Source organism: Streptomyces sp. NPDC051913, from assembly GCF_044593635.1.
GTDB lineage: Bacteria > Actinomycetota > Actinomycetes > Streptomycetales > Streptomycetaceae > Streptomyces.
Genome location: NZ_JBIUCI010000003.1, coordinates 1 through 56680 on the forward strand (window position 1 = coordinate 1; position 56680 = coordinate 56680).

At 71.1% G+C, this 56680-nt stretch carries 50 protein-coding genes (1 of these 50 cut by a window edge); 20 read left to right on the top strand and 30 right to left on the bottom strand.

Annotation, left to right across the window (positions count from 1 at the left end):
- Nucleotides 1-699 precede the first annotated feature (699 nt).
- Nucleotides 700-1719, top strand: coding sequence for a tryptophan--tRNA ligase (gene trpS / locus ACIHIX_RS08940; protein WP_399951989.1), 1020 nt, complete (start codon nt 700-702; stop codon nt 1717-1719).
- Between the two features lie 46 nt (nt 1720-1765).
- Here the strand turns inward: trpS and proC are convergent, their stop codons facing one another.
- The 3 genes from proC to ACIHIX_RS08955 all read right to left on the bottom strand — a co-directional run bounded on the left by proC (nt 1766) and on the right by ACIHIX_RS08955 (nt 4331).
- Entirely contained in the window at nt 1766-2575 is an 810-nt protein-coding gene (gene proC / locus ACIHIX_RS08945; RefSeq protein WP_399951991.1) for a pyrroline-5-carboxylate reductase, read from the bottom strand.
- Between the two features lie 131 nt (nt 2576-2706).
- The gene (locus tag ACIHIX_RS08950) at nt 2707-3498 is read right to left on the bottom strand and encodes an ABC transporter permease (protein ID WP_399951994.1); all 792 of its coding nucleotides are present in this window, start codon (nt 3496-3498) and stop codon (nt 2707-2709) included.
- Nucleotides 3495-4331 carry an ABC transporter ATP-binding protein gene (locus tag ACIHIX_RS08955; RefSeq protein ID WP_399951997.1) on the bottom strand — a complete coding sequence of 279 codons (837 nt, stop codon included), beginning with the start codon at nt 4329-4331 and terminating at the stop codon, nt 3495-3497. Before ACIHIX_RS08955 ends, ACIHIX_RS08950 begins: the two co-directional genes overlap by 4 nt.
- 253 nt (nt 4332-4584) lie before the next feature.
- On the opposite strand from ACIHIX_RS08955, the gene ACIHIX_RS08960 reads away from it, so the two are divergent.
- Nucleotides 4585-6045 carry a SulP family inorganic anion transporter gene (locus ACIHIX_RS08960; RefSeq protein WP_399952000.1) on the top strand — a complete coding sequence of 487 codons (1461 nt, stop codon included), beginning with the start codon at nt 4585-4587 and terminating at the stop codon, nt 6043-6045.
- Here the strand turns inward: ACIHIX_RS08960 and ACIHIX_RS08965 are convergent.
- The 3 genes from ACIHIX_RS08965 to ACIHIX_RS08975 all read right to left on the bottom strand — a co-directional run bounded on the left by ACIHIX_RS08965 (nt 6009) and on the right by ACIHIX_RS08975 (nt 7789).
- Nucleotides 6009-6776 (bottom strand): class I SAM-dependent methyltransferase, encoded by a 768-nt coding sequence (locus tag ACIHIX_RS08965; protein ID WP_399952001.1) that lies wholly within the window; start codon nt 6774-6776, stop codon nt 6009-6011. The two genes, ACIHIX_RS08960 and ACIHIX_RS08965, sit on opposite strands and share 37 nt — an antisense overlap.
- 74 nt (nt 6777-6850) lie before the next feature.
- The gene (locus ACIHIX_RS08970) at nt 6851-7357 is read right to left on the bottom strand and encodes an EamA/RhaT family transporter (RefSeq protein WP_399952004.1); all 507 of its coding nucleotides are present in this window, start codon (nt 7355-7357) and stop codon (nt 6851-6853) included.
- A 102-nt stretch (nt 7358-7459) separates the two neighbouring features.
- On the bottom strand, nt 7460-7789 hold the full coding sequence (locus ACIHIX_RS08975; RefSeq protein WP_399952007.1) for an SH3 domain-containing protein: 330 nt from the start codon (nt 7787-7789) through the stop codon (nt 7460-7462).
- A gap of 181 nt (nt 7790-7970) precedes the next feature.
- Between ACIHIX_RS08975 and ACIHIX_RS08980 the strand changes: the two genes are divergently transcribed.
- Nucleotides 7971-10073 (top strand): serine/threonine-protein kinase, encoded by a 2103-nt coding sequence (locus tag ACIHIX_RS08980; protein ID WP_399952010.1) that lies wholly within the window; start codon nt 7971-7973, stop codon nt 10071-10073.
- 51 nt (nt 10074-10124) lie between these two features.
- Here the strand turns inward: ACIHIX_RS08980 and ilvD are convergent, their stop codons facing one another.
- The 4 genes from ilvD to ACIHIX_RS09000 all read right to left on the bottom strand — a co-directional run bounded on the left by ilvD (nt 10125) and on the right by ACIHIX_RS09000 (nt 14589).
- Entirely contained in the window at nt 10125-11978 is a 1854-nt protein-coding gene (gene ilvD / locus ACIHIX_RS08985; RefSeq protein WP_399952013.1) for a dihydroxy-acid dehydratase, read from the bottom strand.
- A gap of 101 nt (nt 11979-12079) precedes the next feature.
- Nucleotides 12080-12688: a TetR family transcriptional regulator gene (locus ACIHIX_RS08990; protein WP_399952016.1), complete on the bottom strand. Its 609-nt coding sequence runs from the start codon at nt 12686-12688 to the stop codon at nt 12080-12082.
- Nucleotides 12685-13509: a sugar phosphate isomerase/epimerase family protein gene (locus tag ACIHIX_RS08995; RefSeq protein WP_399952018.1), complete on the bottom strand. Its 825-nt coding sequence runs from the start codon at nt 13507-13509 to the stop codon at nt 12685-12687. The genes ACIHIX_RS08990 and ACIHIX_RS08995 overlap by 4 nt, the downstream gene beginning before the upstream one ends.
- Before the next feature lie 147 nt (nt 13510-13656).
- Nucleotides 13657-14589: a Ppx/GppA family phosphatase gene (locus ACIHIX_RS09000; RefSeq protein WP_399952021.1), complete on the bottom strand. Its 933-nt coding sequence runs from the start codon at nt 14587-14589 to the stop codon at nt 13657-13659.
- A gap of 71 nt (nt 14590-14660) precedes the next feature.
- Between ACIHIX_RS09000 and ACIHIX_RS09005 the strand changes: the two genes are divergently transcribed.
- Nucleotides 14661-15602 carry a hypothetical protein gene (locus tag ACIHIX_RS09005; protein ID WP_399952024.1) on the top strand — a complete coding sequence of 314 codons (942 nt, stop codon included), beginning with the start codon at nt 14661-14663 and terminating at the stop codon, nt 15600-15602.
- 72 nt (nt 15603-15674) lie between these two features.
- Here the strand turns inward: ACIHIX_RS09005 and ACIHIX_RS09010 are convergent, their stop codons facing one another.
- Nucleotides 15675-17372, bottom strand: coding sequence for a hypothetical protein (locus tag ACIHIX_RS09010; protein WP_399952027.1), 1698 nt, complete (start codon nt 17370-17372; stop codon nt 15675-15677).
- Between the two features lie 188 nt (nt 17373-17560).
- Between ACIHIX_RS09010 and ACIHIX_RS09015 the strand changes: the two genes are divergently transcribed.
- From ACIHIX_RS09015 to disA, 3 genes are all read left to right on the top strand, one after another.
- On the top strand, nt 17561-18256 hold the full coding sequence (locus ACIHIX_RS09015; protein WP_399952030.1) for a hypothetical protein: 696 nt from the start codon (nt 17561-17563) through the stop codon (nt 18254-18256).
- 80 nt (nt 18257-18336) lie between these two features.
- Nucleotides 18337-19746, top strand: coding sequence for a DNA repair protein RadA (radA, locus tag ACIHIX_RS09020; RefSeq protein WP_399952033.1), 1410 nt, complete (start codon nt 18337-18339; stop codon nt 19744-19746).
- A gap of 82 nt (nt 19747-19828) precedes the next feature.
- Nucleotides 19829-20953, top strand: a complete 1125-nt coding sequence (gene disA, locus ACIHIX_RS09025; RefSeq protein ID WP_399952036.1) for a DNA integrity scanning diadenylate cyclase DisA — start codon at nt 19829-19831, stop codon at nt 20951-20953.
- 20 nt (nt 20954-20973) lie between these two features.
- Here disA and ACIHIX_RS09030 read toward each other — a convergent pair whose 3' ends face one another.
- Complete coding sequence (locus ACIHIX_RS09030; RefSeq protein ID WP_399952038.1) at nt 20974-21801, bottom strand: hypothetical protein; 828 nt, start codon at nt 21799-21801, stop codon at nt 20974-20976.
- A gap of 182 nt (nt 21802-21983) precedes the next feature.
- Here ACIHIX_RS09030 and ACIHIX_RS09035 point away from each other — a divergent pair, with 182 nt between their 5' ends.
- From ACIHIX_RS09035 to cseC, 5 genes are all read left to right on the top strand, one after another.
- The gene (locus ACIHIX_RS09035; RefSeq protein WP_399952041.1) at nt 21984-22970 is read left to right on the top strand and encodes an A/G-specific adenine glycosylase; all 987 of its coding nucleotides are present in this window, start codon (nt 21984-21986) and stop codon (nt 22968-22970) included.
- 236 nt (nt 22971-23206) lie between these two features.
- Nucleotides 23207-23749 carry a SigE family RNA polymerase sigma factor gene (locus tag ACIHIX_RS09040; RefSeq protein WP_399952043.1) on the top strand — a complete coding sequence of 181 codons (543 nt, stop codon included), beginning with the start codon at nt 23207-23209 and terminating at the stop codon, nt 23747-23749.
- Nucleotides 23734-24456: a hypothetical protein gene (locus ACIHIX_RS09045; protein WP_399952047.1), complete on the top strand. Its 723-nt coding sequence runs from the start codon at nt 23734-23736 to the stop codon at nt 24454-24456. Before ACIHIX_RS09040 ends, ACIHIX_RS09045 begins: the two co-directional genes overlap by 16 nt.
- A 125-nt stretch (nt 24457-24581) precedes the next feature.
- Nucleotides 24582-25286 (top strand): two-component system response regulator CseB, encoded by a 705-nt coding sequence (gene cseB, locus ACIHIX_RS09050; protein ID WP_329336337.1) that lies wholly within the window; start codon nt 24582-24584, stop codon nt 25284-25286.
- Between the two features lie 11 nt (nt 25287-25297).
- Nucleotides 25298-26644 (top strand): two-component system sensor histidine kinase CseC, encoded by a 1347-nt coding sequence (gene cseC, locus ACIHIX_RS09055; protein ID WP_399952051.1) that lies wholly within the window; start codon nt 25298-25300, stop codon nt 26642-26644.
- A gap of 217 nt (nt 26645-26861) precedes the next feature.
- Here the strand turns inward: cseC and ACIHIX_RS09060 are convergent, their stop codons facing one another.
- Complete coding sequence (locus tag ACIHIX_RS09060; protein ID WP_399952054.1) at nt 26862-28445, bottom strand: MDR family MFS transporter; 1584 nt, start codon at nt 28443-28445, stop codon at nt 26862-26864.
- 120 nt (nt 28446-28565) lie between these two features.
- On the opposite strand from ACIHIX_RS09060, the gene ACIHIX_RS09065 reads away from it, so the two are divergent.
- A complete protein-coding gene (locus ACIHIX_RS09065; protein WP_399952057.1) occupies nt 28566-29162 on the top strand; it encodes a TetR/AcrR family transcriptional regulator in 597 nt (198 codons plus the stop codon).
- 7 nt (nt 29163-29169) lie between these two features.
- On the opposite strand, the gene ACIHIX_RS09070 is transcribed toward ACIHIX_RS09065, so the two are convergent.
- Nucleotides 29170-29718 (bottom strand): M23 family metallopeptidase, encoded by a 549-nt coding sequence (locus ACIHIX_RS09070; protein ID WP_399952060.1) that lies wholly within the window; start codon nt 29716-29718, stop codon nt 29170-29172.
- 364 nt (nt 29719-30082) lie between these two features.
- Between ACIHIX_RS09070 and ACIHIX_RS09075 the strand changes: the two genes are divergently transcribed.
- The 3 genes from ACIHIX_RS09075 to ACIHIX_RS09085 all read left to right on the top strand — a co-directional run bounded on the left by ACIHIX_RS09075 (nt 30083) and on the right by ACIHIX_RS09085 (nt 37006).
- Complete coding sequence (locus tag ACIHIX_RS09075; protein WP_399952063.1) at nt 30083-33190, top strand: NACHT domain-containing protein; 3108 nt, start codon at nt 30083-30085, stop codon at nt 33188-33190.
- A 116-nt stretch (nt 33191-33306) separates the two neighbouring features.
- Nucleotides 33307-33903, top strand: a complete 597-nt coding sequence (locus ACIHIX_RS09080) for an HAD family acid phosphatase (protein WP_399952066.1) — start codon at nt 33307-33309, stop codon at nt 33901-33903.
- Nucleotides 33904-33976: 73 nt separating this feature from the next.
- Entirely contained in the window at nt 33977-37006 is a 3030-nt protein-coding gene (locus tag ACIHIX_RS09085; RefSeq protein WP_399952069.1) for an NACHT domain-containing protein, read from the top strand.
- A 69-nt stretch (nt 37007-37075) separates the two neighbouring features.
- On the opposite strand, the gene ACIHIX_RS09090 is transcribed toward ACIHIX_RS09085, so the two are convergent.
- Nucleotides 37076-39601, bottom strand: coding sequence for an ATP-dependent Clp protease ATP-binding subunit (locus tag ACIHIX_RS09090; protein WP_399952071.1), 2526 nt, complete (start codon nt 39599-39601; stop codon nt 37076-37078).
- A gap of 430 nt (nt 39602-40031) precedes the next feature.
- Between ACIHIX_RS09090 and ACIHIX_RS09095 the strand changes: the two genes are divergently transcribed.
- Nucleotides 40032-40880, top strand: coding sequence for an SCO3374 family protein (locus ACIHIX_RS09095; RefSeq protein ID WP_399952073.1), 849 nt, complete (start codon nt 40032-40034; stop codon nt 40878-40880).
- Nucleotides 40881-40889: 9 nt separating this feature from the next.
- Here the strand turns inward: ACIHIX_RS09095 and ACIHIX_RS09100 are convergent, their stop codons facing one another.
- The 10 genes from ACIHIX_RS09100 to ACIHIX_RS09145 form a co-directional block, all read right to left on the bottom strand.
- Nucleotides 40890-41225, bottom strand: coding sequence for an Lsr2 family protein (locus tag ACIHIX_RS09100; RefSeq protein ID WP_329336353.1), 336 nt, complete (start codon nt 41223-41225; stop codon nt 40890-40892).
- Between the two features lie 226 nt (nt 41226-41451).
- Complete coding sequence (locus tag ACIHIX_RS09105; RefSeq protein ID WP_399952075.1) at nt 41452-42000, bottom strand: amino-acid N-acetyltransferase; 549 nt, start codon at nt 41998-42000, stop codon at nt 41452-41454.
- A gap of 9 nt (nt 42001-42009) precedes the next feature.
- Nucleotides 42010-42444, bottom strand: coding sequence for a BlaI/MecI/CopY family transcriptional regulator (locus ACIHIX_RS09110; protein WP_399952077.1), 435 nt, complete (start codon nt 42442-42444; stop codon nt 42010-42012).
- A gap of 147 nt (nt 42445-42591) precedes the next feature.
- A complete protein-coding gene (locus tag ACIHIX_RS09115) occupies nt 42592-42786 on the bottom strand; it encodes a hypothetical protein (protein WP_399952079.1) in 195 nt (64 codons plus the stop codon).
- 164 nt (nt 42787-42950) lie between these two features.
- Nucleotides 42951-43919, bottom strand: a complete 969-nt coding sequence (locus tag ACIHIX_RS09120; protein ID WP_399952081.1) for a hypothetical protein — start codon at nt 43917-43919, stop codon at nt 42951-42953.
- A gap of 137 nt (nt 43920-44056) precedes the next feature.
- Nucleotides 44057-44854, bottom strand: a complete 798-nt coding sequence (locus ACIHIX_RS09125; RefSeq protein ID WP_126273529.1) for a type III pantothenate kinase — start codon at nt 44852-44854, stop codon at nt 44057-44059.
- 5 nt (nt 44855-44859) lie between these two features.
- Complete coding sequence (nadC, locus tag ACIHIX_RS09130; RefSeq protein WP_399952083.1) at nt 44860-45837, bottom strand: carboxylating nicotinate-nucleotide diphosphorylase; 978 nt, start codon at nt 45835-45837, stop codon at nt 44860-44862.
- A gap of 5 nt (nt 45838-45842) precedes the next feature.
- A complete protein-coding gene (locus tag ACIHIX_RS09135) occupies nt 45843-47558 on the bottom strand; it encodes an L-aspartate oxidase (RefSeq protein WP_399952085.1) in 1716 nt (571 codons plus the stop codon).
- A complete protein-coding gene (gene panC, locus ACIHIX_RS09140) occupies nt 47555-48556 on the bottom strand; it encodes a pantoate--beta-alanine ligase (protein WP_399952086.1) in 1002 nt (333 codons plus the stop codon). The genes ACIHIX_RS09135 and panC overlap by 4 nt, the downstream gene beginning before the upstream one ends.
- Entirely contained in the window at nt 48553-49527 is a 975-nt protein-coding gene (locus ACIHIX_RS09145; RefSeq protein WP_399952088.1) for a Rossmann-like and DUF2520 domain-containing protein, read from the bottom strand. The genes panC and ACIHIX_RS09145 overlap by 4 nt, the downstream gene beginning before the upstream one ends.
- Nucleotides 49528-49701: 174 nt before the next feature.
- Here ACIHIX_RS09145 and ACIHIX_RS09150 point away from each other — a divergent pair, with 174 nt between their 5' ends.
- The gene (locus tag ACIHIX_RS09150) at nt 49702-50910 is read left to right on the top strand and encodes a threonine aldolase family protein (protein ID WP_399952090.1); all 1209 of its coding nucleotides are present in this window, start codon (nt 49702-49704) and stop codon (nt 50908-50910) included.
- Here the strand turns inward: ACIHIX_RS09150 and ACIHIX_RS09155 are convergent.
- Entirely contained in the window at nt 50869-51072 is a 204-nt protein-coding gene (locus ACIHIX_RS09155; protein WP_399952092.1) for a hypothetical protein, read from the bottom strand. The two genes, ACIHIX_RS09150 and ACIHIX_RS09155, sit on opposite strands and share 42 nt — an antisense overlap.
- A 154-nt stretch (nt 51073-51226) precedes the next feature.
- Here ACIHIX_RS09155 and ACIHIX_RS09160 point away from each other — a divergent pair, with 154 nt between their 5' ends.
- Nucleotides 51227-52327, top strand: coding sequence for a DUF5937 family protein (locus ACIHIX_RS09160; protein ID WP_399952094.1), 1101 nt, complete (start codon nt 51227-51229; stop codon nt 52325-52327).
- A gap of 18 nt (nt 52328-52345) precedes the next feature.
- Here ACIHIX_RS09160 and ACIHIX_RS09165 read toward each other — a convergent pair whose 3' ends face one another.
- The 3 genes from ACIHIX_RS09165 to ACIHIX_RS09175 form a co-directional block, all read right to left on the bottom strand.
- Complete coding sequence (locus ACIHIX_RS09165; RefSeq protein ID WP_399952096.1) at nt 52346-52978, bottom strand: AAA family ATPase; 633 nt, start codon at nt 52976-52978, stop codon at nt 52346-52348.
- Between the two features lie 49 nt (nt 52979-53027).
- On the bottom strand, nt 53028-53699 hold the full coding sequence (locus tag ACIHIX_RS09170) for a response regulator (protein WP_399952098.1): 672 nt from the start codon (nt 53697-53699) through the stop codon (nt 53028-53030).
- 83 nt (nt 53700-53782) lie between these two features.
- Nucleotides 53783-54985, bottom strand: coding sequence for a sensor histidine kinase (locus tag ACIHIX_RS09175; protein WP_399952100.1), 1203 nt, complete (start codon nt 54983-54985; stop codon nt 53783-53785).
- 118 nt (nt 54986-55103) lie between these two features.
- On the opposite strand from ACIHIX_RS09175, the gene ACIHIX_RS09180 reads away from it, so the two are divergent.
- Nucleotides 55104-56132, top strand: coding sequence for an SAM-dependent methyltransferase (locus ACIHIX_RS09180; RefSeq protein WP_399952102.1), 1029 nt, complete (start codon nt 55104-55106; stop codon nt 56130-56132).
- Here the strand turns inward: ACIHIX_RS09180 and ACIHIX_RS09185 are convergent.
- Nucleotides 56097-56680, bottom strand: partial view of an NADH-quinone oxidoreductase subunit D gene (locus tag ACIHIX_RS09185; RefSeq protein WP_399952104.1) — the 3' portion only. Its footprint extends 568 nt past the window's final position; only the last 584 of its 1152 coding nucleotides appear in the window; its start codon lies off the right edge, out of view — the gene reads right to left on this strand; it ends in the stop codon at nt 56097-56099. The two genes, ACIHIX_RS09180 and ACIHIX_RS09185, sit on opposite strands and share 36 nt — an antisense overlap.

Below are 56680 nucleotides of genomic sequence, written 5' to 3' on the forward strand. Positions count from 1 at the left end.
CTGGCGTTGATTTTTGGCACGCTGTTGAGTTCTCAAGGAACGGACGCTTCCTTTGTACTCACCCGAGAGACTCTCTCAGGCTTTCCTCCGGGCTTTTCCCTTCGGTCTTGCGTTTCCGACTCTATCAGACCGTTTCTGGTTCCGATTTCCTCGGTGCTTTCCAGGTTCTCGCTTTCGCGTTTCCCTTTCCGGCGGTTCCGACTCTATCAGATCCTTTCGGGCCTGACTCCCAGTCAGCGGGGCTTGTCTTCCCGGCTGTTGGGCCGTTCCGACGAGTGAGACTTTAGCGGATTCCCGGCCCCCGAGCTAATCGGGGGTCCGCGTCCTTTCGAACGTGGATTCCTCATTTCGCGAATACGCACGACAATACGCACGACGACGGATCGTCGATTGTTTGCTGGTACCTGCGGAATGGCTGTCCGGGGACCGACCGGAGTCGGCTCTCACGTCGGACAACTCGGAGAACACTACGGACCAGGTCCGGCTGTGTCAACTCCACTCCGGAGGGGACCCTCCAGGCGTACTGTGGGGCGCATGACGACGCGTACGTACACCCAGCTGTGGTGGGCCGCCTGACGGCGGCCGGATCTACGTATGCACTCAACGGCCGCCGCTTCGGCGGCCGTTCTCGTATCTCCTCCGGAGCTCCAGGGGGACGGCCCGCGCAGGCGGCGGTCCCGACCAGGAGGTGGAGTAGAGATGACGCGGGTCTTCAGTGGGGTCAAGCCGACCGGGCATCTGACGCTGGGGAACTACCTGGGGGCCATGCAGCGGTGGGCTGCCGTGGACCAGCACCGGGCCGACGCGCTCTTCTGCGTCGTAGACCTGCACGCGCTGACCGTGGACCACGATCCGGCGCGGGTGCGGCGGCTCAGTCGGCAGGCGGCGACCCTGTTGCTAGCCACGGGGCTGGATCCGGAGCTGTGCACCGTCTTCGTACAGAGTCATGTGGACGAGCATGCGCGGCTGTCGTATGTGCTGGAGTGCGTGGCCACCGACGGTGAGATGCGGCGGATGATCCAGTACAAGGAGAAGGCCGCGCGGGAGCGGGAGCGTGGCGGAAGTGTGCGGCTGTCGTTGCTGACGTATCCCGTGCTGATGGCGGCGGACATCCTGGCGTACCGGACGGACGAGGTGCCGGTCGGGGACGACCAGACGCAGCATGTGGAGCTGGCGCGGGACATCGCGGTGCGGTTCAACCAGCGGTACGGCCATACGTTCGTGGTGCCTCGGGTCACGCGTCCCGGGGTGGCGGCTCGGGTCATGAATCTTCAGGATCCGGCGTCGAAGATGGGGAAGAGCGACGACGTCGGGCCCGGGATCGTCTATCTGCTGGACGAGCCGGACGTGGTGCGGAAGAAGGTCATGCGGGCGGTGACCGACAGTGGGGCCGAGGTCGTGTACGACCGGGAGGCTCGGCCCGGGGTGGCGAACCTGCTGGAGATCCTCGCGGCCTGCTCGGGTGGGAACCCCGAGGAACTGAGCGGTGTATATGAGTCGTACGGCGCCTTGAAGAAGGACACCGCGGACGCCGTGGTGGAGGTGCTGAGGCCCGTGCAGGAGAGGCACAAGGAGTTGTGCGCGGATCCTGGCTATGTGGAGGGGGTGCTGCGGGATGGTGCGGAGAAGGCCCGGGCGATGGCTCGGCCGACCGTGGATGCCGCGTATCGGGCGATCGGCTTGCTGCCGGCGGCTGCGGATATCGGCGTGAGCCTTTAGGGCGGGCGCGGGGCCGCCCCTCCCTGAGGTGGGGCGGCCGGTGCGGTCAGTTGTTGCCGGAGGCCAGTTCGCGGCTGCGGTCGCGGGCGGCTTCCAGGGCGGCGATGAGGGCCGCTCGTACGCCGTGGTTCTCGAGTTCACGGATGGCGTTGATCGTCGTACCCGCGGGGGACGTGACGTTCTCGCGGAGCTTGACGGGGTGTTCGCCGCTGTCGCGGAGCATCGTGGCCGCGCCGATCGCGGACTGGACGATGAGGTCGTGGGCCTTGTCGCGGGGCAGACCGAGCAGGATGCCGGCGTCCGTCATGGCTTCGACCAGGTAGAAGAAGTACGCCGGGCCGGAGCCGGAGAGGGCGGTGCAGGCGTCCTGCTGGGACTCGGGGACGCGGAGCGTCTTGCCGACGGCGCCGAAGATCTCCTCGGCGTGGGCGAGGTGGTCGGCGGTGGCGTGGCTGCCGGCGGAGATGACGGACATGGCCTCGTCGACGAGGGCGGGGGTGTTCGTCATGACGCGGACGACCGGCGTGCCCGCGGCGAGGCGCTCCTCGAAGAAGGAGGTGGGGATACCTGCCGCACCGCTGATGATCAGACGGTCGGCGGGGACGTGCGGGGCGAGTTCGTCCAGGAGGGTGCCCATGTCCTGCGGCTTGACCGTGAGGATCAGGGTGTCGGCGGTCTTGGCGGCCTCGGCGTTGGTGACCGGGGTGACTCCGTGGCGCGTGCGGAGTTCTTCGGCTCGCTCCTGTCGGCGGGCGGTGACGAGGAGGTCGGCCGGGGCCCAGCCGCCTCGGATCATTCCGCTGAGCAGGGCTTCGCCGATCTTGCCGGTGCCGAGGACTGCGACTTTCTGGGTCATGGCTGCGGGTGCCCTCCGGGGGTTGCGTCGTCCGGGGTTCATCCTCGCACCGGGCGTCGGGGTGTGGCTCGGCTGTCCGGTGGGCGGGACGTCCTGGTGGACGGCCGGGCGGGGTGTGGGCACCCGTGCGGCTACTGGGTCCTGCGCCTGAGGGTCGCGGCGCCGAGGCCCAGGACCAGCAGGGCGCAGCCGGCCACGATCAGGGCGTCGCGGACGAAGGCGGCGGTCATGTCGGTGTGCCTGAGGACCTCGTTCATGCCGTCGACGGCATAGGACATGGGGAGGACGTCGGAGATCGCCTCAAGGACCGGGTGCATGTTGTCCCGGGGCGTGAACAGGCCGCAGAGGAGGAGCTGGGGGAAGATCACGGCCGGCATGAACTGGACGGCCTGGAACTCGGAGGAGGCGAAAGCCGAGACGAAGAGGCCGAGGGCGGTGCCGAGGAGGGCGTCGAGCAGGGCGACCAGGAGGAGGAGCCAGGGGCTGCCGGTGACGTCGAGGCCGAGGCCCCAGAGGGCGAGGCCGGTGGCGAGGGCGGACTGGATGATCGCGAGGGTGCCGAAGGCGAGGGCGTAGCCGGCGATGAGGTCGCCTTTGCCGAGGGGCATGGCGAGGAGGCGTTCGAGGGTGCCGGAGGTGCGTTCGCGGAGGGTGGCGATGGAGGTGACGAGGAACATCGTGATCAGCGGGAAGATCCCGAGGAGGGAGGCGCCGATGTTGTCGAAGGTCTGCGGGCTGCCGTCGAAGACGTAGCGCAGCAGGAACAGCATCACGCAGGGCACCAGGATCATCAGCGCGATCGAGCGTGGGTCATGGCGGAGCTGGCGCAGGACGCGGGCTGCGGTGGCGAGGGTGCGGGAGGCGTTGAGGGCGCTGGTCGGGGCGGGGGTCACGGGCGTGGTGGTGGCGGTCGTGGTGCTCATCGGGTCGTCTCCTTGTCGTTCTCCTTCGTGTTCTCCCTCTTGTTCTCCGTCTTGTTCTCCTTGCGTCCGGCTGCGACCGCCTCGTCCACGAGGTGCAGGAAGGCGTCTTCGACGGTGTCGGAGCCGGTGCGGGTGCGCAGGGCGTCCGGGGTGTCGTCGGCGAGGATCTCGCCTTCGCGCATCAGGAGGAGGCGGTGGCAGCGCTCGGCCTCGTCCATGACGTGGGACGAGATGAGGAGGGTGGCGCCGCGCTGGGTGGCGATGTCGTGGAAGAGGTTCCAGAGGTCGCGGCGCAGGACGGGGTCCAGGCCGACGGTCGGTTCGTCGAGGACGAGGAGCTCGGGGGTGCCGAGGAGGGCCACGGCCAGGGAGACGCGGCTGCGTTGGCCGCCGGAGAGGTTGCCGGCGAGGGAGTCGGCGTGGCTGGTGAGGTCGACGTCGTGGATGACCCGGGTGACGTCGGTGCGGCGGCGGTCGGCGGCGGCGTGGCCGGGGGTGAGGATCGCGGCGAAGTAGTCGAGGTTCTGGCGGACGGTCAGGTCGTCGTAGACGGAGGGGGCTTGGGTGACGTAGCCGATGCGGGTGCGCAGGGTGGGGTGTCCCGCGGGGTGGCCGAGGACGTCGAGGGTGCCGGTGACCTTGGCCTGGGTGCCGACGACGGAGCGCATGAGAGTGGATTTTCCGCAGCCGGAGGGGCCGAGGAGGCCGGTGATCTGGCCGCGGGGAACGGTGAAGTCGAGGCCGCGCAGGACGGTGCGGGGGCCGCGGACGACGGTGAGGCCTTCGGCGTGGACGGCGGGGGTGTCGGGCGGACCGGACACATAATTCATCATGTGATGAATAATGCTCTCGGACCCCGAACTCGTCAAGCGGCGTGCGTGCGGCGGGCGCGGCAGCGCAGGCGCGTGCCGGCGTGATCGGAGGCAGGCGGTCCGGCCGGTGTGCCTCAAGAGCCCCCTGTGGCTCGGTGGAACGGGCTGCGCGATCAACTCCCCTTCCTGACCATGGGATTCAGTGCCGGGTACTCCCCCGACGCGGCACACCCACGCATCTCCCGATGGCTTCGCAACCGGAGGTGCTCCTGATATGCGTGTCCTGCGCGATGGTCTGTGCAAGGCCGATCTGTTCGCTTCCCTCGTCGTGTCTCTCGTGGCGCTGCCGCTGTGCGTAGGGGTCGCCATGGCATCGGGCGTGCCCGCCGAGCTGGGGCTGGTGACCGGGATCGTCGGCGGGCTGGTCGCCGGGCTGCTGCCTGGCAGCAGCCTCCGGGTGAGCGGGCCGGCGGCGGGGTTGACCGTGCTGGTGTACGAGGCCGTGCACCGGTACGGGGTCGGGGCGCTCGGCGTGCTGGTGCTCGGGGCCGGGCTGGTGCAGCTCGGGCTCGGGGTGCTGCGGCTCGGACGGTGGTTCAGGGCGGTGTCCGTGGCGGTCGTGCAGGGGATGTTCGCCGGGATCGGACTGGTCCTGGTCGCCGGTCAGGTCTATGCGCTGGGCGACGCGACCGCGCCCGGCGGCGGGCTCGCCAAGCTCTCCGGGCTGGTGTCGCTGCCTGCGCTGCTGGATCCGGTGGCGTTGTCAGTGGGGGGTGCCACAGTTGCCGTACTGCTGCTGTGGCCGCGTTGGGAGCGCGGGGCGCGTCTGGTGCCCGCGCCGCTGGTCGCGGTCGGCGTCGCGGCGGCGGTGACCGGGGTGTTCGGCCTGGACGTGCGGCGGGTCGAGGTGCGGGGGCTGCTGGCTGCCGTACGGCTCCCGGAGGCCGCGGATGTCGGCCGGCTGACGGAAGTGGGCGTGTTGGGGACGGTCGTGGCGTTCGCGCTGATCGCGTCGGCGGAGTCCCTGTTCAGCGCTGCGGCGGTGGACCGGCTGCATGACGGGCGGCGTACGGACTACGACCGTGAGCTGATCGCGCAGGGCGCGGGCAACGCGGTGTGCGGGGTGCTCGGGGCGTTGCCGATGACCGCGGTGATCGTGCGGAGCGCGACTGGGGGTGCCCCCTCCGGGGGAGTGCAGGCGGGGGCCCGGGCCAAGGCGTCGCGGGTGCTGCACGGGGTGTGGCTGCTGCTCTTCACGGTCGTCGTGCCCGGGGTGCTCGGGGTGATTCCGGTGGCGGCGCCGGCCGCGCTGCTGGTGCACGCCGGGTGCAGGCTCGTGCCGGTGCGGGAGGTGCGGGTGCTGTGGCGCGGGCATCGGGGGGAGGTGGTCGTGCTGGTGGTGACCGCGACGGCGATCGTCGTCGGCAATCTTTTCGAGGGGGTGTTGGTGGGGTTGGCGCTGGCGGTGGCGAAGATCGCGTGGGACACCAGCCACGTGCATGTGGAGACCGAGGACCGGGGCGAGGCGGGGCTGGTCGTCCGGGTGCTGGGGCATGCCACGTTCCTGCGGCTGCCGAAGCTGCTCGACGCGTTGGAGGCGTTGCCCCGCGACCGGGAGGTGCGGCTTGAGCTGGGCGGGCTGCGGCATCTGGACCACGCCTGCGCGGCGGCCCTGGAGGGATGGGCCGCCGGGCGGGGTCAGGCGTTGAGGGCGACGAACAGCTTCACGTCGTAGGTCTCCTCGACGATTCCGTCCGGGAACACCTGGAGCAGATGCCGGCGCTCCTCGGTGAGGAAGGCCGAGGTGTGTTCCTCGTCGGCGACCAGGAAGATCGAGTGGCTGCCGAGGTTGGCCAGGTGGGCGTCGACAGGGATGCGGCGGCTCCAGCGGACCGTGCGCTGGGTCAGGCCGAGGCGGCCGGTGGGGTCCACGACCCGGGCGCCGACGTTCCGCTGCTCGGCGGAGACGTCCACGGCGAAATGGCGCTGGATCCGCCGCGAGGCGTCGGCGATCCACGGCACGTCGTGGGCGTCGGTGTTCCACCACAGTGCGAGCGCGCCGCCCGGGCGCAGCACGCGGAAGGCCTCGGCGCCGGCGAGGTCCGGGTCGGTCCAGTGCCAGGCCTGGGCGTAGGTGACGAGGTCGAGGGAGGCGTCGGCCAGGGGAAGGGTGTTGCCGTTGCCGCGGACGATCGGTATGTCGGGGTGGCTGTGGCGGAACTGGGCGGCCATGCCGTCACCGGGTTCGACGGCGAGCACGTCGGCGCCACGGGCGTGCAGCAGGGCGGTGGCGATACCGGTGCCGGCGCCGATGTCCGCGACGCGGGCGCCGGTGAGGGACCGGCCCGCGAGGTCCTCCACGGCGTCGAAGAGGGCGGGCGGGTAGGAGGGGCGGTTCGCCGCGTACTGGGCTGCGGCGGCGTTGAAGGAGTGGGCACGGGCGGTGTGCGAGGAGGCCGTCGTCATACCGCCATGGTGGCGGAGGTGGGTGCGGGGTGCGGTGAGTTCTTGGTGAGAGGGGGTGCGGGGGCCGTGTGCGCTCAGGAGCGGCGGCGCTTCTTCGACGGGTTGCCGGTGCGGCGGGTGCTGCGCTTCTCGTACTGCTTGAGGGCCGTCTCGTACTCCTCGCGGTGGAGCTTCTCGCCCGGGGCCTCGGTGAGGGAGCGGAAGAAGTAGGCGAGGAGGGAGCCGACGAAGCCGATGGCCAGCAGGCCGCGCAGGGATGCCTGGCGGTCGGGGTCGGGGCGCTTGGTGAAGCCGTCCCAGGTGTGGCGGAAGGCCAGGGCGCTGCAGATCGCGAACATCACGACCATGAGGAGGGTGACGAAGCTGCCGATGTCGGCGATCGCGAGGCCCTCGTAGGCGAAGCGGAGGACGAGGCAGGAGGCGACGGCGGCGGCGAGGGATCCGATGGCGGCGCCCGTACGGCGGGCCGTGTAGCCGTGGTCATGGTCGACCCAGGTCGTGCCGAAGAACCGGATCGGCTCCGGGCGGGGACCGGGTGCGGAGCCCGCCGGGGTTTCCTGGGTGCCGTTGTCGTCGCTCACGCGTCGATTATGGCTCCGAGGCGGGCGCGGGCTCCGCGAGGGCTCAACAGCGGCCGGCCAGGTAGCCGTCACTGCCGGTCTAGTCGGTCAGTGGTGGTGGGTTCAGACCGAGCAGCGCGGACGGATGTAGCCGTCGCTGCCCGTGTTCACATAGGCGTCCGAGACGTACTTGCCGTTGGCGATGGAGTCCCAGATGTTGCTCGTACCGTACGGGCCCGTGATGGTCGTGCCGGGCGTCTGGCACAGGATCGCGACCTTCGCGCCCTCGGACAGCACGTCGACGATGGAGTAGGTGGTGCCCGGTCCACTGCGCACGTTGAGCCGCACCCCGGGCGCGACGGAGTAGTAGCGCACGGTCGTTGCCGAGGCCGTCGCCGTCACGGCGATCCCCTGCTCGGCGTCCTCGACCTCTTCGACACGGTCAACTGACATGAAAATCCTCCCCCGTGGAGCCCCACGCTTGTCGTGGGCCCCATTGATTCCCCCGCGGCGCGTCCCGAAACAGACGTGCGCGACTCGAACACAAACGCTAGCAAGCCGCCTCTGTCTCGTACGAGTCATCGACTAGGCTCCGTGCGTCGCGCACGCGGACGAACAGCACGGGGGTGGTCCCATGGCGCCACAGCAGAACACCGGAGCGGGCGCGGAAGCGGAACTTCCCGAATACGCCGGTCACTACCGCCTGGAAGCACGTCTCGGGTCCGGTGGCATGGGTGTCGTGCACCGTGCGCGCAGCGCCTCGGGGATGACGCTCGCGGTGAAGGTCGTACACGCCGAATTCGCCAGGGATCCCGAGTTCAGGGGACGTTTCCGGCAGGAGATCTCCGCGGCGCGCAGGGTCAGCGGGGCGTTCACCGCGCCCGTCGTCGACGCCGATCCGGAGGCGGAACGGCCCTGGATGGCCACCCTGTTCATCCCCGGGCCGACCCTCGCCGACGAGGTCAAGCGGAACGGCCCCATGCCCGCGGCCCAGTTGCGCCGGCTGATGGCGGGACTGGCCGAGGCGCTGCGCGACATCCACCGGGTCGGGGTCGTCCACCGGGATCTCAAGCCGAGCAACGTGCTGCTCGCCGAGGACGGGCCCAAGGTCATCGACTTCGGCATTTCTCGGCCAAAGGACAGCGAACTACGCACCGAGACGGGGAAGTTGATCGGCACCCCGCCTTTCATGGCGCCCGAGCAGTTCCGGCGACCGCGGGCCGTCGGCCCCGCCGCCGACATCTTCGCGCTGGGATCCGTGATGGTGCACGCGGCCACAGGTCGGGGGCCGTTCGACTCCGACAGCCCGTATGTCGTCGCCTACCAGGTCGTCCACGACGAGCCCGACCTGACCGACGTACCGGAGAATCTCGCGTCGCTGGTCGAGCGCTGTCTGGCCAAGGAACCCGAGGACCGGCCCACGCCCGACGAGTTGATGCGGGAGTTGCGGTCGGTCGCGGCCTCGTACGACACCCAGGTGTTCATCCCCACCCAGCGCACCGGCGAGACGCCCGGGCAGCCGGAACCGCCCCCCGTGAAGTCCAAGGAGAGACGGGGTGGCCGGCGGCCGGGCAAGCGGGCGCTGATCGGGGCCGGGGCTCTGGGCCTCGTCGCGCTGGCGGTGCTGGCCTCCGTCCAGTTCGTCGGCGACGGGGGCGCGAGTCCGCGGAGCAGCGCGGCACCGGCCACGTCCGCCGGGTTCAGCCCGTGGGCCACCCGGCCGAAAGGCGCGGAGGGCGGTCTGCCCCGGTGCTCGTACGGCGGCGGGCGGCTGCTGTGCGTGCAGAGCGGGCTGGTCACCGGTCTCGATCCGGCCGATGGCCAGGTGCTGTGGCGCCACTCGCTCGGCGACGGCGACTCCCCCAGCGAGCCGCCGGTCTTCTCCGGCGGCCTGGCGCACGTGGTGACCCACACGGGCCGACGGCTGCTCGCGCTCGATCCGGCGACGGGCACCACCCGCTGGAAGCTCGACCTGTCCACGTACCGGGGCTTCGCCTACGCCCGCGGGACGCTGCTGCTGACCGGCGCCGACGGCAGGGCCACCGGCGTCGACAGCGCGACGGGCGAGGTCAAGTGGCGCAAGCGGCTGCCCGGTTCGGCCGACGCGAGCTTCGCGCCGTTCCCGGACAGCGTCTGGGCGTACCGCACGACCAGATCCGCTGACGGAACCAGTACGCGTGTGACGCGAGTGGACCCGGCCTCGGGCGACGTCGAGCGGGACGACCGGCTGGCGGGGGCGCTGCGCCCCGTCGGCACCTCGGACGGCGGCGTCTTCTTCCTTGCCGACGGCGGCAGTTACGGCGAGACGAGCGCTGTGGTCCGTTACGACCTGGAGTCCGGGGCGGTGCGGCGCGTGTCACTGGGCGTACCCGTGGACCAGGCGCAGGCCACCGTGCGGGGCGACCGCGTCTGGCTGCTGGGCACGGGCGGCTCGCTGGTCGCCGTCGACATGAGCGCGAAGAAGCGGTTGTGGTCGCTCGAGACGGCCGTGAGCCAGGGTTCGGCACCGGTCGGCGACGGCCACCGGGTGTACGTCACCGCCCCCGACGGCCGGCTGCTCGCCGTCTCCGCCGCCGACGGCCGGCTGCTCGGGCAGACCCCGCCGCGGCTGGGCCCGCACGCGGACCGGGTGACGTCTTCACTGCCGGTACCCGTCCTCACGGACGGCCACGCCTACGCCACCGCCCCCGACGGCACCGTCTTCGCCGTAGACGCGCAGAACCCGTCGGCCTGGTAGCAGCTGAAAGGGCCGCCCCGAAAGCGGAGGCGGCCCCGTGGCTCAGAGCGTTCAGCCCAGCTTCGACACGTCCCGCACCGCGCCCTTGTCCGCGCTCGTGGCCATCGCCGCGTAGGCACGCAGCGCGGCCGAGACCTTGCGCTCACGGTTCTTGGGGACGTACGCCCCGCCCAGCGCCTGCTCGCGGCGGGCGAGCTCGGCGTCGTCGACGAGGAGGTCGATCGTGCGGTTCGGGATGTCGATGCGGATGCGGTCGCCGTCCTCGACGAGGGCGATCGTGCCGCCGGCGGCGGCCTCCGGGGACGCGTGGCCGATCGACAGGCCCGAGGTGCCGCCGGAGAAGCGGCCGTCGGTGACGAGGGCGCAGGCCTTGCCGAGGCCGCGGCCCTTCAGGTACGAGGTCGGGTAGAGCATCTCCTGCATGCCCGGTCCGCCCTTGGGGCCCTCGTAGCGGATGACCACCACGTCGCCCTCCTTGATCTCCTTCAGGAGGATCTTCTGGACGGCCTCTTCCTGCGACTCGCAGACCACCGCCGGGCCCTCGAAGGTCCAGATGGACTCGTCGACGCCGGCCGTCTTCACGACACAGCCGTCGACCGCGAGGTTGCCCTTGAGGACCGCGAGGCCGCCGTCCTTGGAGTAGGCGTGTTCGGCGGAGCGGATGCAGCCGCCCGCCGCGTCCTCGTCCAGCGTGTCCCAGCGCTCCGACTGGGAGAAGGCCTCGGCGGAGCGGACGCAGCCCGGGGCCGCGTGCCACAGTTCCACCGCATCGGCGGAAGGGGAGCCGCCGCGGACGTCCCACGTCTTCAGCCAGTCCGCCAGGGACGGGCTGTGGACCGAGTGGACGTCCTCGTTGAGGAGGCCGGCGCGGTGCAGTTCGCCGAGCAGGGCCGGGATGCCGCCCGCGCGGTGCACGTCCTCCATGTAGTACGTGCGGTTCTTCGCGACGTTCGGCGCGACCTTCGCCAGGCAGGGCACGCGGCGCGAGACCGCGTTGATCTCGTCGAGGCCGAAGGGGACCTCCGCCTCCTGGGCCGCCGCCAGCAGGTGCAGGATCGTGTTGGTCGAGCCGCCCATGGCGATGTCCAGGGCCATCGCGTTCTCGAAGGCCGCGAAGGTGGCGATCGAACGCGGCAGGACCGTCTCGTCGTCCTGCTCGTAGTAGCGCCGGGTGATGTCCATGACCGTGCGGGCCGCGTCCTCGTACAGCCGGCGGCGGGCCGTGTGCGTGGCCAGGACCGAGCCGTTGCCGGGGAGCGAGAGGCCGATGGCCTCCGTCAGACAGTTCATCGAGTTGGCGGTGAACATGCCGGAACAGGAACCGCAGGTCGGACAGGCGTTCTCCTCGATGCGGAGGATGTCCTCGTCCGAGATCTTGTCGTTCACGGCGTCGGAGATCGCGTCGACCAGGTCGAGCGTGCGGACCGTGCCGTCCACCAGGGTGGCGCGGCCGGACTCCATCGGGCCGCCGGAGACGAAGACGGTCGGGATGTTCAGGCGCAGGGCCGCGTTGAGCATGCCCGGCGTGATCTTGTCGCAGTTGGAGATGCAGATCAGGGCGTCGGCGCAGTGGGCCTCGACCATGTACTCGACCGAGTCCGCGATCAGGTCGCGGGAGGGGAGGGAGTACAGCATGCCGCCGTGCCCCATCGCGATGCCGTCGTCCACCGCGATCGTGTTGAACTCGCGCGCGATGCCGCCGGCCTCGACGATCGCCTCGGAGACGATCCGGCCGACCGGCTGTAGGTGGGTGTGGCCCGGAACGAACTCGGTGAAGGAGTTCGCGACGGCGATGATCGGCTTGCGGCCGATGTCCGCACCGGGTACACCGGAGGCGCGCATAAGGGCGCGTGCGCCCGCCATGTTGCGGCCGTGGGTGACTGTGCGGGACCTCAGCTCGGGCATCGTCGCTCGCTCCTTCAGACAGTTGTGGCTGCTATCGAGCGTACGCCCGTCATCCAGGGAGCGGGACGAGGTGTCCGGGATACGGGACGCACATCTCGTGTTCAGGGCCCCGTCAGGTGCCCCTGCACCACCGGCGCCACCCGCGCGATGATCTGCTCCGCGTCCGCCGAGGCCAGCGGCTCCACCTTGATCACGTACCGGAGCATCGCGATCCCGACCAGCTGTGCGGCCGCCAGTTCGGCGCGCAGTTCCGCGTCCGGGGCGTCGAGCTCACCGGCGATGCGGCGCAGCAGCTGCGCGGAGACGAGGCGGCGGAAGACGGTGGCGGCGGCCTCGTTGTTGACCGCCGACCGGACGATCGCGAGCAGCGGCTTACGGGTCACCGGGTTCTCCCAGAGCCCGAAGAGCAGCCGGGTCATCCGCTCACCGACGTCGTCGATCGGCCCGTCGAGCACGGTGTCCCGCACGATCAGCGCCGGCGCGAAGGCCACCTCCACGGCCGCCTCGAAGACCTGCTCCTTGGTGCCGAAGTAGTGGTGGACCAGGGCCGAGTCCACCCCGGCGGCCTTGGCGATGCCGCGCACCGACGTCTTCTCGTACCCGCGCTCGGAGAACTCCTCGCGGGCGGCGGCCAGGATGCGGTCGCGGGTCCCGGCGGATTCCGTACGAGGAGGTCGGCCCCGGCGTCGCGCGGTCGCGCCGTCGGTCACGGCCGGGGCACCTTCACGGCCGACGCCAGATGGAGCCGGGTGAACGCCAGTGCCTCCGCCAGATCGGCCTCACGTTCGGCGCTGGACATCGCGCGCCGGGTGTTGACCTCGATGACGACATGGCCGTCGAAGCCGGTCAGGGCGAGACGTTCCAGCAGCTCGGCGCAGGGCTGGGTGCCGCGCCCGGGGACGAGGTGCTCGTCCTTGGCCGAGCCGCGCCCGTCGGCGAGATGGACGTGGCCGAGGCGGTCGCCCATGCGGTCGACCATCTCCATCGCGTCGGACCGGGCCGTCGCGGAATGGCTGAGGTCGATCGTGAAGTGCCGGTAGTCCTCTTTGGTGACGTCCCAGTCGGGGGCGTACGCGAGCATCTCGCGGTCGCGGTAGCGCCAGGGGTACATGTTCTCGACGGCGAACCGTACGTCCGTCTCGTTCGCCATCCGCCAGATCCCCTCGACGAAGTCGCGGGCGTACTGGCGCTGCCAGCGGAACGGGGGGTGGACGACGACCGTGCTCGCGCCCAGCTTCTCGGCGGCGGCCTGGGCGCGCTGGAGCTTGACCCAGGGGTCGGTGGACCAGACGCGCTGGGTGATGAGCAGGCAGGGGGCGTGCACGGCGAGGATCGGGATCCGGTGGTAGTCGCTCAGTCTGCGCAGGGCTTCCATGTCCTGGCTGACGGGGTCGGTCCACACCATGACCTCTACGCCGTCGTAGCCGAGGCGTGCGGCGATCTCGAAGGCCGTCGCCGTGGACTCCGGGTAGACGGAGGCCGTGGAGAGCGCCACCTTCGCATCCGGGATCCGTACGACTGGTTCTGCCACGGGGGTCAGCCTAAAGGTTTCGGGGGGTGGGGTGCGGGGTGCCTGTTCGCCGTTGTGGTCATTGCCATAGGCGGGTGCGGGTGCAGTGCGGTTGCTCGCGCCCCGCGGCGGAGCCGCACATGTCACAGCCCCGCGCTCCTCGGGTCGCTACACCGAACCCATGTGATCAAGTCGGCGCAGGATGACGCCTTCCCTGAGCGCCCACGGGCAGATCTCCAGCTTCTCCACCCCGAACAGGTCCATCGCGCCCTCCGCCACCAGGGCGCCCGCGAGGAGCTGTCCGGCTCGGCCCTCCGAGACTCCCGGGAGTTCGCTGCGCTGCGCCTCCGTCATGCCTGCCAGCTGGGGTACCCACGCCTCCAGGGACTCACGCTTCAGCTCGCGCTGGACGTAGAGGCCCTCGGCGGAGCGGGCGGCGCCGGCGAGGCGGGCCAGCTGCTTGAAGGTCTTGGAGGTGGCGACGACGTGGTCGGGGGCGCCGAAGCGGCTGAACTCGCCGACCGTGCGGGCGATCTGGGCGCGGACATGACGCCGCAGGGCCCTTATCGCCTCCGGGTCCGGCGGGTCGCCCGGCAGCCAGCCCGCGGTGAGGCGGCCGGCGCCGAGCGGCAGCGAGACCGCCGCGTCGGGCTCCTCGTCGATGCCGTACGCGATCTCCAGGCTGCCGCCGCCGATGTCGAGGACGAGCAGCTTCCCGGCCGACCAGCCGAACCAGCGGCGGGCGGCGAGGAAGGTGAGACGGGCTTCCTCGGCGCCGGTGAGGACCTGGAGCTCGACGCCGGTCTCGGCCTGCACGCGCGCGAGGACGTCGTCGGCGTTGCTGGCCTCGCGCACGGCGGAGGTGGCGAACGGCAGGAGATCCTCGACGCCCTTGTCCTCGGCGGCCTGGAGGGCCTCCTTGACGACCGCGATCAGCCGGTCGACCCCTTCGGGGCTCACGGCCCCGGCCTCGTCGAGGAGTTGGGCCAGGCGCAGCTCCACCTTGTGCGAGTGCGCGGGCAGCGGGCGCGCGCCAGGGTGTGCATCCACCACCAGCAGATGCACCGTGTTCGATCCCACGTCGAGGACACCGAGTCTCATGTACGGAACGCTACTGCCAGCCGGGCCGGGCGCCGTCCCCGGAGCCGTCCTGGGCGACTTACCCTGGACGCGTGCCAAAGACCAAAAAGGCGAAGAATGAGCAGGCCGCCACGGCCTCCGAGACTTCTTCGCGGGCGAAGTCGCAGGTGAAGTCGTCGGGACAGGCGTCCGGGCAGGCGTCGGTGCAGTCATCGGCGGACTCCCAGAAGACGCAGCTGATGACCGAGGTGAAGTCGCCGAAGATGTCGAAGAAGGCCCGGGCCGCGGACGAGAAGGGGCTCGACTTCGCGCGCGCGTGGGTGGAATTCCCTGATCCGGCAGACGACGAGCAGGTCTTCCGGTGCGATCTGACATGGCTGACCTCTCGCTGGAACTGCATCTTCGGCAGCGGCTGCCAGGGCATCCAGGCGGGCCGCGCGGACGACGGGTGCTGCACGCTCGGGGCGCACTTCTCCGACGAGGACGACGAGAGGCGGGTGGCCGGTCATGTGGCCAGGCTCACGCCGGAGATCTGGCAGTTCCACGACGAGGGCACCGAGCACGGCTGGATCTCGGAGGACGAGGACGGCGACCGGCAGACCCGCCCCTACCAGGGTTCGTGCATCTTCCAGAACCGTCCCGGCTTCGCCGGCGGCGCGGGCTGCTCGCTGCACATCCTGGCCATAAAGGAGGGCCGCGAGCCGCTGGAGACCAAGCCGGACGTCTGCTGGCAGCTTCCGGTGCGGCGGACGTACGAGTGGATCGACCGGCCCGACGACACCCGGGTGCTCCAGGTGTCGATCGGTGAGTACGACCGGCGCGGCTGGGGTCCGGGCGGCCATGACCTGCACTGGTGGTGCACGTCGGCGACCTCGGCGCACGGCGCGGGCGACCCGGTGTACGTGTCCTACGGCCCGGAGCTGACCGAGATGATGGGCAAGGCCGGCTACGACCGCCTGGTCGAGCTGTGCGAGGAGCGGCTGGCCTCGCAGCTGCCCCTGCTGGCGCCGCATCCCGCGGATCCGGCGGGCTGAGGGGCCTCTCGCGCGGGACTGCGGGCGTCTCCGAATCGCCCCGTGGGCTGACCGCTCCATTCAGCGACCGGTCTACGACGTCGACGGGCTCGGGTCGCCGCTGTCGCTGGGCGGCGGGGTCGAGCTCGCCGGGTCCGAGGGTGCCGGGTCCGTAGGGGTCGGGTCCGGGTCGGACGACGAGGGCGGCGGGTCGCTCGGGCTCGGGTCCGTGGGTGCCGAGGTCGTGGGCGTCGGGTCGGGGTCGGAGGACGAGGGCGGCGGGTCGGCGGGGGTGCCGGGGTCGGTCGGGGTGGGCGCGGTGCCGTAGCCCTCGATGGAGACGACGGCTCCGGCCGGTGACACGGCCACCCGCGCGCTCCAGTAGCCCGACGGCTCGCGCAGATGGTCCACGTACACCTTGATCGTCAACGCTTCGCCGGGAGCGAGGGTTCCCGAGGACTGACTGAGGTAGAGCCAGGAGGCGCCGGTGGTCGCGGACCAGCGGACCGGGGTGTCGCCGGTGGCGGTGAGGGTGATCAGCGTGGTGTCGCCGCTGTTGCCGGCCGCCACTTCCAGATGACCGGCGCCCTTCCTGCCCGCGCCGGTGACGCTGATGACCTCCACGGACACATCGTGCTTGGTGCCCTTGGTGAAGCGGTCGCCGGGCCGGATGCTGGCGTTGGCCGCGTTCTCGTAGCCGTCGCCGACCGCCTCGCCGTCCAGGCCGCCCGGGCCGCTCGCCTCACTGGCGGAGGCCGAGCGGCCCTCGGTGCCCTCGGCGGTGGGCGTGCCCCGGTAGGCGGCCCACAGCGCCAGCACCGGGGCGGCGACGACGGTGGCGACGACGGTCGTGGTCACGGCACGCGCGCGGAGGCGGTCGCGGCGGGCCGCGCGGTCCTTCGGGTCCATCGGAAAGCCACGCCGGTCGAAGCGCGGCGCGGCGGCGCCCCGCGCGCGCGGGAGGTGCGCCATGGCGACGTGCAGGGTCGCGCGGGGCGCCTCCAGGACGGGCAGCTCCGAGGGGGTGACGCTCGCGCCGGGCCAGCGGCCGCTGACCGCGCGCTCGGCGGTACGGCGGCAGCGCGGGCAGTCGTCGACGTGCCGGACGAGTTCGCGGCGCACGGCCGTGCTGAGCACCAGCTGGTGGTCGCCGGTGAGGCGGGCGACGCCCGGGCAGGTGCCGGTCTCCACGACGGCGAGGGCCGCGCGGGTGCGCTCGACCTCGCAGGCGGCTGCGGCGAGCAGTTCACGGGCGGCGCTCAGGTCCATGCCGAGGACGGCGGCCACCTCGTGGGCGGCGAGGTGGTGGCGCACGGCGAGTTCGAGGGCCTCGCGCTGCTCCGGGGTGGTGCCGGCCGCCTCCGGCCAGGCGAGCAGGGCGAGTTCACGCCGGCGCTCCTCCTGGACCTGCTCGGAGACGGGTGGGCCGGCCGGGGCCCGGTGCGGGGTGTGACGGCCCGCCGCGTGGGTGGCCTGACGTTTCTGCTTGGCCTCGGCCAGCTTGCGCAGACAGGCCCAGCGGGCCAGCGCGTACAGCCAGGCCCGGCGGTCGCCGGCCGCGTCCGGGCCGCGGCGCTTCTCAGCGAGGGCCAGGACGTCGCCCAGGGCGGCGGTGGCGGCGTCGTGGTCGCACAGCACGGACAGGCAGTAGGTGAACAGGCCGTCCAGGTAAGGCTCGTAGCGCGCGGGCGTGCGCTGCGCGAGCGTGCGCGCGGCACCGCGGTCGCGCGCCTCCCGTTGCGCCCGATGTGCGCCGGTGGTGCGGGTCGAGGTCTGCGGACTGCTGCTCATCACCCGTGGACCGTAGGACGCGGCAGTTGGCCCCTTCCCGCACCTTGAGCACTTTTACTCCGTACGGGTGAAACGATCCCTCATAAGGGGACAGGAGCCCTCTGTTCCGGCGATCTGAGTGTGACGTACGCCATTTCCTGAGTAGCCGTACTCATGTCCGGTTCACCGCGCGCTCACAGACTTCGGGCATGAGACGAATTTCCCTGATGCCGCTGGCGGCACTGACCGTGCTGTGCGGGCTCACGCTCGCGGGATGCGGAACCGAACGGGTGGGCGACCCGCGCGCGAAGGCCGACGTGGACCATGTCCGGGCGGGTTCCTCCGCCTCCTCCGCCTCGCCCACCACCCGGCCCGACCCGGCCGACGACGAGTCCGGCGACTCCGAGTTCCTCGCGTTCATGATGCTCCTCAACACGGTCGCCGAGCCGTGCCTGCCGGAGCTTCCGACCGCGGTGCCCCCGGAGGAGTCGGAAGCCATGGAAGAGATCCCTTCCGATGCGCCCCTCCCCGACGAACTGCCCCTGCCCGACGAGCCGCCGCCCACGAGTGAGCCGCGCGACCCCGAGGAGGCCTTCCAGGAGATCGAGCTGAGCTCCGTCGAGAAGTGCGACGCCGACCAGCACGTCCGTCGCATCTCGAAGGCCCTCGCCGCCGGCCCCGCCGACCCGGCACCGGGCGGCGTCGCCGCGGTCCTGCGCGGGCTCGGTTACCTCGACGAGCGCATCGACGGCCCGCAACGCGCGCGTGATGGCGTCGAGTTCACGCTCGACCTGCGGGTGATGGGCGGCTCGCTGTGCCTGTCCGGCACCACCACCGGCACGAAGACCACGATCGAGCCGTACGGCGCCGACGTGGAGGTCGACTGCACACAGGTGCGGAGGTGAGGCGCCTCTTCACGAGGGTGAGGGGGCGCGGAGACTGAGCCCTGGCGGACGTTGTCAGTGCGGGCGGCTACGGTTTCGTCATGGCTGCCCGTACGAAGACCGCCAAGGACCGCCCCGCCTTCCGCTGCACGGAGTGCGGCTGGCAGACGGCGAAGTGGCTCGGCCGCTGCCCCGAATGCCAGGCATGGGGCACGGTCGAGGAGTACGGCGCGCCCGCGGTGCGTACGACGGCACCCGGCCGCGTCACCACCTCCGCCGTGCCCATCGGCCAGGTCGACGGCCGTCAGGCCACCGCCCGCTCCACCGGTGTACCCGAGCTGGACCGTGTCCTGGGCGGCGGACTCGTCCCGGGCGCGGTCGTGCTGCTGGCGGGCGAGCCCGGAGTCGGCAAGTCCACGCTCCTCCTCGACGTGGCCGCCAAGTCGGCGAGCGCCGAGCACCGCACCTTGTACGTCACCGGCGAGGAGTCGGCCAGCCAGGTCCGGCTGCGCGCCGACCGCATCAAGGCCATCGACGACCATCTGTATCTCGCCGCCGAGACCGACCTGGCCGCCGTCCTCGGCCACTTGGACGCGGTGAAGCCCTCCCTGCTCATCCTGGACTCCGTACAGACGGTGGCCTCACCGGAGATCGACGGCGCCCCCGGCGGCATGGCCCAGGTGCGCGAGGTGGCGGGCGCGCTCATCCGGGCCTCCAAGGACCGCGGCATGTCCACCCTCCTGGTGGGCCATGTCACGAAGGACGGCGCGATCGCGGGCCCGCGTCTGCTGGAGCACCTGGTGGACGTGGTGCTCTCCTTCGAGGGCGACCGGCACGCGCGCCTGCGCCTGGTCCGGGGCGTCAAGAACCGGTACGGCGCGACGGACGAGGTCGGCTGCTTCGAACTGCACGACGAGGGCATTACCGGCCTTGCCGACCCAAGCGGACTTTTCCTGACCCGTCGTGACGAACCGGTCCCCGGCACCTGTCTGACGGTCACCCTGGAAGGCCGCCGCCCCCTGGTGGCCGAGGTCCAGGCGCTGACGGTCGACTCGCAGATCCCCTCCCCCAGGCGCACCACCTCCGGCCTGGAGACCTCCCGCGTCTCGATGATGCTGGCCGTCCTCGAGCAGCGGGGCCGGATCAGCGCCCTCGGCAAGCGGGACATCTACTCCGCGACGGTCGGCGGGGTGAAGCTCTCGGAGCCCGCCGCGGACCTGGCCATCGCCCTCGCGCTGGCCTCCGCGGCGAGCGACACCCCGCTGCCCAAGAACCTCGTCGCGATCGGCGAAGTGGGCCTCGCGGGCGAGGTCAGACGGGTGACGGGCGTCCAGCGCCGCCTGGCCGAGGCGCACCGTCTGGGCTTCACCCACGCACTCGTGCCGGGCGACCCCGGCAAGATCCCTCCCGGCATGAAGGTCCTGGAAGTCGCCGACATAGGAGACGCCCTGAGAGTCCTTCCGCGCTCGCGTCGGCGAGAGGCCCCACAGGACGCGGAGGAGCGCCGGTAGACTTTGCCCTGGTCTCGCCCGTCCGTACGAACCGAATGTGCGAAGCGGGGGCACCAGAAGAACCTGCGACCGGAGGAGTGCAGTGGCAGCCAACGACCGGGCAGCAGCTCCCGGAAAGTCCGGCGGGAGCTCCGGTGCCGATGGCCTGATGCGCGCCTCACTGAGCGCCGTGGCACCCGGCACGGCCCTGCGCGACGGCCTGGAGCGGATTCTCCGCGGCAACACGGGCGGGCTCATCGTGCTCGGATTCGACAAGACGGTGGAGCCGATGTGCACGGGCGGTTTCGTCCTGGACGTCGAGTTCACGGCCACGCGCCTGCGTGAGCTGTGCAAGCTGGACGGCGGCATCGTGCTCTCCACGGACGGCTCGAAGATCCTGCGGGCCGGCGTCCAGCTGGTCCCGGACCCGACGATCCCGACGGAGGAGACGGGCACCCGCCACCGCACCGCGGACCGTGTCTCCAAGCAGGTCGGCTTCCCGGTCGTCTCGGTCTCCCAGTCGATGCGTCTGATCGCCCTCTACGTGGACGGCCAGCGCCGCGTCCTGGAGGACTCCGCGGCGATCCTGTCCCGCGCGAACCAGGCCCTGGCGACCCTGGAGCGCTACAAGCTCCGCCTGGACGAGGTCGCGGGCACGCTGTCGGCGCTGGAGATCGAGGACCTGGTCACGGTCAGGGACGTCTCGGCGGTGGCCCAGCGCCTGGAGATGGTCCGCCGGATCGCCACGGAGATCGCCGAGTACGTCGTCGAACTCGGCACCGACGGCCGCCTCCTGGCCCTCCAGCTCGACGAGCTGATCGCGGGCGTCGAGCCGGAACGTGAGCTGGTCGTCCGGGACTACGTCCCCGAGCCCACCGCCAAGCGCTCCCGCACGGTGGAAGAGGCCCTGTACGAACTCGACGCCCTCACCCACGCGGAGCTGCTCGAACTCCAGACGGTGGCAAGGGCGTTGGGCTACACGGGTTCACCGGAGGCGTTGGACTCGGCGGTGTCCCCGCGGGGCTTCCGCCTGCTGGCGAAGGTCCCGAGGCTCCCCGGCGCGATCATCGACCGCCTGGTGGAACACTTCGGCGGCCTGCAGAAGCTCCTCGCCGCGAGCGTGGACGACTTGCAGACGGTCGACGGGGTCGGCGAGGCGAGGGCGAGAAGCGTCCGCGAGGGCCTGTCGAGGTTGGCGGAGAGCTCCATCCTGGAGCGGTACGTGTAACAGCCGACCGCGCCCGCCCCTCAGTCGCTCTCCAGCACGAACGACGTCTGCACCTTCGCGAACCCGGGCGCGGCCAGCTCCACCAGATACGTCCCTGCCCCCGCCACCCCGGCCGGCGGCGTCGCGCACTGCGGCGCGCTCGGCTTGCGGTCCCACTTCACGGTGTACGTGATGCTGCTGCCGGCCGGCGCCCGGAACACCAGGCTCCCCGCGGTCTTCGGGCAGTCGGCGGACGACCAGTAGTCGTCGTCCTCCGCGGCCTGAGTGATCGTCAACACCGCGCTCTTCGGCCCGAGATCGACCTTGCAGTCGCCGCCCGAGGTGTTCTCCGCGGTCACCAGCAGGGTGGGCGTCTCACCGGGCTCGTACCCGTTGTGGAGGCTGCGTACGGTCAACTTCACCGCGCCCGGCGTGCAGTTGGGCAGGGTGGAGCCCGCAGGCACCGTGTCGTTCTGACCGACACCGCTGCCCGCACCGCTGCCGGCCGCCCCGCCCGTGTCGCCTGAACCGGAGCCGCCGGACGCGCCGGAACCCTCCGTTGACCCGGAGCCGTCACCGGACGCGTCGTCGGACCCCGATCCACCGGAGTCCCCGCCACCGCTCGACTCGTCGCGCCCGCCCGGGGCTTGGCTGATCGCCGGCCCGGAACTCGTCGGCCCAGGGGTGATGGAGGTCGCGGGATTCTTGCCGTTGGTCCCGTCGGCGCCGTTCTTGCCACCACCGCCGCCCGAGGTCACCACCCACGCGATCAGCAGCGCCAACAGGGCCAACACAGACAGCAGTACGGCCCTCCGACGCCAGTAGATGGTGGAGGGAAGCGGCCCGACCGGATTGCGCAGAGATCCCACGGCGCAAACTGTACGAGAGATCGGCGCCTGCGCTGCCCCTACCCGCCGCGGGAGATCACAACTTTTCCGGATCATCGTTCCGGACGCGGGTGTTCCACCCCCGCCTTTCCCCGGGTGCGGCTGAGCCTCAGGGGTGGCGGTGCCCCCGCGCCCCCTCCCCCGCATGGCAGGATCGGAAGGCCATGACTGCGCCCATCACCCAGCCCCCCGCCCCCTCCGAAGCCGAAGCCGCCGCCGAAGCCGAAGCAGCAGCCGGGCATGCGGCCCGAGCCGACGCCCCCGCCGACGCCCCTGCCGGAGAGCATCTGCACGCCCCCGTCATCGACTGGTTCGACGAGCACGCCCGTGATCTGCCCTGGCGGCGCCCCGAGGCCGGGCCGTGGGGGGTGATGGTCAGCGAGTTCATGCTTCAGCAGACGCCGGTCAGCCGCGTCCTGCCGGTCTACGAGCAGTGGGTGGCCCGCTGGCCGCGCCCCGCCGACCTCGCCCAGGAGGCGCCCGGCGAGGCCGTGCGCGCCTGGGGCCGGCTCGGGTATCCGCGGCGGGCGCTGCGTCTGCACGGCGCCGCCGTCGCGATAACGGAACGGCACGGCGGTGACGTACCCACCGACCACGCCCAGCTGCTCGCGCTGCCCGGCATCGGCGAGTACACGGCGGCGGCCGTCGCCTCCTTCGCCTACGGGCAGCGGCACGCGGTCCTCGACACCAACGTCCGGCGGGTCTTCGCGCGGGCCGTCACCGGAGTGCAGTACCCGCCGAACGCCACCACCGCGGCCGAACGCAAGCTGGCCCGCGCCCTGTTGCCGGCGGACGAGCCCACCGCGTCCCGCTGGGCCGCCGCGTCCATGGAGCTCGGCGCGCTGGTGTGCACCGCCAAGAACGAGTCCTGCCACCGCTGCCCGATCGCCGCGCAGTGCGCCTGGCGGCTGGCGGGCAAGCCCGAGCACGACGGTCCGCCGCGGCGCGGACAGACGTACGCCGGCACCGACCGCCAGGTGCGCGGCAAGCTGCTGGCCGTCCTGCGCGAGGCACACGCGCCCGTGCCGCAGGCCGCGCTCGACCGGGTCTGGCACGAGCCGGTGCAGCGCGCCCGGGCCCTGGACGGGCTCGTCGCGGACGGGCTCGTGGAGCCCCTGTCGGGCGGTTTGTATCGGCTGCCGTTGACGTAACGCCGCACAGACACCGCCCCAAATCCCCCCGAACCGGCGCTATTCGCTGCGCCGGTTTACCCCTTTCCTGCTTCCGTTACACAACCGACGGACAGCCGAGGGCTAGCCGCGCGCTGCTCCGCACAGCCCCGTGACAACCGCTCCGTAGCTTCATTGGCGTACCGCAGGACGGCGGCACACAGGCAATGAGGAACCGGCGGCAGGCAAGTCGGAAACGGGGATGGAGGCGGTCGATCATGGCGCAGGGAGAGGTGCTCGAGTTCGAGGAGTACGTCCGCACCCGGCAGGACGCGTTGCTGCGCAGCGCCCGTCGCCTGGTCCCGGACCCGATCGACGCGCAGGACCTGCTGCAGACGGCGCTGGCCCGGACGTACGGCCGCTGGGAGACCATCGAGGACAAGCGGCTCGCGGACGCCTATCTGCGCCGGGTCATGATCAACACCCGGACCGAGTGGTGGCGGGCCCGCAAGCTGGAGGAGGTGCCGACCGAGCAGCTCCCGGACGCCTCGGTCGACGACGCCACCGAGCAGCACGCGGACCGCGCCCTGCTGATGGACATCATGAAGGTGCTCGCCCCCAAGCAGCGTTCCGTGGTCGTCCTGCGACACTGGGAGCAGATGTCCACGGAGGAGACGGCCGCCGCCCTCGGCATGTCGGCCGGAACGGTCAAGAGCACGCTGCACCGGGCCCTCGCCCGGCTCCGTGAGGAGCTGGAGAGCCGCGATCTGGACGCACGCGCGCTGGAGCGTGAGGAGCGGGAGCGTTGCACGGCGGCCTGACCGACAGGGCTCGCGGCGCCGACGGGACATTCGGCGCCGACCCCGACCCCGTACCGGGGCGGGGCGCTTTCCAGGCGGCGATGACGGCGGTGGCCGTACTCGCCGCCCTCGCCCTTTTCGTCTCCGCCTGCGCCACCGGCGGCACCGGCACGCGCGACGAGGGCCCGGCCCATGTCGAGACCTCGGCCGGCTCGGAGATGGCGGCAGGCGCCGCACCCTCGGCGACGGCCTCGTACTCCGGCAATCTGACCAAGACCGAGGCCGCCCAGCTGCTCAAGGACGACCCCGCGGTCTCGGCCGAGGTCAAGAACGACCTCCAGCCCTGCACCGGCGACGACCCGCCCGTCGACGTGACCTCCGGGGACCTGACCGGCGGCACCGCGCGCGACGTCGTGGTCAACGTGCTGACCTGCGGCGACATCATCGGCATAGGGGCGTACGTGTATCGCCTCCAGGACGGCGCGTACGAGAATGTGTTCAAGGCCGAGGAGCCTCCGGTCTACGCGCAGATCGACCGGGGTGACCTGGTGGTGGACAAGCAGGTGTACGAGAAGGGCGACGCGGTGGCGGCACCCTCCGGCGAGTACGTGTTCATCTACCACTGGACGGCGGGCCGGTTCGTCAAGCGCTGGGACCAGTACAGCGAGTACGGCGAGACGTCCGACGGACCCTCCGAGGACACGCCGAGTCCGGTGCCGACGACCTGAATCTCGAAATCGCCCCGGATCCCGTGAACCGATCGGGCCCTCCGGAACGATCACCTTGCAAGACCGAAGCAGACGACCCGGACGACCAAGACCGAACCAGACGACCAAGGACAGAGAGCAGCGGGATGGCAGACCAGACTCACGTTCTGTTCGTCGAGGACGACGACGTCATCCGCGAGGCCACCCAGCTCGCCCTGGAGCGGGACGGCTTCGCGGTCACCGCGATGCCCGACGGCCTGTCGGGCCTGGAGGCGTTCCGGGCGAACCGGCCGGACATCGCCCTGCTGGACGTCATGGTCCCGGGCCTGGACGGCGTCAGCCTGTGCCGGCGCATCCGGGACGAGTCGACCGTGCCGGTGATCATGCTGTCGGCGCGCGCGGACTCCATCGACGTCGTGCTGGGCCTGGAGGCGGGCGCCGACGACTATGTGACCAAGCCGTTCGACGGCGCCGTGCTGGTCGCCCGGATCCGCGCGGTACTGCGCCGCTTCGGACACGCGGGCGGTGGTGACCGGGGTGAGGAGTCCGCGTCGGCGGCGGACGGCGGAGTGCTGACCTTCGGCGAGCTGGAGATCGACACCGAGGGCATGGAGGTGCGCCGGTCCGGCGAGCCGGTGGCGCTCACTCCGACCGAGATGCGCCTGCTGCTGGAGTTCTCCTCCGCGCCGGGCACGGTCCTGTCCCGTGACAAGCTCCTGGAGCGCGTGTGGGACTACGGGTGGGGCGGTGACACGCGCGTGGTGGACGTCCATGTGCAGCGACTGCGGACGAAGATCGGCCAGGACCGCATCGAGACGGTCCGTGGCTTCGGCTACAAGTTGAAGGCCTGAGCGGGGCGGACATGCGGGGGACATTTCAGCGCCTGGTTCCGGCGCGGCTGGAGCGTACGGGCATTCGTACGGGACTGCGGTGGAAACTCAGCGCCGCCATCGCGTTCGTCGGCGCACTCGTCGCGATCGCGCTGAGCCTGGTGGTGCACAACGCGGCCCGGGTCTCGATGCTGGACAACGCCCGCGATCTCGCGGACGAGCGCATCCAGATCGCCCAGCGCAACTACGACCAGTACAAACGACCGAACCCGTTCCCCAACGTCAAGATCAACGACTCCGCGCTGCCGGCGCAACTGCGGGAGAAGGTCGAGCACGGGCGCCGGGCCACGTATGTCACCGACCGGCCGGGCGGGGAGCCGGACATCTGGGCCGCCGTACCGGCCGCCGACGGGAACGTGCTCTCCCTGCACACCACGTTCACCGACCGCAGCACGGACATCCTCAAGGACCTCGACCAGGCCCTGGTCATCGGCTCCATCGCGGTCGTCCTCGGCGGCAGCGCCCTCGGTGTGCTCATCGGGGGTCGCCTGTCGAGCCGGCTGCGCAAGGCGGCGACCGCCGCGGGGCAGGTCGCGAGCGGCGAGACGGACGTCCGGGTGCGGGACGCCATCGGCGGTGTCGTACGGGACGAGACCGACGACCTGGCGAGCGCGGTCGACGCGATGACGGACGCGCTCCAGCAGCGCATCGAGGCCGAGCGCCGGGTCACCGCCGACATCGCGCACGAACTGCGCACCCCGGTCACCGGCCTGCTGACGGCGGCCGAGTTGCTGCCGCCCGGCCGGCCCACGGAGCTGGTCCTTGACCGGGCGAAGGCGATGCGCACCCTCGTCGAGGACGTGCTGGAGGTGGCCCGCCTGGACAGCGCGTCCGAGCGGGCGGAGCTGCAGGACATCCTGCTGGGCGAGTTCGTCAGCCGGCGGGTGACGGCAAAGGACCCGGAGATCGAGGTCCGCGTGGTGCACGAGTCGATGGTCACGACCGACCCGCGGCGCCTGGAGCGCGTCCTGTTCAACCTCCTCGCCAACGCCGCGCGGCACGGCAAGCCGCCGATCGAGGTCACGGTCGAGGGCCGCGTCATACGCGTCCGCGACCATGGCCCCGGCTTCCCCGAGGACCTCCTCGCCGAGGGCCCGAGCCGTTTCCGCACGGGCAGCGCTGACCGCGCGGGGCACGGCCACGGCCTCGGTCTGACCATCGCCGCAGGCCAGGCCCGGGTGCTGGGCGCCCGGCTCACCTTCCGCAACATCAGACCGGCGGGGGCGCCGGCGGGGGTGCGGGCGGAGGGTGCGGTGGCGGTGCTGTGGCTGCCGGAGCATGCGCCGACGAACACGGGGAGCTACCCGATGATGCCGTGACGTTCCGCGCGTCACTGCCGGGTGCCGTCGCCGGCACGCGTCACTGCCGGGTGCCGTCGCCGGCACGGAGGTTCGCCTCGATGCCGTACGGCATGCTGAAGGCCCCCGGGGCGGACACCGCCGGGGGCCTTCAGCTCATCCGCGCTTCCGCGCGCCTGCGTCACTGCCTACGTCTCTACTGCTCGACTGCCCTACTGCTCAGTCGCGCACCGACGGGTCAGACGGCCTCGACCATCTGCGTCGGAGCCGCAGGGGCCTCCGCGTCCGTCTTCGGTCCCGCTCCCTTCAGCGGCACCTCCTTGACGAACACGGCCGCCACCAGCGCGACCACCGCGACGACGGACCCGAGCAGGAACGCCGAGTGCGTGCCGGAGGAGACCGCGTGCTGGTACGCCTCGCGCAGCGCGTCCGGCAGCTTGGCCAGGCTCGCCGCGTCCAGCTGTGCGGACTGCTCGGTCATCTTGGACCCGGCCGCCCCGCCGCGTTCGGCCATGACGTCCTGGACCCGGTTGTTGAACAGGGCGCCCATGATGGCGACGCCGAACGACGACCCGAGCGTCCGGAAGAGCGTGGTGGACGACGAGGCGACGCCCATGTCCTTCATCTCGACGCTGTTCTGCGCGACCAGCATGGTGATCTGCATCAGACAGCCCATGCCGAGCCCGACGACGGCCATGAACACACCGGACGTGACGCGTGAGGTGCCGGTGTCCATCAGCGACAGCAGGTACAGGCCGACCACCATCAGCACACTGCCGAGGACGGGGAAGACGTAGTACCGCCCGCTGTTGGTGGTCACACGCCCCGCCACCATCGAGGTCACCAGCATGGCGCCGAGCATCGGCAGCAGCAGCAGACCGGAGTTGGTCGCGGAGGCGCCCTGGACGGACTGCTGGTACAGCGGCAGATAGAGCGTCGCGCCGAACATCACGAAGCCGGTGACGAAGCCGATGAGCGACATCAGCGTGAAGTTGCGGCTGCGGAAGATGTGCAGCGGCACGACCGGCTCGGCGGCCTTGGTCTGCCAGAACACGAACCCGATCAGCGAGGCCACGCCGATGCCGATGAGCTCCATGATCCGCGCGGACGTCCAGGCGTACTCGGTCCCGCCCCACGTGGTGACCAGCACGATCGAGGTGATGCCGACGGTCAGCAGCACGACACCGAGGTAGTCGATGCGCGCCTTGGCCCGCTTCTTCGGCAGGTGCAGTACGACGCTGATCGCGGCCAGCGCGACGACACCGAGCGGCAGGTTGATGTAGAAGGACCAGCGCCAGCCCCAGTTGTCGGTGATGGTGCCGCCGACCAGCGGTCCGCCGATCATCGCGAGCGCCATGACGCCGGCCATCATGCCCTGGTACTTGCCGCGCTCGCGCGGCGGAATGAGGTCACCGATGATCGCCATGACACCGACCATCAGACCACCGGCGCCGAGGCCCTGAACGGCCCGGAACCCGATGAGCTGCGGCATGTCCTGTGCCATGCCGCTGAGCGCGGAGCCGATCAGGAAGATCACGATCGACGACATGAAGGCGCCCTTGCGCCCGTACATGTCACCGAGCTTGCCCCACACGGGTGTGGAGGCCGCGGTCGCCAGCGTGTACGCCGTCACGACCCAGGCCAGATGTTCGAGTCCGCCCAGATCGCCGACGATCGTCGGCATCGCGGTGCCCACGATCATGTTGTCGAGCATCGCGAGCATCATCGTGATCATCAGGGCGAGCAGGACGACCCGCACGCTCCGGGGTTGCTTGTCTTCTACTTCTTCTTGCGTGTCCGTCGCGTCCGCCGTGTCCGCCATGCTTTCCACTCCCCCAGCTACTTACTTGCCGCCCGGCAAGTTGACTACACTGGGGAAAGTAGACCCCCAACTAGCCGGGCGTCAAGTAAGTTTTGGTCAAAGCCAAGGGCTTCACGAAGAATGGGCGGCACCATGGACGGCACCAGGCAGCGGCGCCGCGGGAACACCCGCCAGCGCATCCAGGACGTGGCCCTCGAACTCTTCGCCGAGCAGGGCTACGAGAAGACGTCACTGCGCGAGATCGCGGAGCGCCTGGAGGTCACGAAGGCGGCGCTGTACTACCACTTCAAGACCAAGGAAGAGATCCTGGCCAGCATCTTCGACGATCTGACCCAGCCGATCCTCGACCTGATCGAGTGGGGCAAGGCGCAGCCGCACACCCTGGAGACCAAGCAGGAGATCGTGCGGCGTTACAGCGACATCCTCGCCGACGCCGCCCCCCTGTTCCGCTTCATGCAGGAGAACCAGGGGACGGTACGGGAACTGCGGGTCGGCGAGGACTTCAAGGGGCGCATGCAGGGCCTGCGGGACATCATGATCGACCCGAGGGCGGACCTGGTCGACCAGGTCCGCTACGTCAGCGCGATCTTCACCCTGCACGCCGGGATGTTCTTCCTCCAGGACATCGACGGCGACCAGGAGGCCAAGCGCAAGGCGGTCCTTCAGGTGGCGTCGGAACTGGTGACCCAGGCCCACCACGGCTCCGAACAGGGTTAGCCCGCCGTCAGACGGTCACGCCCTTGGAGCGCAGGAAGGCGACCGGGTCGACGGCCGAGCCGTAGTTGGCGGTCGTACGGATCTCGAAGTGCAGGTGCGGCCCGCTGGAGTTGCCGGTGTTGCCGGACAGGGCGATGCGCTGGCCGGTCTTGACGACCTGGCCGACCTTGACGTCGATGCGCGAGAGATGGGCGTACTGCGAGTAGAGCCGGTTGCCGTGCTTGATGACGATGGCGTTGCCGTACGCGGAGCCGTCACCGGCGCCGTTGCCGCCGGCCTTGACGACGGTGCCGCCGTGCGCGGCGAAGACCTTGGTGCCGCTGGACACCGCGAAGTCCTGGCCGCTGTGGGTGGACTGCCACATGCTGCCGGCCTGCGCGAAGCTGGCGCTCAGCGTGTACTTCTTCACCGGGTCGATCCAGGAAGCCGAGCTCCCCGCCGCGGACGCGACCCCGGTCCCCAGCACGGCCGAGGCACCCAGACCGGCGGCCACCACGGCCACGCGGGTGCGGAGCGCGGACGTACGGGAAGAACGGGAAGAGTTGCGCGAGAACATCGGAACCTCATGGGGACGGGGACAGAAAAACCACCCGGCGCACAGGCATCCGCCGGATGGGGCATCCCTTGGTAACCCCGACCTCGCGGAACGCCCAAACCGCTGATCTACGACGGAAGCTAGTACTTCATCCGAAAACTTCCGCATCCTTGACAGAGCACGCACTAGGGACGAATCCACCCAGGAGTGCGCAATGCACTCAGAGGTTCCAGAGCAAATGTCCTTTTTGCCCACATCGGGCTTACTGCTATGCGGCTTAGTAACGGACAAATCGCCTGTGCGGCATGTCACCGGGTGCGGAGATCCAGGGACGCGGGGATGTGACGGGGGCTACGCTGCGGGGTCTCGACTCGGGGGAGGACGGGTGGAACTCAAGGCCGTCGCGACGGAGGAACTTGCTAAGCGGACCGCCGCCTCTGTCGGCCGCCTGGTCCATGAGACGTTGAAGTCACCTGGCGGTCCGCCGTTTCCGCCCGAGGAGCGAGCGCCGGTCACCACGGCCCTTCTGGTGCGACTGGTCCACCTGGCAGACGTCGACATGAATGCCCTGACGGCATTGCGCCCGGGCTATCGCGAAGTCGCCCGGCAACTACGCCGTGAAGCGACACACGATCCGAGCCTCTCCGCCGAGGCCGCGTCCTTCGTGGACCTCGTCACCGACTGGCTCTGCCTCCAGTTCACCGCCCTTCTCTCCCAACCCTCCGCCCTCGCGCCGCGCGACTGGTCGCAGCTCCTGGCCGAACTCATCGCCAAACTGGATGAACTGACCCAGGGAAGCGGCCTCCCGGACCTCCACGACACCAGATTCCACCGCGCCTACCTGGCCTACGTCGCCGCACGCCACAGCCAATTGACCATCTACGGCGTGGACCTGGTGAACTCCCCCTCCAAGTGGCCGCTGGAGGTGGCCTATCTGAGCCTTGAGGTCTCGACCCCGAAGACCTACTGGCGCCACGCGACGCACGAGTCGGCCGTGGACGTCGACGAGTTCCGGCCCCTCGCGGAACACGAGAAGAAACTCGTTCGCGACGCCCTCTCCCCCCTCCCCGCCGACCAGGTCCTCGCCCACCACGACCGCGTCCTCCTGCGCGGCGTCGCGGGCTCCGGCAAGACCACCCTCGTGCAGTGGCTGGCCGTCGCCGCCACCCGGGCCGCCGAGGACGGCGCGATGTCCCACCTCCACGGCCGCGTCCCCCTGGTCATGCCCCTGCGCACCCTCACCCGGCACGGCGAACCGCTCCCCGCCCCCGACGGCTTCCTCAGGGCCTCGGGCTGCCCGCTCGCCGAGGGGCAGCCGGAGGGCTGGACCGACCGGGTGCTGGCCCAGGGCCGCGGCCTCGTCCTGATCGACGGCATCGACGAGATCCCGGAGGCGGAACGCGACCGCGCCCGGACATGGCTGCGCGAACTGATCGCCGCCCACCCCGGCAACCGCTGGCTGGTGACGTCCCGCCCGAGCGCCGTCCAGGACGACTGGCTCGCCGCCGACGGCTTCACGGAACTCACCCTCTGTGCGATGAGCCCCGCGGCCGTCGCCACCTTCATCGCGCACTGGCACAAGGCGGCGGCGACCGGAAACACCGACGAGGACAGCCAACTCCACGCCTACGAACAGCAATTGCTCACCGCCATCCGCAGCAAGAACGATCTCGGCCGACTCGCCACCAACCCCCTGATGTGCGGCCTGATCTGCGCCCTGCACCGCGACCGGCGCGGCTATCTCCCGCAGGGCCGCAAGGAGTTGTACGAGGCGGCGCTGGCGATGCTGCTGACCCGCCGGGACCGCGAACGCGCCGTCCTCACGACGGGCGGCGTGGAACTCCAGCAGGAACCCCAGACCCAGCTCCTCCAGCGCCTCGCCTACTGGCTGATCCGCAACGGCCGTACGGAGATGGACCGCGAGCGCGCCGAGCAGATCGTCGCCGACATCCTGCCCGCCGTACCGTCCGCCGCGGCCCTCGGCGACGCCAAGGCCGTCTTCCGGCACCTCCTCGACCGCACCGGCCTGCTCCGCGAACCCGCCCCCGACGCCGTCGACTTCATCCACCGCACCTTCCAGGACTATCTGGGCGCGCGTGCGGCCGTGGAGATCTGGGACATCGGCCTGCTCGTCGAGCACGCGGTCGACGACCAGTGGGAGGACGTGATCCGCATGGCCGTGGCCCACGCACGGCCACGGGAACGGGCGGAGATCCTCCAGGGGCTGCTGGCAAAGGGGGACGCGTACGAGGAGGGGCGGGAACGGAGCCGGGTGTTCCTGCTGGCGGCCGCTTGTCTGGAGCATGCGACGGAGTTGGATCCGGGGGTGCGGAGGGCGGTGGAGGAGCGTGCGGCGACGCTGATCCCGCCGACCACGATGCGGGGCGCCGAAGCACTCGCGACGGTTGGTCCGCTGGTTCTGGAACTGCTGCCGGGGCCGGAGGGTCTCGATGACGCGACTGCCCTCGCCGTGGTGACGACCGCCGCGCGCGTGGCGTCCGAGACGGCGATCCCGTATCTGGCGCAGTTCGCGCAGCACCGGTCCTGGCAGGTGCGGAGCCGGCTCGCCGAGTGCTGGGAGTCGTTCGACGCCGAGCAGTACGCAAAGGAAGTCCTCGCTCACGTCCCGCCGGACAGGGTCGTCTTCCCGGTCACCACCTCCGAGCAGCTACGGGCACTGCGTTCCCTGGGCGGTCGCCCCAGGGTCTCCTTCCGGGGATCGCTGCCGGAGCGCGAAATGGCGAAGTACGTGGCCGAGACCCAGCCGACCGTGGTCAGCATCGGCAGGAACCCGGCCCTGACCGACCTCTCCCCGCTGGCAGAAGCCGCACGGCTGGTCGATCTGTCGCTCGGCAACTGCCCGCGCCTCGCTGACATCGGCGATCTCCCGGGACCCAATCTCCGGTGGCTCACCATCCAGCACCTCAGCCCGGACCTCGATCTGCGCCCCCTGGCCACCCTCGACCGACTCCAGCTGCTCGAACTCTCCCTGCCGGAGGTGGGCACCTGGTCCATGGCGATGCTTCCGGCCCGCGCACCACTGCACAGACTCGGGCTCGGCCTGAGAACGCCCGCATCCGAGGTCGGGCTGATCGGCCTGAGCCGTTTCCAAGGGCTCAGGAACCTGACGCTGAGCCCGGCCGCCGGACCCTCATCCGCCGCCGAGTGGTCGGAGCTGTGGAAGCTCCGCGAGCTGATGACGCTCCGGCTGTCCGCGGCCTCCCTGCCGCTGTGCCCATCAACCACCACATTTCCCAGGGTCACCCGTCTGACCCTCGACGTGAACGCGAACGAGCCGCCGAACCTCGCTTGGCTCCCCGCCCTCTTCCCCGCCCTGACCCACCTCGTCCTCGTCACCCCCTTCGCCACCCGGCCGCACTGGGATCTCACCCCGCTCAAGGACCTGCCCGCGCTCCAGCAGATCGCCCTGCCGCACAACGACGTCCGCGTCCGAGGCCGCGATCAGCTCCCGCCCCGCGTCCACATCAAGTAGTGCACGCCTCTTCCCACTTACCCCCCAGTAACCTTACGGTTCCCCTCGCGCCACCCACGCCAACCACCATGCCCCCGTCAACGGCAGCAGCACCGGACGTGAGAGGACCCCCCACCATGACGAACCGAGGCCCCTTGGTGCGCCGAATGACCGTCACCGCCGTCTCCACGGCGGCCCTCGTCGCACTCGCCGCGCCGACCGACGCCATCGCCGCCGAGGACGTCGATTACGCCACCTGGCAGCAGGACTGCCAGACCGTGGCGGACCAGGCACTGCCGTACCTCAAGCAGCGGATCGCCGCGACGAAGCCCGGTGAGAAGCAGGCGATCGTCTTCGACATCGACAACACCACCCTGGAGACGGACTTCGGCTTCAGCTACCCGTCGCCGGCCAACAAGCCCGTCCTGAGCGTCGCCAAGTACGCCCAGGAGCACGGCGTTTCCCTGTTCTTCGTGACCGCCCGCCCCGACATCATCGCCTCGGCGACCGACTACAACCTCAAGAAGGTCGGCTACCAGGTCAGCGGCCTCTACGTCCGCAACTTCATCGACCTCTTCAAGGACGTCGCCGCCTACAAGACGGCCAAGCGCGTCGACATCGAGAACAAGGGCTACACGATCATCGCAAACATCGGCAACAGCGCCACCGACCTCTCGGGCGGCCACGCCGAGAAGACGTACAAGCTGCCGGACTACGACGGCCAGCTCTCCTGACCCACCCTCCTGACCCGCCTGCTCAACTGCCGATATCCTCACCCCCGTTCACGCGATCACGGGGGTGAGGCGGATGGACCCGGCGGTCCTCGGCAGCAAGTTGGCATCCAGCCTGATGGCGTCCCTGGTGAGGAAACTCTTCGCACCGGACGCCCCGGGAGCGGGCCTGACCGACAAGCCCATACGCCTGTCCTCCCTCGTCTCCTTCCGCGGCGAGAAACGCGCTCTCGGCGAGAAGGAAGTCCGCGCGCTGTCCCGTCACATGGTCCGCGCGGCCACCGACTCGCCCGGTGAGCCGCCCTTCCCCGCCGACGAGGAAGCGGCCGTCGTCGAGGCCCTCACCGCCCGGCTGCTGGCCCTGGGCGACCTGGAGATGGACGACGTACAGGCGGTCGACCTCGGCCACTGGGAACTGGCGCGCGCCCTCGCCCGCGCGGCGCCCTCCCCCGCCGGCCTGTCCACCGACGCCGGCTACTTCCTCGACTCGGCGACCGAGTGGGCCTGCCTCCAGATCCTGGAGTTCTTCACCCGCAGGTCCACCTTTGTCACCCGCACCCTCGTCGAACAGTCCCGCAGACAGGCCGTGCTGATCGCGAAGACCGACGAGCTGCTGGCCCGCACTCTCCGCCCCGGCGCCGAGGACCGCACCTTCGAACGCCGCTATCTGAGCCATGTCGCCGAGCGCCACAACCACATCACCATCTACGGCATCGACCTGCGCGACTCCCCGGACCGCTGGCCGCTGGAGGTGGCCTATCTGAGCCTGGAGGCCACCGCGTCGGAGGACCGGGTGCGGGCGGAGGACCACGCGTCCGGCGGGCCGGTCACCGTCCAACTCCCGGCCGAGGAAGCCCTCTTCGCCCATGAGCGGGTCCTTCTGCGCGGCGACGCCGGCTCCGGCAAGACCACCCTGGTGCAGTGGCTGGCGGTGACGGCGGCCCGCGAGGGCCTCCACATCCCGTACGTCCTGCCGCTGCGCACCCTGATCCGCGCGGGTGAACTCCCCTCGCCGCACGGCTTCCTGAAGGCCGTGAGCTGTCCGTACACCCCGCCGGACGGCTGGACCGAGCGCGTCCTCGCGGCCGGCCGCGGCCTGGTCCTCGTCGACGGGCTGGACGAGATCCCCGCCGCCGACCGCAACCGCACCCGCGACTGGCTTCTCTCCCTCATCCACGCCTTCCCGGGCAACCGCTGGCTCCTCACCTCCCGCCCCACCGCGGTACGCCCCGACTGGCTGGCGAGCGAGGGCTTCCACGAACTCCTCCTGTCCCCGATGCGCCGCGCCGAGGTCGCCACCTTCGTCCACCGCTGGCACACGGCGGCCCAGGCCCCGGAGTACGAGGGCCCCCTCCTCGACTCCCTGCGCACCAAACGCGACCTGGCCCGCCTCGCCACCAACCCCCTGATGTGCGGCCTGATCTGCGCCCTGCACCGCGAGCGCCGGGGCTATCTCCCCACGGGCCGCAAGGAGCTGTACGACGCCGCCCTCACGATGCTCCTCGCCCGCCGGGACCGGGAGCGGGGCATGGAACCCCACCTCGCGGAGGAAGCGCAGCTGGAGCTCCTCCAACGCCTCGCCTACTCACTGGTGTTGAGCGGTCGAACGGAAATGGACATCGGCACGGCCGAAGGCATAGTGGAGCGGTGCCTCCCCTCGATCGCCTTGCTGGGCGACGCGGCGACGACCCTCCGGGCTCTCCTTCTGCGCAGCGGTGTTCTGCGCCAACCGGCCGACGGTGTCGTCGACTTCGTCCATCGCACGTTCCAGGACTACCTGGGCGCCCGCTACGCGGTGGCGGAGGGCCACCTGGACGTCCTGCTCAGCCACGCCGACGACAGCCAGTGGGAGGACGTGATCCGACTGGCGGTCGCCCACGCCCGCCCCCGCGAACGGGCCGTTCTGCTCCAGCAGTTGCTGGACCGGAAGGACCCCCGGCTGACTCTGCTGGCGCTGGCCTGCCTGGAACACGCGACGGCCTTGGACCTCACGGTGCGGACGGCGGTGGAGGCGCAGGCCGGCGCACTGATACCGCCGCGCACGAAGGAGGAGGCGAAGACGCTGGCGGAAGCCGGGCCACTGGTCCTGGAGCTGCTGCCGGGAGCGGAGGGGCTGACCGACGAACAGGCCCTGGGGGTCACGGTCACCGCGTCGATCCTCGCCTCGGAGGAGCCGGAGGGCGCTCTGGCGGTGCTGCGCCGGTTCCGTGAGCATCCGGACTTCGACGTACGCCGGCAACTCGCCGGAACCTGGCACCGGTTCGACGCCCAGGAGTACGCGGCCGTGGTCCTGGACCACCTGGAACGCCGGAACCTCTTCATCACCTGCACGTCGGACGAACAGCGTGCCGCCCTCGCCAGGATGCGGCCCTGGCACCGTCTGGCCTTCGAGGGCGCCCACTCCGCGCCGGAGATCCTCGCGGCCGTACCCGAGCCGACGGCCGTGGCGGCGCTCGACCTCTACGCCAATCCCCTCCTCAGCGACCTGGCGGAGCTGTCCCCGTTCAGCACCCTCAGCGGGTTGTTCCTGGAGGACTGCGCGACCCTGCACGGTGTCGACCGTCTGCCCGCGCTCATGAGCCTCGGCTTCAGCAACGTCGGCGATGTGACCGCGCTTTCCTCACTGACGTCCCTGCACAGCCTCTCCCTCTCCCAGGAACTTCCGGGCACCGCGCTCACCGACGCCCTGCCGGTCGACGCTCCCCTGGGGTTCCTCTTCCTGGGCAGGGGCAGCATCGACACCACGGGCCTGCGGGGGCTGCGGCACTGGCCCGGCCTGGACACCCTCAGCCTCGGCCCGCTGACCACCGAACTGTCCGTCGCCGACTGGCAAGAGGTCGCGGAGCTTCCCGAACTCACCCACCTCTATCTGAACGCCAGAATCATCCGGGACTTCCCCCACTCCATCGAGCTCATGCCCGAACTCCCCGGCGTCACCGTGCTGCGGATCCCCAACATGTACGGCGCCGAGGACCTGGCACCGCTGGTCCCGCGTCTGCCGGGGGTGCGCTCGGTCATCCTCCAGAACAACCCCGACCGGCCCTTCTCGGCCGCCGCCTACGCCGGTCTCTTCCCGGACATCGAGATCACCCTCGACCAGCGCTGAGCACAACGACGACAGGCGAAAGGGCCGGCACCCAAAGGCACCGGCCCCTTCCACGCATCGCCCTACGGCTTACGCGTCCTTGCTCAGATTCGGCCCGGCCCCGCCGGCCGCCTGCTCGATCGGCGGAACGTCCGGCAGCGCCGACTTCTCCTCGCCGCGGAAGGTGAAGGTCTGGGTCTCGCCCTCGCCCTCCGTGTCGACGACCACGATGTGACCGGGACGCAGCTCACCGAAGAGGATCTTCTCCGACAGCGTGTCCTCGATCTCCCGCTGGATCGTGCGCCGCAGCGGACGCGCGCCCAGCACCGGGTCGTAACCCTTCTTGGACAGCAGCTCCTTGGCGGACTGGGAGAGCTCGATGCCCATGTCCCGGTCCTTGAGGCGCTCGTCCACCTTGCCGACCATGAGGTCGACGATCGCGAGGATGTCGTCCTGGGTCAGCTGCGGGAAGACGACCACGTCGTCGACGCGGTTGAGGAACTCGGGGCGGAAGTGCTGCTTGAGCTCGTCCGAGACCTTGTTCTTCATGCGCTCGTAGTTGGACTTCGTGTCACCCGTGGCCGCGAAGCCCAGGTTGAAGCCCTTGGAGATGTCCCGGGTGCCGAGGTTGGTCGTCATGATGATGACCGTGTTCTTGAAGTCCACGACCCGGCCCTGGGAGTCGGTCAGCCGACCGTCCTCCAGGATCTGCAGCAGCGAGTTGAAGATGTCCGGGTGGGCCTTCTCGACCTCGTCGAAGAGGACGACGGAGAACGGCTTGCGGCGGACCTTCTCGGTCAGCTGGCCGCCCTCTTCGTAGCCCACGTATCCGGGGGGCGAACCGAAGAGCCGCGAGACCGTGTGCTTCTCGCTGAACTCCGACATGTCGAGGGAGATCAGCGCGTCCTCGTCACCGAAGAGGAACTCGGCGAGCGCCTTGGACAGCTCGGTCTTACCGACACCGGACGGACCGGCGAAGATGAACGAACCACCCGGACGCTTCGGGTCCTTGAGGCCCGCACGCGTACGACGGATCGCCTTCGAGAGCGCCTTGACGGCGTCCTTCTGGCCGATGACCCGCTTGTGGAGCTCGTCCTCCATGCGCAGCAGACGCGAGGACTCCTCCTCGGTCAGCTTGAAGACCGGGATGCCGGTGGCGGTCGCGAGGACCTCGGCGATCAGCTCGCCGTCGACCTCGGCGACGACGTCCATGTCGCCGGCCTTCCACTCCTTCTCGCGCTTGGCCTTCGCGGCGAGGAGCTGCTTCTCCTTGTCGCGCAGTGAGGCCGCCTTCTCGAAGTCCTGCGAGTCGATCGCGGACTCCTTGTCCCGGCGGACACCGGCGATCTTCTCGTCGAACTCGCGGAGGTCCGGCGGCGCGGTCATCCGGCGGATGCGCATCCGGGAGCCCGCCTCGTCGATCAGGTCGATCGCCTTGTCGGGGAGGAAGCGGTCCGAGATGTACCGGTCGGCCAGGGTCGCGGCCTGGACGAGGGCCTCGTCCGTGATGGACACACGGTGGTGGGCCTCGTAGCGGTCGCGCAGACCCTTGAGGATCTCGATGGTGTGCGGGAGCGAGGGCTCGGCGACCTGAATGGGCTGGAAGCGGCGCTCCAGGGCCGCGTCCTTCTCCAGGTGCTTGCGGTACTCGTCCAGCGTGGTGGCGCCGATGGTCTGGAGCTCACCGCGGGCCAGCATCGGCTTCAGGATGGAAGCCGCGTCGATGGCGCCCTCGGCGGCACCCGCACCGACCAGCGTGTGCAGCTCGTCGATGAACAGGATGATGTCGCCGCGGGTGCGGATCTCCTTGAGCACCTTCTTCAGGCGCTCCTCGAAGTCACCGCGGTAGCGGGAGCCGGCGACCAGCGCGCCGAGGTCGAGGGTGTAGAGGTGCTTGTCCTTGAGGGTCTCGGGCACCTCGCCCTTGACGATGGCCTGGGCGAGGCCCTCGACGACGGCGGTCTTGCCGACGCCGGGCTCACCGATCAGGACCGGGTTGTTCTTGGTACGGCGGGACAGCACCTGCATGACCCGCTCGATCTCCTTCTCGCGCCCGATGACCGGGTCGAGCTTGGACTCACGAGCGGCCTGGGTGAGGTTCCGGCCGAACTGGTCGAGGACCAGGGACGTCGAGGGGGTGCCCTCGGCAGGCCCGCCGGCGGTGGCGGTCTCCTTGCCCTGGTAACCGGAGAGCAGCTGGATGACCTGCTGCCTGACCCGGTTGAGATCAGCGCCCAGCTTGACGAGGACCTGGGCGGCGACGCCCTCGCCCTCGCGGATCAGGCCGAGCAGGATGTGCTCCGTGCCGATGTAGTTGTGGCCCAGCTGAAGGGCCTCGCGGAGCGAGAGCTCCAGGACCTTCTTGGCACGGGGGGTGAAGGGGATGTGCCCGGACGGGGCCTGCTGGCCCTGGCCGATGATCTCCTCCACCTGCTGGCGGACCGCCTCGAGCGAAATCCCGAGGCTCTCAAGGGCCTTGGCGGCGACACCCTCACCCTCGTGGATCAGGCCCAGGAGGATGTGCTCGGTGCCGATGTAGTTGTGGTTGAGCATCCGGGCTTCTTCCTGAGCCAGGACGACAACCCGCCGCGCGCGGTCGGTGAACCTCTCGAACATCGTTAATCGCTCCTCAGAGCGGTCAGGCAGTGGGGGGAACTTCCCCTCCCTGTCCTTCCGCAGCTTAGTCCCGCAAGCGGGGACCGCTCATTCCAACTGCCGACACCGTCGATGGCCTCCTGACCCCGAACGCCGACATCTGCTCCAACCTGATGGTGCGAGACGATGTTCCCGCAGGCCAGGCAGTTACCCCTACCTTCAGTACGCCGATGGCGAACGTGAGACGGCCTGTCCTGCGTGTCGCCCCCTCCCACTAGGGATGTCTTACCCGCTGGGACTGACACTCCATGCGGCGCGGCCCCGTCCCCTCCGCTATGGGCGAACAACGTTGCGCTTCCCCGCACCCCCGGAAGCCCCCTCTTCGGCCACGCTGCGCATTCAATGGAACACCCAGCGTAACTCGCACGCTTCTCGGACGGTTGCACTTGTCATGGTTGGCACTCTCCCCCCTGCCACTGCCCCGGTCGCCCCCGCGACCCCGTCGGCCACCACCGTCCCGCTCCCCCGCCGGTCGCTCGACGCGAGCGATCAGGTCCGCCGGTGGTACGAGAACGAACTGGGGTGGCCGACGGTGCCCGACGCACCGGGAATGCCGGTACGACTTTGCGTGGGCCCCCGCTTCGACGTCCTGGACGTCCCGGCCGAGGCGGGCCGCGCCGCGCTGCGCCACCTGGCGCCGGGCTCCCCGGTCGCCGTACAGGGCGGCCGGATGCGGCTCCTGCTGGCCGCGGGCAGCGCGGACGAGGTGCCGGGAATCCTGGACTGGCTGGAATGGGGTTCGCTGCCGCTGGATCTGAGCGCGATCGGAGAGGGCGGCGTCATGGACGCCCCACTGCCTCCCGAACCGACCTCGGATCCGCCGACCGCACCGCTGCCCCCCGAAGCCGGCCCCCGCACGTCGGCGGTACGACCGCTCCACGGTGCCGGCCTGCGCCGCCCGGATGCGCCGTCGTCGCCCGGAGCGCTGCAGCACTCCTCCACGCCGGGGGCCGCCGAAGCCGTACGGCTTCCGCTCGTGCCCCGCCCGGCACCGCCGGGTGCCTTCGACTCCGCCGGGTCGCGACCGCTCCCCTGGGGTCCGTCCGGCGCTCTCCAGGGGGCCGCCGTGTGGCTGCGGCCCCCCGAGGCGGGATGCGAGGCCGAGGCCTCGCTGCCGACGCTGTCGGCGCTGGGGGGCGGTGGGGGCGCCCCCGATCTCGTACGCGTGCTGGACACGGTGGCCACGCAGTGCCACCGCCTGCGACTGCGCGCGTGCGCTCAGCCGCCCGCCTTTTCATAGGCGTCGCGCTCAGGCGTTGGCCTTCTCGTAAGCCTCGCGAATGGCCGCGGGAACACGACCACGGTCGTTGACCTCGTGACCGTTCTCCTTGGCCCAGGCACGGATGAGCGCGGTGTCCTGGCTGCCACCGGAAGCGGCGCGTGCCTTTCCGCGACCGCCCGCGGCACGGCCTCCGGTACGACGACCACCCTTCACGTAAGGGTCGAGAAGGCCACGGAGCTTGTCCGCATTGGCAGTCGTGAGATCGATCTCGTACGTCTTGCCGTCCAGCGCGAACGTCACGGTCTCGTCCGCCTCGCCGCCGTCGAGGTCGTCGACAAGAAGGACCTGAACCTTCTGTGCCACCGGATTTCCTTTCATCGATAACTTTGAGGACCCGGGTCTGCGGCGTCCGCCGTTTCGCCGCCCCCCTGTTATATGCAGTACTGCAGTACGTCGGAAAGCAAACCGCTTTTGCTGGAAAAACACAAACCCCTGGGAGAGACTGACCGGCCACCCTCGGTCCGGAAACATGCGCGTTTCGGACATAGGGAACCTGGGCAGGGCCGTCCCGTGGAATAGGGCATGACGATCACAGATGCAGAAGCATCCGGCTGTTGCCCAAGGTGTTCGGTTTCACTCGTTCGAGACCCAGGAACTCCGCGACACCCTCGTCATAGGAACGCAACAGCTCCGCGCGGACATCGGTGTCCACGGGTGTCTCGCCGATCTCGACGAAGCCGTGCTTCCCGAAGAAGTCCACTTCGAAGGTCAGACAGAAAACACGCCGAACACCGAGCCAGCGAGCGGTGTGCAGCAACTTCTCCAGCAACTGATGGCCGACACCGGCGCCCTTCAGGCCCTGCTTCACCGCGAGAGTACGAACTTCCGCGAGGTCTTCCCACATCACGTGCAGTGCGCCGCAGCCGACGACCTCGCCGTTGTCGTCCCGTTCGGCGACCCAGAACTCCTGGATGTCCTCGTAAAGCGTCACCGTGGCTTTGTCGAGCAGGATGCGTCGCTGGACGTACTCGTCAAGGAGGCCGCGTACCGCCTGGACATCGCTGGTGCGGGCCCGCCGGACGGTGATGGCTTTTGCACTGACTTCGGGGCTCCGGGCGGACGCGCTCTCTGCTGACATGTGCGGACGCTATCGCCCGCCGCCGTCCGATGCCGAGCCGGGGTTCTCACGACTGGTATCCACAGCGGTATCCGTCGCGGGCGGTTCCGGGGTTTCCGGTCCTTGGACGATCCGTACGGCGTCCCGCAGCGCCCGTCGCTGTTCGTCGCTCATCATGCCGAAGAAGGCGACGAGAGCGGCGGCGGGGTTGTCGCTCTGGGACCAGGCGTCGTTCATCAGCGCGGCGGCGTAGGCGGCGCGAGTGGAGACGGCCTCATATCGATAGGCCCGCCCTTCGGCCTCCCGGCGCACCCAGCCCTTCTGATGGAGATTGTCCAGAACGGTCATCACCGTGGTGTAGGCGATGGACCGTTCCTGCTGCAGATCTTCCAGGACTTCCCGAACGGTCACCGGGCGGTTCCACTTCCACACCCGCGTCATGACCGCGTCTTCGAGTTCTCCCAATGGGCGAGGCACAGTTCAGCACAATAGTGGGAGATCTCGGTATTGGCATGCCGGACGTGCACTTTCACCGGCAAACAAGAACAAAAAGGGCGTACGACTCGGAAAACCAGGGAGTCGTACGCCGGTGAGGGCGGGGTCGGACGCCTGTCAGACGTCGGTCTTCGCGGAGGCGGAGGAGGCGGACGCCTGACGGGACCCCTCCACGCGCGCGAGGGCGGCGTCGACGACGGCGTCCTCCTTGGCCTTGTTGGCGCCGCCCTGGGTCTTCACGATCACCCTGATCACACCGATGAAGAACACCGCCATGACGACGGGGGGCACGAGCGCGGAGACGTAGTCCATGCGTCCAGGGTAGCCACGGGCCCCACGCGCGCGGGCCCGGGGTGGTCACCGACCGGACCAGGGAGGCCCCTGACACACGCGTCCGCGGGGCCGGGAAGGAACGAACCCCGGCCCCGCGGACGATGTCAATGCCAATGCCGATGTCGTGGTGAACGCCTGGTGGGTCAGCCCGCGGCGAGTTGCTGCGGCGGGCTCGCGGGCGGGGGCGGTGCGGGCTTCCGGCGCGGGAAGACCTCGCCCGGGGTGGGGATGGGGCGTCCGGGCTTGGGGGCCGCGGGCGCCGGGCCCGGCTTCTCCGCGGGCTTCTTCTTCACGGGGGCCGCCGGCTTCTCCGGCTGCTCGGCGGAGGCCTCGCCGCGCACTGCGACACGGGCCCCACCGGATACCTCGGTGAGGCCTGAGACGCGGGCCCCACCGGAGACCTCGGCGAAGCCTCCGACACGGACCTCGCCGGACCTGACGCCGAACACCTCGGGCCGGGACTCACCGGACACCACGCGGGACACCCCGGGCCGGGACTCGTGCCACGTCTCGCCGTGCTCGGGGCGCCTCTCAGAGCCGCTTTCGCGTGAGCCCCCGCCCGGTTTCCGATCGGGTTCCCCGCCCGATCCCCTGCCCGATTCCTTGCCCGCGCCCCCCTCGGAGCCCCCCGAGGCGGCCGAGAGGCCCCCAGGGAGGGCCAGGAGGCGGGTTCGGGAGGCCGGGACGGCCGGAGCGGCCCGGCGGGCCGTGCCGCGGGCCAGGCGAGCGCGGACGTCCTGCTCGGCGAGTTTCTGGCAGCGGTCCAGCAGGGCGGCCGCGATGGGGTTGCCGCGCAGGGCGCGCAGCGCGGCGAGGTCGTCGGGGGCGGGGCGGTACCCGGCCCCCAGTGCCTCCTCCAGGAGGGTGAGGTAGCCGGCGGCGGTGCCGGGCAGGGCGTCGCGGTACCGGGCGAGGTCGGCCACCAGGAAGGCACGCAGCCGGGCGCCCTCACACATCGCCTCGTCGAGGGAGTCGGCGAGGCGGAGGCAGTCCTGGACGTCCTCGGCCGAGGCGGTTCGGGGGTGAAGGGCGAGGGCGAGAGCGCGGCGGAGCACACGCAGCTCCTCCACACCGAACGCCATGCCGCCGCGGGATCCGTATGGCGTGGGCATGCGGCGACGATACGCGCTAATCAGACAAATTCGACATAGCGGATGGGCGTGGCGTGAGGGGCCACCCGGTTGCCCTCACACCACCGCGCACCCGGCGCCGACGATCGGGGGCACAGCCGCCACCCGCGCCCGCCGGATCACATCCGCGACACGTTCCGCTCGTACACCAGCCGCAGCCCCACCAGCGTCAACCACGGCTCGTGCTCGTCGATCACCGAGGACTCCCCGAGGACCATCGGCGCGAGTCCGCCCGTGGCGATCACGGTCACGTCGTCCGGGTCCTCCGCCAGCTCCCGGGCCATCCGGTTGACGACGCCGTCGACCTGGCCGGCGAAGCCGTAGATGATGCCCGACTGCATCGCCTCGACCGTGTTCTTGCCGATCACGCTCCGCGGCCGGGCCACCTCGATCTTCCGCAGCTGCGCGCCCCGCACGCCGAGCGCCTCGACCGAGATCTCGATGCCGGGCGCGATGACCCCGCCGATGTACTCGCCGCGCGCGGAGACCGCGTCGAACGTCGTCGCCGTACCGAAGTCGACGACGATCGCGGGGCCGCCGTAGAGCTCTACCGCGGCGACCGCGTTGATGATGCGGTCCGCGCCGACCTCCTTGGGGTTGTCGGTCAGGATCGGCACGCCCGTCTTCACGCCGGGCTCGACCAGGACCGCCGGCACGTCGCCGTAGTAGCGCCGCGTGACCTCACGCAGCTCGTGCAGCACCGAGGGGACCGTCGCGCAGATGGCGATGCCGTCGATGCCGTCGCCCAGTTCGTCGCCGAGCAGCGGGTGCATGCCCATGAGGCCCTGGAGCAGCACCGCGAGCTCGTCGGCCGTGCGGCGGGCGTCCGTGGAGATGCGCCAGTGCTCGACGATCTCCTCGCCGTCGAACAGGCCGAGGACGGTGTGGGTGTTGCCTACGTCGATCGTGAGGAGCATCGCGACTACTCCGCCTCACGCAGGTCGAGACCGATGTCCAGGATCGGCGAGGAGTGCGTCAGGGCTCCTACGGCGAGGTAGTCGACGCCCGTGTCGGCGTACGCGCGCGCGTTGTCCAGCGTCAGCCGGCCCGAGGCCTCCAGGGCGGCCCGCCCGTGCACGAGCGCCACCGCCTCCTCGCACTCGCCCGGCGTGAAGTTGTCCAGAAGGATCAGATCCGCGCCGGCGTCCACGACCTCGCGCAGCTGGTGCAGGGTGTCGACCTCGACCTCGATCGGCACGTCCGGGAACGTCTCCCGTACGGCCTTGAAGGCCTGGGCGACGCCGCCGGCGGCGACCACGTGGTTGTCCTTGACCAGGGCGGCGTCGGACAGCGACATCCGGTGGTTCACGCCGCCGCCCGCGCGCACCGCGAACTTCTCCAGCGACCGCAGGCCCGGCGTCGTCTTCCGCGTGTCACGCACGCGTGCCTTCGTGCCGTCCAGCACGTCCGCCCACGCGCGCGTGGCGGTCGCGATGCCCGACAGCCGGCACAGCAGGTTCAGCGCGCTGCGTTCGGCGGTGAGCAGGTCACGCGTGCGCGTGGTGACCGACAGCAGCTTCTGCCCGGCCTCGACCCGGTCGCCGTCCTCGACGTGCCGCTCGACCTCGAACTCGGCCTCGCAGACCACCGAGACGACGGCCTCGGCGACCCGCAGGCCGGCCACGACGCCCGCCTCGCGCGCGACGAAGTCGGCGGTGGCGACGGCGTCCTCGGGGATGGTCGCGACGGTCGTCACGTCCACCCCGTGGTCGAGGTCCTCCTGGATGGCCACGTTGGCGATGTCCTCGACCTCCACGGGGTCGAGCCCCGCGTCGGCCAGGAGCTGGGCGAGCGCGGGGTCCAGCCCGCACTCCAGGTACTCCTCGCCGCCGTCCGCGCCACAGGCACAGCCGTCGCCGCAACCGCCGGACGAGGCGAGGGGAAGGTCGTCGGTGCTCACTACTGTCACTGCTCCTGAAGAGGCCGGCGGGTCGGGGGGAAGTCTGCGGTATCCGTGGTGTGCACGGCGAGGGTGCGGTCCGGATTCAGCCGTACGACGATGTGACGGCGCCATGCAGCGTCGTCGCGGTCGGGCTGGTCCTCGCGCCAGTGGCAGCCGCGGGTCTCCTCGCGCCGCTGGGCGGCGGTGACCAGGACCCGGGCCACGCACAGGAGGTTGGTGGCCTCCCAGGTGTCGACGCCGGGCTCGGCGGTCTTGCCGTTCTCGTCGAGGGCGTCACGGGCCTCCGCGTGCAGCCGCTGAAGCTGTTCGGCGGCCTGGGCGAGGGACGCGGCGGAGCGCAGGACGCCCGCGCCGCTCGTCATGATCCGCTGGATCGCGAACCGGGCTTCGGGCGACTGAAGGGGGTGCGCGGGCTTCTCGGGGTGCTCGACCGGCTCGGGCACGCGCGCGTGGAGGCCGTTCGCCGCGTGGGCCGTCGTGATGTCCGCGGCGATGCGCTCGGCGTAGACGAGGCCCTCCAGGAGGGAGTTCGACGCGAGCCGGTTCGCGCCGTGCACGCCGGTGCAGGCGACCTCGCCGCACGCGTACAGGCCGGGAACGGTGGTACGGCCCTGGGAGTCGGTGCGCACGCCGCCGGAGGCGTAGTGGGCGGCCGGGGCGATCGGGATGGGCTCGGTGACCGGGTCGATGCCGTGGGCGCGGCAGGCGGCGAGGATCGTCGGGAAGCGGTGCTCCCACATGTCGGCGCCGAAGTGCCGGGCGTCGAGGTACATGTGCTCGGCGTCCTGGGCCAGCATGCGGCGCAGGATGCCCTTGGCGACGATGTCGCGGGGCGCGAGCTCGGCCAGTTCGTGCTGGCCGACCATGAAGCGCACACCGTCGGCGTCGACCAGGTGGGCGCCCTCGCCGCGTACGGCCTCGGAGACCAGGGGCTGCTGGCCCTCCGCGTCGGGGCCGAGGAAGAGCACGGTGGGGTGGAACTGGACGAACTCCAGGTCGGAGACCTCGGCGCCCGCGCGGAGCGCGAGGGCCACGCCGTCGCCGGTGGACACGGACGGGTTGGTGGTCGCGGAGAAGACCTGGCCCATGCCGCCGGTCGCGAGGACGACCGCGGGGGCGTGCACGGCGCCGACGCCGTCGTGCTGGCCCTCGCCCATGACGTGCAGTGAGACGCCCGCCGTGCGGCCGTCGGCGTCCGTGAGCAGGTCCAGGACGAGCGCGTTCTCGATGGTGCGCACGCCTCGCGCGCGGGCCGCCTCGACCAGCGCGCGGGAGATCTCGGCGCCGGTCGCGTCACCGCCCGCGTGGGCGATGCGGCGCCGGTGGTGCCCGCCCTCGCGGGTGAGCTCCAGACCGCCCTCTTCGGACTCGTCGAAGTGGGCGCCGGTCTCGATGAGGCGGCGGACCGCGTCGGGGCCCTCGGTGACGAGGATGCGGACGGCCTCCTCGTCGCACAGGCCCGCGCCCGCGACCAGGGTGTCGTCGAGGTGCTGCTCGGGGGTGTCGCCCTCGCCCAGGGCCGCGGCGATGCCGCCCTGTGCCCAGCGGGTGGAGCCGTCGTCGAGGCGGGCCTTGGTGACGACGACCGTCCTGAGGCCCGCGGCCTCGCAGCGCAGGGCCGCGGTGAGACCGGCGACGCCGGAGCCCACGACCACGACGTCCGCGTCGATCGACCACCCCGGTGCGGGCGCGTGCAGTCGTATGCCTGTCCTGGTCACGAGGCGGCTCCGAAGGTTCCGAAAGTGAGCGGAAGGTTGTCGATCAACCGGGTCGTCCCCACCCGGGCGGCGACGGCGAGGACGGCCTCGCCGGTGAAGTCGTCCTTGATCTCGCTGAAGTCGGAGGGGTCGACCAGCGCCAGATAGTCCAGCTCCAGGGGCGGCGTGTGGCGCGCGGCGTCGTCGAGGACGAGGCGGGCGGCGGAGCGCACGGCCGAGGGGGCGCCGGGGATGGCCTTCGCGACGGCGTGCGCGTCGGCGGCCGCGCGGGACTCCCCTATGGCGCTCAGCGCCTCGGCACGCGCGTGCGTGGCCGGCACCTCACGCGCGCGGGCCCGTAGCGCCTCCTGCGCGGCGTGCCGGTCGCGGCCCGCGAACAGGGCCTGGGAGAGCGCGAGCGCCGTACGGCGCTCCTGGGGCGAGAGATAGCGGTTGCGGCTGGACAGGGCCAGCCCGTCGTCCTCGCGCACGGTGGGTACGCCGACGATCTCGACGCCGAAGTTCAGGTCGCGCACCATGCGCCGGATGAGGGCGAGCTGCTGGGCGTCCTTCTGCCCGTACAGGGCGACGTCGGGACGGGTGAGGTGCAGCAGTTTGGCGACGACCGTGAGCATGCCGTCGAAGTGGCCGGGGCGCGAGGAGCCCTCCAGGCGCTCCCCCATGGGGCCCGCGCTGACGCGGACCTGGGGCTCGCCGCCGGGGTAGACCTCGTCCACGGAGGGCGCGAACACGGCGTCCGCGCCCGCCTGTTCGGCGATCTTGATGTCGGCTTCGAGGGTGCGCGGGTAGCGGTCGAGGTCCTCGCCCTGACCGAACTGGAGGGGGTTCACGAAGACGGTGACGACGACCTCGCCGTGCTGCCCCGCGATCTCGCGCGCGGTGCGGATCAGGGTGGCGTGCCCCTCGTGCAGGGCGCCCATGGTCATCACGACGGCGCGGCGGCCGTCGCGTACGCGTGCGTGGAGCTCGTCGGCGGTGCGCAGCAGGGTGGTGGTCATCCGGCGTCTCCCTCGGTGCCGTCGGTGCCGTGAGGCCCGCTGGTTCCGTTGGTCCCGTTGGTTCCGTTGGTCCCGTTGGCGAGTACCCCGAGGAGGTCCTCGGCGAGCTCGGGCTTGAGCAGTCCGTGGGCGAGCGCCCGGTCGGCGGTCGCGCGGGCCATCGCGAGGTATCCGGCGACGGTCTGCGGGGAGTGCTTGCGCAGTTCGGCGACGTGCGCCGCGACGGTGCCGGCGTCCCCGCGCGCGACGGGACCGGTCAGGGCCGCGTCGCCGGAGCGCAGGGCGTTGTCGAGGGCGGCGCCGAGGAGCGGGCCGAGCATCCGGTCGGGGGCCGTGACGCCCGCCTCGCGCAGCAGCTCCATGGACTGGGCGACCAGCGTGACCAGGTGGTTGGCGCCCAGCGCGAGCGCCGCGTGGTAGAGCGGCCGGTGTTCCTCGGCGATCCACTCGGGCTCGCCGCCCATCTCGATGACGAGGGCCTCGGCGGCCATCCGCAGCTCTTCGGGGGCGGTGACCCCGAAGGAGCAGCCGGCGAGCCGGTGGACGTCGACGGGGGTGCCGGTGAAGGTCATCGCGGGGTGCAGGGCCAGCGGCAGCGCGCCCGCGCGCAGGGCGGGGTCGAGGACCTTCGCGCCGTACCGCCCGGAGGTGTGCACCAGCAGCTGTCCCGGCCGTACGGCGCCGGTCTCGGCGAGGCCCTCCACGAGGCCGGGCAGGGTGTCGTCCGGGACGGTCAGCAGGACCAGGTCGGCGCGCTGAAGGACCTCGGCGGGCGGCACGAGCGGCACGCCCGGGAGCAGTTCCGCGGCCCGCTTGCGGGAGGCGTCGGAGACTCCGGAGACGGCCACCGGGCGGTGCCCGGCGAGCTGGAGGGACGCGGCCAGCGCGGGCCCCACGCGTCCGGCGCCGACGACGCCGACGGTGAGGCGCGCGGGGCGGTCCCTGGGGTCTGGCTGTTGGCTAGTACTCACGCGACGGAGGCCTTCCCGTTCCAGTCCGCATCTGGGTACCGGACGATTTCTCGTCATGTTAACGCGATTGGTTCCAGGGGCGTCCGGTTGTCCACAGGCTGTGGGTTTCCCCACGCCGCGGGCGGACGGAAATGCGGATGCCCGCGGGACGGGCCGCGAGGGATGATCCGGGGCATGAGCGATGCTGCGGAGCAGGTGGACGAGAAGTCGGCGGAGGAGCTGCTGCGGGAGCGGCGCCGCAACGCCGTACGGGCGGCGGATCGGGTCCTGTGGCGCGGCGGGGTGAGCGGCACGATGCGGGAGCGGCTCGCGGCGCTGGCGGAGGCCGCCCCCGAGGTCCACGACGTGGACGAGCCCGGGGACATCTACGGCAACGGGGTCGTGACGGCCCTGGAGGAGCGGGTCGCGTCCCTGCTGGGCAAGGAGGCCGCCGCGTTCTTCCCGACGGGCACGATGGCCCAGCAGGTCGCGCTGCGCTGCTGGGCGGCCCGGACCGGGAACCCCACGGTCGCCCTGCACCCACTGGCCCACCCCGAGGTCCACGAACGCCATGCCTTCACGCAGGTCAGCGGCTTGCGCCCGGTGCGCCTGACGAGTGAGCCCCGGCTGCCCACCGCCGACGAGGTGCGTGACTTCGACGAGCCCTTCGGCGCGCTGATGCTGGAACTTCCTCTACGGGACGCCGGATTCGTCCTGCCCACCTGGGAGGAGCTCACCGAGGTCGTGGAGGCGGCGCGGGAGCGCGACGCGGTGGTGCACTTCGACGGCGCGCGCCTGTGGGAGACCACGGTCCACTTCGACCGCCCCCTGGACGAGATCGCGGGCCTGGCCGACAGCGTCTACGTGTCGTTCTACAAGTCGCTCGAAGGCTTCGCCGGCGCGGCGCTCGCCGGCCCGAAGACGCTGGTGGACGAGGCGAAGACCTGGCGGCACCGGTACGGCGGGATGGCCTTCCAGCAGTTCCCCACGGCGCTGTCCGCGCTCGTCGGCCTGGAGCGCGAGCTGCCCAGACTGCCGGAGTACGTCCGCCACGCGCGCGTGGTGGCCGCCGCGCTGCGGGAGGGGTTCGCCGAGGCGGGCGTGGCATGGGCGCGCGTACACCCCGAGGAACCGCACACCCACCAGTTCCAGGTCTGGCTGCCCTACGACCCCGAGGTGCTGGTCGAGGCGGCGCTGCGGCAGGCGGAGGAGACCGGCACATATCTGTTCCCCGGGTACTGGGACCGCGGCGGGCCGGGCCTGGCCCTCGCCGAGGTCACCGTCGCCGCCGCCGGCCTGGAGTGGACGGCCGACGACGTGAAGGCGGCGGTGGCGGACTTCGTGGCCCGGCTGCCGCGGGGCTCAGTGGCGGGGGCGGAGCCTGCCGCCCAGCAAGTGCCGTAGCCGACCCCGCGCGGGCCGTTCGGCGAGCACCGCGCGGAAGAGGCGGTAGTCCCGCCACTCGCGCACGACCTGCCGGTCGTGCGCGCCGGGCGCGGGCGGTGCGGGCTCCCCGTGCTGCTGGGCGCGGTAGGTGTCGAGGAGGTACTGCTGCGTGATGCTCATGGCTGATCGCCTTCTCGGGACGTGCTCCGATGGGGCGGGGGCCGCGGCTGCCCCGTCCTCCCAGGTTGCGCCGGTACGGCGGCGAAGTCGCGCCGATTGACGGCCGCCGTCAATCGGGGACGGCGTTGTCAGTGGCCGGGTGCACCATGAAGGCATGAGCGTGCGCATCGACATCACGGGGCTGCGGCCGGAAGGGGTCGCCGTCGTGCCCTCGCCCCTGGCCGAGCTCGGGATGGCGCTGCACGCGCTGGCCGAGCCGGGGCACCACCCGGGCCTGCAGGGCTGGGTGACGGGCGTGACGGCCGGCCTGGACCCGCATCTGGCCGACCGGATGTGCGACGCGGACTTCCTTTGGCGCTCGACGTTCTCGGACCTGTTCCTGCCGTACGCGGGCGTGCCCGGCGGCGCCCTCCCCGGTGGCACGCTCGCCGAGGAACTGGACCTGCTGGACAAGCTGAGTGACGAGCAGTTCGTCGACGCGGCCCTGGAGTTCAGCTGCGCGATGCCCTACGGCGTCGGCCCCAGTCCGCTCGTCGACACCGAGCTGGGGCGCCGCGCCCTTGAGCTGGCCGCCGCGCGGGGGCCGCGGCAGCAGCGGTTCAGCGAGCTGCTGCTGACCGATCCGCCCAAGATCCGGGCCTGGCTGCGGCAGTTCCTCCAGGACTGCGACGAGGCGTTCTTCGCGCAGGCCTGGGCCCGTCTGAGTCATCAGCTCGCGGCCGACGCCCGGCACAAGACCGACCTGCTGCGCCGCAAGGGCCTGGCCGAGGCCCTGGCCGCCGTCTCTCCGGCGGTCACGCTCGACGAGGCGGCCGGGGAGATCACGGTCGACAAGCTGAGCGTGGGCCGTACGGCCACCGAGAGCGGCGCCCTGCTCCTCGTACCCACCAGTCTCGGCCGGCCCCACCTGTCCGTGCTGTACCGGCGGGACTGGCAGCCGGTGGTGCAGTACCCGGTCGGCTCGCCGGAGCTCACGCCTCCCTCGTCCGTGGAGCAGCTCGCGTTGCGGATGACCGCGCTGTCCCACCCCGTGCGGATGCGGATCTGCCGCAACCTGGCCCGCAGCGCCTACACCACGAGCGAGCTGGCGCAGGTGCACGGCATGACCGCCCCGGAGATATCCCGGCACCTTGGTGTGCTGAAGAAGGCGGGCCTGGTCTCCACGCGCCGCCGTGGCCGCTATGTCCAGCATCAGCTGGACATAGCGGCCGTGGCCCGGCTGGGCAGCGACTTCCTGGAGGGCATCCTGCGCTGACCGCGCCGCCCGCGCGGCTCAGTCGAACCGGATGTGCCGCAGCCCGATCCGCGCCTGCCTGAGCCGTGTCCGCAGCGCACCCTCGTTGTTCGGCCGCAGCCGCAGCCCCGCGAGGACGGCGATCCGGTCGGCCGTCTTGGGCACGGTCGAGTCGTCCGTCCACAGATGTTCGGCGAACTCCGGCTCGCGCAGCCGCTCCAGACAGTGGTCGAGCTGTTGCACCGCCCAGGTCTCACGCCCCAGGCCGGCGTTCTTCCCGCCCACGAACTGAAGGAGGTGCCCGAAGCCGCGCTCACGGAGGCGCTTCAGGACGGTCTCGCGCTGGGCGAGGAGCGTGAAGTGGCGTACGTCGTGGCCGAGTTCGCCCAGCCGGCCCACGGTCTCGGCGAAGTAACCGGAGTTCGTCACCGTCATGGGGGCGATGACCACGCCGTCGTGCTTGGTCAGGGCGAGGTCGAGGACCTCGACGACGCCCTGCCGCCAGGTCGTCAGATCCTGGAAGTCGCCGCGGAGTTCCGGCGGCAGCATGCGGCGCAGCCCGAAGCCGGCGTGCTCGGGGTCGCAGACGACGCTGCCGGGCAGACGGCGCTGGATCTCGTACGCGGTCTGGGTCTTGCCGCCCCCGAAGGGGCCGTTGATCCAGAGGAGCATGCGCAGACCCTAGTGGGCGGCGGTCACGCGCGCGTCACGGTCGCCCGACTCAGCCGTGCCCCCCGGCGCGCACCAGCCCCGTCTCGTACGCCAGGACGACCACCTGGACCCGGTCCCTGAGCCCGAGCTTGGTCAGGATGCGGCCCACATGGGTCTTCACGGTCGCCTCGGACAGCACCAGGCGGGCCGCGATCTCGCCGTTGGACAGCCCCTGGGCGACCAGGATCATGACCTCGCGCTCCCGGTCGGTGAGCCGCTCCAGCTCCTTGTGCTGGGGCTCCTTGCCGGCGCTCGGCAGCATCGGCGCGAACCGGTCGAGGAGGCGGCGGGTGGTCGAGGGGGCCACCACCGCGTCGCCGCTGTGCACCGCGCGGATCGCGGCGAGGAGCTCACCGGGCGGCACGTCCTTGAGCATGAAGCCGGACGCGCCCGCCTTCAGCCCGGAGAAGGCGTACTCGTCGAGGTCGAAGGTGGTCAGGATCAGCACCTTCGGCGGGTTCTCCTCCTGGCAGATGCGCCGGGTGGTCTCCACTCCGTCCAGCTTGGGCATGCGCACGTCCATCAGCACCACGTCGACGGCCGTCGCGCGCAGCACCTGGAGGGCCTCGACGCCGTCGCCCGCCTCCGCGACGACCTCCATGTCCGGCTGGGCGGCGAGCACCATCCGGAACCCGGTGCGCAGCAGCACCTGGTCGTCGACGAGCATCACGCGGATCGTCATCGGGGCCTCTTCCGTCTCTCTACAGGGCTTCTTGTTCGTTCGGCGGGGGCGTGACAGGTGTCAACAGGGGGCGTGCGTAGGCGTCAATGCGCCGGTTTGAGCGGGAGCAGGGCGCTGATACGGAATCCTCCGCCCGGACGCGGTCCCGCATCCAGCGTGCCGCCGACCATACCGACGCGCTCGCGCATCCCGATCAGGCCGTGGCCCTGGCCGTCGGCGCCGCCGTCCTCGTACAGCTCGTGCGGCGCGCCCTTGCCGTCGTCCTCGACCAGCAGACCGAGTCCGTCGTCGAAGTAGACCAGGCGCACGCTCGCGCCCGCGTTGGGCCCGCCGTGCTTGCGGGTGTTGGTGAGCGCCTCCTGCACGATGCGGTACGCCGTGAGCTCGACGCCGCTGGGCAGCGGGCGCGGGGTGCCCTCCACCTTGAAGTCGACGGGGAGGCCGGAGGTGCGGCACTGCTCGACCAGGTCGTCGATCTGCTCGACGTCGGGCTGCGGGACGTACTCCCCGACCTCCTGGTGCTCGCCGGTGCGCAGCACGCCCAGCAGGCGGCGCATCTCGGCGAGGGCCTGGCGGCCGGTCGAGGAGATCGTCTCCAGGGCCTTCCGCGCCTGGTCGGGCGCGGCGTCGAGGACGTACGCGGCGCCGTCGGCCTGCACCACCATCACCGACACGTTGTGCGCGACCACGTCGTGCAGCTCGCGGGCGATCCGGGCGCGTTCGGCGGCGACCGCGACCTTGGCCTGTGCCTCGCGCTCCTTCTCGAGCCTGCTCGCGCGCTCCTCCAGCTGCGCGAAGTACGCGCGGCGGGTGCGCACCGAGTCGCCGAGCACCCAGGCCAGCGCGAACGGCACGGTCTGGAAGACGATGAGCGCCGCGTTGGCCAGGGCGCTCGCGTCGTGGTTCCACCACCGCAGATGCGCCACGCACGCCGCGCTCAGCCCCATGGCGAGCGCGAGCCGGGACGCCCAGCGGGCGCCGGTCGCGGCGACGGTGTAGACGATCACGAGGAACGCGAAGTCGCCCGGCGTCGTCGAGACGTCCGTCAGCAGTTGGACGACGCCGATGGCGACGGCCAGGAGCAGCATCTTCTCCGGCATGCGCCGGCGCAGCGCGATCACCAGGCACAGCAGGAGGATGACCGGGATGATCGCGGCCTCCGCGTCGGTGCCCTCGTCCGACTGCTCGGCGACTTCGAACATGACCGAGATCCCGAACAGGAAGACGGCCCAGAAGCCGTCGACCCATGTCGGGTGCCTGCGGAGGAAGTCATAGAGGCGCTGCACGTAACCCAGCGTAGGGAAGCGTGATGTGTGCAGGGGTCAACCGGAGGGCCGATCCATGCGCCCCCGGCATACTCCCCAAGGTGGAGGCTCCGCTCCCCTGTACGCATAGTCTGGCGCCGTGACGGACGGGACGGCGGACGAGTGGCGCGGCTGGCGGGCGGCGACGGAGGCCGCCCTGTACGGACCCGACGGCTTCTACCGCCGCCCTGAGGGCCCGGCCGGCCACTTCCGTACGTCCGTGCACGCGTCGCCGCTGTTCGCCGAGGCGGTGGCCCGGCTGCTGTGCCGGGTCGACGAGGCCCTGGAGCGGCCCGCGGGGCTCGACTTCGTCGACATGGCGGCCGGCCGGGGCGAGCTGGCCACCGGGGTGCTCGCGGCGCTGCCCGCGGACGTCGCGGCCCGCACGCGCGCGTACGCCGTGGAGATCGCCGACCGCCCGCCCGGCCTCGACCACCGGATCGAGTGGCTGCCCGAGCCCCCGCCCGGGATCACCGGCCTGCTGTTCGCCAACGAGTGGCTGGACAACGTACCGGTCGAGGTCGCCGAGGTGGACCCCGCGGGGGTCGCGCGGCGGGTGCTCGTACGGCGGGACGGCACCGAACGTCTCGGCGAGCCGCTCTCCGCCGCGGAGGCGCGGTGGCTCGCGCGGTGGTGGCCACTGCCCGCCGAGGAGGGGCTGCGGGCGGAGATCGGGCTGCCCCGGGACGAGGTGTGGGCGGACGCGGTCGGGTCCGTGGGGCGGGGGCTCGCGGTGGCGGTCGACTACGCGCACGCCATGGGCGCGCGCCCCCTGTTCGGGACGCTCACCGGGTTTCGCGCCGGGCGCGAGACGGCGCCCGTACCGGACGGGTCGTGCGACATCACGGCGCACGTCGCACTGGACGCGTGCACGCTCCCCGGAGGGCGCGTACTGACGCAGCGCGCGGTTCTGCGTGCCTTGGCGATCACGGGCGCACGCCCGCCGCTCGCGCTCGCGACCACGCAACCCGCGGCCTACGTCCGCGCCCTCGCGAGCGCAGGCGAGGCCGCCGAACTCACCGCACCCGGGGGCCTCGGCGACTTCGGCTGGCTGCTCCAGCCCGTGGGCATCGAGCACGCGCGCCTGGGCGGCCTACTTGTCGATGTCCCCGACCACGAAGAACAGTGACCCGAGGATCGCCACCATGTCCGCCACCAGCGTCCCCGGGAGCAGCTCCACGAGGGCCTGGATGTTGTTGTACGACGCCGAGCGGAGCTTGAGCCGGTACGGGGTCTTCTCGCCCTTGCTGACGAGGTAGTAGCCGTTGATGCCGAGGGGGTTCTCGGTCCACGCGTACGTGTGGCCCTCGGGCGCCTTCAGGACCTTGGGGAGCCGCTGGTTGATCGGCCCCGGCTCCAGCTCGGCGAGCCGGTCCAGGCAGGCGTCGGCGAGGTCGAGGGCGTTGTGGGTCTGCTCCAGGAGGACCTCGAAGCGGGCGAGACAGTCGCCCTCCGTCCGGGTCACCACCTTCAGGGTGTCCTGGAGCTCCCCGTACGCGAGGTAGGGCTCGTCGCGGCGCAGGTCGAAGTCGACGCCGGAGGCGCGCGCGATGGGCCCGCTCACGCCGTAGGCGTGCACGGCCTGCGGGGCGAGGGCGCCCACGCCCCGCGTTCGCCCCCGGAAGATCTCGTTGCCGAGCACCAGGTCGTCGTACACGTCCATGCGGGAGCGCACAG

Bases quoted from the DNA above. Each gene is read 5' to 3' on its own strand.
- ACIHIX_RS09160 (WP_399952094.1), top strand. From the start codon at position 51,227: ATGAGCGTGCGCATCGACATCACGGGGCTGCGGCCGGAAGGGGTCGCC.
- ACIHIX_RS09040 (WP_399952043.1), top strand. From the start codon at position 23,207: ATGGCGCAGGGAGAGGTGCTCGAGTTCGAGGAGTACGTCCGCACCCGG.
- ACIHIX_RS09015 (WP_399952030.1), top strand. From the start codon at position 17,561: ATGAGACGAATTTCCCTGATGCCGCTGGCGGCACTGACCGTGCTGTGC.
- proC (WP_399951991.1), bottom strand. From the start codon at position 2,575: ATGACCCAGAAAGTCGCAGTCCTCGGCACCGGCAAGATCGGCGAAGCC.
- ACIHIX_RS09170 (WP_399952098.1), bottom strand. From the start codon at position 53,699: ATGACGATCCGCGTGATGCTCGTCGACGACCAGGTGCTGCTGCGCACC.
- ACIHIX_RS09125 (WP_126273529.1), bottom strand. From the start codon at position 44,854: ATGCTCCTCACGATCGACGTAGGCAACACCCACACCGTCCTCGGCCTG.
- ACIHIX_RS08965 (WP_399952001.1), bottom strand. From the start codon at position 6,776: ATGACGACGGCCTCCTCGCACACCGCCCGTGCCCACTCCTTCAACGCC.
- ACIHIX_RS09105 (WP_399952075.1), bottom strand. From the start codon at position 42,000: ATGTCAGCAGAGAGCGCGTCCGCCCGGAGCCCCGAAGTCAGTGCAAAA.
- ACIHIX_RS09095 (WP_399952073.1), top strand. From the start codon at position 40,032: ATGGTTGGCACTCTCCCCCCTGCCACTGCCCCGGTCGCCCCCGCGACC.
- ACIHIX_RS09000 (WP_399952021.1), bottom strand. From the start codon at position 14,589: ATGAGACTCGGTGTCCTCGACGTGGGATCGAACACGGTGCATCTGCTG.
- ACIHIX_RS09150 (WP_399952090.1), top strand. From the start codon at position 49,702: ATGAGCGATGCTGCGGAGCAGGTGGACGAGAAGTCGGCGGAGGAGCTG.
- ilvD (WP_399952013.1), bottom strand. From the start codon at position 11,978: ATGCCCGAGCTGAGGTCCCGCACAGTCACCCACGGCCGCAACATGGCG.
- panC (WP_399952086.1), bottom strand. From the start codon at position 48,556: ATGACCACCACCCTGCTGCGCACCGCCGACGAGCTCCACGCACGCGTA.
- ACIHIX_RS08950 (WP_399951994.1), bottom strand. From the start codon at position 3,498: ATGAGCACCACGACCGCCACCACCACGCCCGTGACCCCCGCCCCGACC.
- trpS (WP_399951989.1), top strand. From the start codon at position 700: ATGACGCGGGTCTTCAGTGGGGTCAAGCCGACCGGGCATCTGACGCTG.
- ACIHIX_RS08955 (WP_399951997.1), bottom strand. From the start codon at position 4,331: ATGATGAATTATGTGTCCGGTCCGCCCGACACCCCCGCCGTCCACGCC.
- cseC (WP_399952051.1), top strand. From the start codon at position 25,298: ATGCGGGGGACATTTCAGCGCCTGGTTCCGGCGCGGCTGGAGCGTACG.
- ACIHIX_RS09010 (WP_399952027.1), bottom strand. From the start codon at position 17,372: ATGAGCAGCAGTCCGCAGACCTCGACCCGCACCACCGGCGCACATCGG.
- ACIHIX_RS09035 (WP_399952041.1), top strand. From the start codon at position 21,984: ATGACTGCGCCCATCACCCAGCCCCCCGCCCCCTCCGAAGCCGAAGCC.
- ACIHIX_RS09165 (WP_399952096.1), bottom strand. From the start codon at position 52,978: ATGCTCCTCTGGATCAACGGCCCCTTCGGGGGCGGCAAGACCCAGACC.
- ACIHIX_RS09080 (WP_399952066.1), top strand. From the start codon at position 33,307: ATGACGAACCGAGGCCCCTTGGTGCGCCGAATGACCGTCACCGCCGTC.
- ACIHIX_RS09155 (WP_399952092.1), bottom strand. From the start codon at position 51,072: ATGAGCATCACGCAGCAGTACCTCCTCGACACCTACCGCGCCCAGCAG.
- ACIHIX_RS08975 (WP_399952007.1), bottom strand. From the start codon at position 7,789: ATGTCAGTTGACCGTGTCGAAGAGGTCGAGGACGCCGAGCAGGGGATC.
- ACIHIX_RS09090 (WP_399952071.1), bottom strand. From the start codon at position 39,601: ATGTTCGAGAGGTTCACCGACCGCGCGCGGCGGGTTGTCGTCCTGGCT.
- cseB (WP_329336337.1), top strand. From the start codon at position 24,582: ATGGCAGACCAGACTCACGTTCTGTTCGTCGAGGACGACGACGTCATC.
- ACIHIX_RS09120 (WP_399952081.1), bottom strand. From the start codon at position 43,919: ATGCCCACGCCATACGGATCCCGCGGCGGCATGGCGTTCGGTGTGGAG.
- ACIHIX_RS08980 (WP_399952010.1), top strand. From the start codon at position 7,971: ATGGCGCCACAGCAGAACACCGGAGCGGGCGCGGAAGCGGAACTTCCC.
- ACIHIX_RS09085 (WP_399952069.1), top strand. From the start codon at position 33,977: ATGGACCCGGCGGTCCTCGGCAGCAAGTTGGCATCCAGCCTGATGGCG.
- ACIHIX_RS09115 (WP_399952079.1), bottom strand. From the start codon at position 42,786: ATGGACTACGTCTCCGCGCTCGTGCCCCCCGTCGTCATGGCGGTGTTC.
- ACIHIX_RS09065 (WP_399952057.1), top strand. From the start codon at position 28,566: ATGGGCGGCACCATGGACGGCACCAGGCAGCGGCGCCGCGGGAACACC.
- ACIHIX_RS09070 (WP_399952060.1), bottom strand. From the start codon at position 29,718: ATGTTCTCGCGCAACTCTTCCCGTTCTTCCCGTACGTCCGCGCTCCGC.
- ACIHIX_RS09060 (WP_399952054.1), bottom strand. From the start codon at position 28,445: ATGGCGGACACGGCGGACGCGACGGACACGCAAGAAGAAGTAGAAGAC.
- radA (WP_399952033.1), top strand. From the start codon at position 18,337: ATGGCTGCCCGTACGAAGACCGCCAAGGACCGCCCCGCCTTCCGCTGC.
- ACIHIX_RS08960 (WP_399952000.1), top strand. From the start codon at position 4,585: ATGCGTGTCCTGCGCGATGGTCTGTGCAAGGCCGATCTGTTCGCTTCC.